Here is a 56,399-nt window from a genome sequence, read left to right as displayed (position 1 = left end):
GCGGAGCGTGTTGGTACCGACGATGCGCAGCTGTTCCGGCGGGATCTGCCGCAGTCTCTGGCCGAAACGCGCCAGGCATTCGAGCGCGCGTCGCTGTGAACTTTCCGACAGCCGGTTGTGGCTGTCGAGACCGCCGGCCAGCTGCACCATCTCGCGCAGGCGGTCGAGCAGCTGCACCTGACCGTTCGCCAGGCGCGCGACGATCATGTGAAAACTGTTCGAACCGAGGTCGATCGCAGCAACGAAATCGGCAGAGGCGTCGGGATTTTTTGGCATGGTCGGTGCAAGTCCTCAAACGATTGGCGGCGGGCGCGGCAGCGGCGAAGGTGCGACTGCGCGCAGCTACCCGTCCTGCGCCACGCGACGATGGTCGATGCGGTCACGCGCGGCGGTGAATGGCGCCCCTGGTGTCGGCCGCAGGTGGCGGGTGGTCAAAGCAAGCGGAGTATCCCTGCCGCCGACGACTTCGTCAATCGTCGGCCCGCCGCGGCGATTCCCGGATGAACGACGCCGGCAGAGTCGATGCGTCGACTCTGCCGCTTGGCAGCTAAGCCGCGTGTTGCTGGCGCACGTCCGGCACGCTCGCCAGCATGCGGTTGATGCCATTGACCAGCGCTTCGATCGAAGCGGTAATGATGTTGGCGTCGACGCCGGCTCCGTAGAACTCGCCGGCGCCGCCGCTGGCCGCGGCGACCTCGATGAAGGCGCAAGCTCTGGCGTTGCCGCCCTCGCCACTGGGGCTCATGGCGCGCTCCTCGTAACTGCGTACCTGCACGCTGATGCCTACGTTTTGAAAGGCATGCACCGCCGCGTCGATCGGACCGTTGCCGACGCCGCTGAGCCGCTGCGCGACGCCATCGATGTCGACGGTGAGCCGAATTCCCTGGCCGTCGCCGTTCTCGAAGAGGTGATGCTCGTGGTAGCGAAGCGGCGCCGAAGTCTCGAGATAGGTGTCCGCGAAGAGTTGCCAGATCGCGGTGGCGCTCATCTCGCCGCCGTGCGTGTCGACGCGTTGCTGGACGACGCTCGAAAATTCGACCTGCAGGCGGCGCGGCATGACGACGCCGCATTCGCTCTCCAGCAAGTAGGCGATGCCGCCCTTGCCCGACTGGCTATTGACCCGGATCACCGAGTCGTAGCTGCGGCCGACGTCGGCCGGATCGATCGGCAGGTAGGGGACGTTCCAGAAGCCATCGCTGCGGTCGATGGCAAAGCCCTTCTTGATCGCGTCCTGATGCGATCCCGAGAAAGCGGTGAACACCAGGTCGCCGACGTAGGGATGGCGCGGGTGGATCGGCAACTGGCTGCAATCCTCGAAAGTTCGGGCGACGGCATTGATGTCCGAGAAGTCGAGTCCCGGCGCGACGCCCTGGGTGTAGAGATTGAGCGCCAGCGTCACCAGGTCGACGTTGCCGGTACGCTCGCCGTTGCCGAAAAGGCAGCCCTCGACGCGCTCGGCGCCGGCCATCAAGGCGAGCTCGGCGGCGGCGACGGCGGTGCCGCGGTCGTTGTGCGGGTGCAGGCTGATGATCACGCTGTCGCGCCGTGCGAGGTGGCGATGCATCCATTCGATCTGGTCGGCATAGACGTTCGGCGTCGCCACCTCGACGGTTGTCGGCAGGTTGAGGATCACCTTGTTGTCGGGCGTCGCGCCCCACGCGGCGGTCACCGCATCACACACTTCGAGCGCAAAATCGAGTTCGGTCGCGGTGAAGGTCTCCGGGCTGTACTCGAGCACCCATTCGGTTTCCGGCGCGGCCGCGGCGAGTTGCTTGATCAGCTTGACCGCGGCGACCGCCATGTCGACGACTTCACCGCGGCTCATGTGGAAAACGCTGTCGCGGAATGGTTTCGAGGTGGCGTTATAGACATGCACGATTGCACGCCGCGCACCCTTGAGCGACTCCATCGTCCGCCGGATCAGGTGCTCGCGCGCCTGCGTCAGGACTTCGATGCTGACGTCGTCGGGGATGTGTTGGCCGTCGATGAGCTGGCGAACGAAATCGAAATCGGTCTGCGACGCCGATGGAAAAGCCACTTCGATCTCCTTGAAGCCGATCTCGCAGAGCGTGCGGAACATGCGCATCTTGCGCTCAAGGTTCATCGGTTCGAAGAGCGCCTGGTTGCCGTCGCGCAGGTCGGTACTCATCCACGTCGGCGGCTTGCTGATCGTCTGGTTCGGCCACTGGCGGTCGGTGAGTTCGACCGGCGGGAACGAGCGGTATTTGGTGGCAGGGTTGGTCAACATGGCGGCAGCTCCTCGGGCTTCTCTTGATGAAATTGATGCAGCCATGGTAAGCAAAAGCGGCCGGCAGGTGCTTGCGTTGTGCGCCTGAAAAAGCGATCATCGAGCAATGAAATTGCGCGCAGTGTGAGTGATACGCAGTAAGATTGCGCAAATAGTAAGCGGAGGTGATTTCATGCAACTCGATCGCTACGACTGGCAGATTCTGCGCGTCCTTCAGCAAGACGGCCGCATCAGCAACCAGGACCTCGCCGAGCGCATCGGCCTGTCGCCTTCACCGTGCCTGCGGCGGGTGCGCGCACTCGAGGAGTCGGGGCTGATCAGCGGCTACCGGGCGCTGCTCGACGCCAGGAAGCTCGGTCTGTCGCTGATGGCGCTGATCCACATTTCGATGGATCGGCACACGCCCGAGCGCTTCACCAGCTTCGACGCCGCCATCGCCGAAATCCCCGAGCTGCTCGAATGCCTGCTGATCACCGGTCAGGACGCCGACTACCAGCTCAAGGTGGTGGTCAAGGACATGGACGCGTACCAGGAACTGCTGCTCAACCGCCTCACCCGCATCCCCGGCGTAACCGGCGTCCATTCGAGCTTTGTCCTGCGGCGGGTCGTCGATCGCACGGCCTTGCCGCTGACGATGCCGGCGAGCTGAGGATTGGCCGACGCTGGCGGCCGACTGCAGCGCTAAATTCTTGACGAGACCGTCTGCAAGCCTGAAAGCAATGCCAGAGCGAAGCGTTGTGGTCGCTGAAATTGGCATCTGCCAACGCGCTTGCGCCGACGCTTCACGGGCCAGCGTCCCGGCGAGCGTTACCGGGCGCCATGGCCGACACACCGCATGCGCTACGCTCCCACACCGTCATTGCGAGGAGGCACGGTGTTACGTTCGCCGCTCTCCCGGGTCTGACGGTCGATGATGAAAGTCATCACCGTATCTCTTGCTTGCCGTTTGCGAGCTGATGCCGTCAAGCGCGTGCGTCAGGCCTCAGGAAGCTGCGCAAAGAATGCGCGACCGTTGTGGCAATCGCCACTATTTGATGCGCTGCAACTTTGGCCGGCCAGCCGGCGGCGTGCTTGGTGGCACCGGGTCGTCGCCGTCGTCGCCAGTGGCGTCGGTGCTGGCAACGGCGGCGCTGGCGCTTTCCGGCTCGAAAGCCATGCCGGAGCCGTTCTCACGAGCATAGATCGCCGAAACGTTGCCGATCGGGATCAGCAGGTCGCGGGCGACGCCGCCAAAACGCGCCTGGAAGCTGATCAGGTCGTTTGCCAACTCGAGACGGCTGGTCGCTTCGTAGCCAACGTTGAGAACGATCTGGCCATCGCGAACATGTTCCATCGGGACGCGCGTGCGGGCGTCGACCAAAACGGCCAGGTAGGGTGTGAAATTGTTATCCGTGCACCATTGGTGGATGGCGCGAATCAGGTAGGGTTTGGTCGACGGCAGATCCAAGGGCATTCCCGTGAGACGTGATCGAGTGGTGGCGGCGGGCAACGCCGGTGCCGGCGTCGCCCGCCGTGCCCTTTACTTGCGCATGGCTTTTTCGGACGGCGTCAGCGCGTCGATGAAGCCTTGCCGGCTGAAAATCCGCTCGCCGTACTTCATCAACGGCGCGGCGGCACTCGACAGTTCGATACCGTAATGGTCGATCCGCCAGAGTAGGGGCGCGATGGCGACGTCGAGCATCGAGAAGTCGTCACCGAGCATGTGCTTCTGCTTGACGAACACCGGCGCCATTTCCGTAAGGCGGTCGCGAATCTGCTGGCGGGCGCGGTCGGCGGTCTTGCCGTTCTTCTCCAGCGGCTCGATGTAGGCGAAGACCTCGCGCTCCATGGTGATCAGCAACTGCCGTGCGCGTGCGCGCATGATCGGGTCGGCCGGCATCAGTTGCGGGTGCGGGAAGCGCTCGTCGATGTACTCGTTGATGATGTTCGGCTCGTACAGGATGAGGTCCCGTTCGACGAGGACCGGCACGCGGCCGTAGGGGTTGATCATCGCGATGTCGTCGGGTTTGGCGAACAAATCGACGTCGATCACCTGGAAATCCATGCCTTTTTCGTAGAGCACGATGCGGCAGCGGTGGCTGAACGGGCAGGTGGTTCCCGAATAAAGATTCATCATCATCAATACCCTCAAAAACGAATCGGCATCGCGACGGCGGCGGGCGCGTATCGCGCCCTCGCCGGCGATGCCGTAGCCTGAAACCCGGCGACTGTTGTTACTTGATGTCTTTCCAGTAGTTCTTCTTCATCTTGTAGGCGAAGCCGAAGAGAACCAGGAGATAGGCCAGAACACCGAAGCCGAGCTGCTTGCGGAAGCCGGCTTCTGGCTCCGCAGCCCAGACCATGAAGCCGACCAGGTTGGCTATGGTCTTGTCGAATTCGGCAGGTGTCTGGGTACCGGGAGTTGCCAGCTCCAGGTGATGATCGGCGTCCAGGACCTGTATCCCCTGCAACTGCCACAGCACGTGCGGCATGCCGACGTTCTCGAACATCAGGTTGTTCCAGCCAGTCGGCCGCTTGTCGTCGCGGTAGAACGAGCGCAGATAGGTGTACAGCCAGTCGGCACCGCTGCCGTCTTCGGAGGCACGCGAACGCGCGACCAGCGACAGGTCTGGAGGCGCTGCACCAAACCAGGCCTTTTGCTCGCCTGGCCGCGCGGCAATGCGCATCGGTTCGCCGACCTTGTCGGCGGTAAACAACAGGTTTTCCTTGATCTGCTGCTCGGTCAGACCGAGCTGGGTCAGACGGTTGTAGCGGACATAGCTCAAGCCGTGGCAGTTCATGCAGTAGTTGACAAAGGTCCTGGCGCCGCTTTGCAGCGCGGCATTGTTGCTCTGCACATCGGGAGCCTTGTCAAGATGAACAGCGGCGCCGCTGGCCAGGGCAATGGCCGGTGCAACGAGCAATGCAGTGAGCAATCTTTTCATTTTGTGCTTTCCTTTACATCGTCACGCGGTCGGGTTCCGGCTTGTACTTGTCGATCTTCGACCACCATGGCATGGTCAGGAAGAAGAGGAAGTAGTACAGGCTGAGAAGCTGAGCCACCGGAGCGCCCGGGATGATGCCGAAGAAAGCGTAGGATGGCGCTTTCGTGCCAAGGAAGCCGAGGATGAAGAACGAGATCACGAAGATCGTCAGCAGGGTCTTGAAGATCGGCCCGCGATAGCGGATCGACTTGACCGGGCTGCGGTCCAGCCACGGCAGAAATGCCAGGATCACGACGCCACCACCCATCGCCACGACGCCCCAGAACTTGGCGTCGATGCCGAACAGCGGCCAGACCATGGCGCGCAGCAGCGAGTAGTAGGGCGTGAAGTACCATACCGGGGCAATATGCAGCGGCGTCTTGAGCGGGTCGGCCGGGATGAAGTTGTTGTACTCGAGGAAGTAGCCGCCACCTTCGGGAGCGAAGAAGACGATGATCGAGAAGACCATCAGGAAGACGACGACGCCGACGATGTCCTTGACCGAGTAGTACGGGTGGAAGGGGATGCCGTCGAGCGGGATGCCTTGCGCGTCCTTGCGTTTCTTGATCTCGACGCCGTCCGGGTTGTTCGAGCCGACTTCGTGCAGCGCCAGGATGTGCGCGGCGACCAGACCGAGCAGGACCAGCGGCACGGCGATGACGTGGAACGAGAAGAAACGGTTGAGCGTCGCGTCGCCGACGACGAAGTCACCGCGAATCCAGATCGAGAGCGGTTCGCCGACCAGCGGAATCGCCGAGAAGAGGTTGACGATCACCTGCGCACCCCAGAACGACATCTGTCCCCACGGCAACAGATAGCCCATGAATGCCTCGGCCATCAGGCACAGGAAGAGCAGCGTGCCGAAAACCCAGATCAGCTCGCGCGGCTGTCGATACGAGCCGTAGATGATGCCGCGGAACATGTGCAGGTAGACCACCACGAAGAACGCCGAGGCGCCGGTCGAGTGCATGTAGCGCACCAACCATCCCCAGGGCACGTCGCGCATGATGTATTCGACGCTGGCAAAGGCGATTGGAATGCCGCTGGCGTTGAGGCTGGCGTCGGGTTTGTAGTGCATGACCAGGAAGATGCCGGTAACGATCTGGATGACCAGCACCAGCATCGCCAGCGAACCGAAGAAGTACCAGAAGTTGAAGTTCTTCGGTGCGTAGTATTCGGAGAGGTGGCCGCGCCACATCGACGTCGCCGGGAAACGGGCGTCAAACCACTCGAGCGCCTTGCCCTGCAGGGAGCCGTCGGATTTGTATTTTTCGAAGTTGGTATTCGACGCCATGGCTTAGGCCCCCTTCTTGTGTTCACCGATGAGGATGCGCGTGTCCGACAGATACATGTGCGGCGGCACCTCAAGGTTGGTGGGTGCCGGCTGGCTCTTGAAGACGCGGCCGGCAAAGTCGAAGTGGGAACCGTGGCACGGGCACAAGAAGCCGCCGAGCCAGTCGGCGGCCATGCCGTCTGCGGGACCATGCTTGAATTTCGCCGATGGCGAGCAGCCGAGGTGGGTACAGATGCCGACGACGACCATGTACTCGGGCTTTATCGAGCGCGTCTCGTTCTTGCAATACTCCGGCTGCATGTCCTTGTCGGAACTTGGGTCGGCCATTTGGTCGTTGAGCTCGGGAAGCGTCTCGAGCATTGGCTTGTTGCGGTTGATGATCCATACCGGCTTGCCGCGCCACTCGACGGTCATCATCTGCCCGAGTTCGAGGTTGCCGATATCGACTTCGACTGGTGCGCCGGCTGCCTTGGCCCGCTCGGACGGCAGCATGCTGGAGAGGAAGGGTACAAGTGCTACCAGCGCCCCCGCCCCGCCAACAGCAGCGGTCGCGACGACCAATCGCCGCCTGCCGCAGTCCACTTTGCTCTCATTGCTCATAGCGCTGATCCCTAGCACGTAATGGAAAGTTGGTACGAACTAAACCGCGGCATTATACGTGAATCTGTCGTCGGAGAGAATCGCGCGGCTTGCCCAGGCAGGGTGGATTTGTCCTCTCAGGCAACGCACGGGCAATCAAGCAGTTAGTTCTTCCCCCTGGACATCTGCGCCGGAAGTCCGTATAAATGGCGCATGGAAAGCGTTCTTGGTGCATTGCGTGTTCGCTTGGTGGGCAAGAGCGAAGAGGCTCGCTATCGGGAGTTGATGGCAGAGCATCACTACCTGGGCGACCTGGCGAAGATCGGGCACACGCTTTGGTACGTGGCCACCTACGGCGAAAAGTGGACGGCCCTGCTGAGTTTCTCTGCGGCGGCCTGGAAATGCGGCGTTCGTGACCGCTGGATCGGCTGGGACTATCGGCATCAGTACGATCGCTTGGGCCTGGTCGCCAACAACAGTCGCTTTCTGATCCTTCCCGATTGGCATTACCCCAATCTCGGCTCCAAGGTGCTCTCGCTGTGCGAGCGACGGGTCGCCGAGGATTGGCAGGCGCATTTCGGGAAGCCGCTGTTACTGCTGGAGACCTTTGTGGACCCCTCGCGCTTCCAGGGGACCGTCTATCGCGCCGCGAACTGGACGCCTCTGGGGCTGACGCAAGGCTTTCGCCGCACCCGAGAAGGCTACAGCGCCCACCCGACGTCGCCCAAAGTTGTCTTTGTTCGCCCCTTGCAGGCGGACGCTCGCGGCCAACTTTCCCGCTCGATACTCAACCCCCGCTATCGCACAGGAGCGCCCAGGATGATGCTCACCGCCGAACAGATGCGCACGCTTCCCGATTTCTTTGCCGGCATCGCCTACCCGCGGCGCGCGCAAGGAAGGCGTCACCCCCTTCCTGCCGTTCTGGCCATCGCCACGGCGGCGGTCTTGTGCGGAATGCGGGGCTACAAAGCCATCGCCGGGTGGGCCAAAGACCTCACACCGAAAGCACGCGAGCGTTTCCGCTGTCGTCGCGAGAAGGGCGTTTACCGCGTACCCAGCGAGTTCATCATTCGTGACGTCCTGATCCGTGTCGATCCCATGGCGCTCGATCAAGCGTGTCAGCAGTGGAACAAGGCCTATGCTCAAGACGACCCCAGTCTGGCGGTCGACGGCAAGACCATGCGCAATGCCCATGACGAGCACGGTCAGCAAGCACACATCATGAGCGTGGTCGGGCATCAGACCGGCGTGTGTCACACCCAAAAAAAGTCGGCACCTTGCCCGTAAATGGCGGGGACGAGCTCAAGCAGACCAATGAAATCGGGATGTTCATACCCCTGCTCGATGCGATCGATATTCAGGGCAAGGACATCACCGCCGACGCGCTACTGACACAGCGCAAGCTGGCGACCTACCTGGTGGAGCGCAAGGCGCACTATCACTTCACGGTCAAAGGCAATCAGCCAACACTGCAAGCCGATATCGCGCTCCTCTTCCAGGATCGGAAGGGGGCAGACTTCGTGGCGGTTTCGCCACCTGACCATGGTCGGATCGAGACTCGGCGTATTTGGTGCAGCAATGCCCTCAACGCCTATCTCGACTTCCCGTATGTCGGCCAGGTGTTCTTGATCGAGCGCGAAGTGCTGCACAAGAAGAGCGGCAAGCGGACGCACGAAATCGCTCTCGGGATCACCAGTCGCCCTCCAGAACAGGCCAGCCCACAGCAAATCCTCGCCATCAATCGCGGCCATTGGTCGATAGAGAACCGCTGTCACTACGTCATCGACTGGAACTACGACGAGGACCGTAGCCGTATTCGGACTGGTTACGGACCCGAGAACATGTCACGCCTGCGCCGCTTTGCCGTCGGAATCCTGCACCACTTCTCCGACGGCAAAACCAGCATTTCCGAAAAAATGCGCCACCTCAACCGCAACATCCGATTGGTCTTCGACTACCTGCGCATGACCAAAAATTCTACAGGCCACGTATCACCTTGATCCCGGCACGAGAACAAATTTACCGTGCTTGCCCAGGCAGGGTGGATTTGTCCTCTCAGGCAACGCACGGGCAATCAAGCAGTTAGTTCTTCCCCCTGGACATCTGCGCCGGAAGTCCGTATAAATGGCGCATGGAAAGCGTTCTTGGTGCATTGCGTGTTCGCTTGGTGGGCAAGAGCGAAGAGGCTCGCTATCGGGAGTTGATGGCAGAGCATCACTACTTGGGCGACCTGGCGAAGATCGGGCACACGCTTTGGTACGTGGCCACCTACGGCGAAAAGTGGACGGCCCTGCTGAGTTTCTCTGCGGCGGCCTGGAAATGCGGCGTTCGTGACCGCTGGATCGGCTGGGACTATCGGCATCAGTACGATCGCTTGGGCCTGGTCGCCAACAACAGTCGCTTTCTGATCCTTCCCGATTGGCATTACCCCAATCTCGGCTCCAAGGTGCTCTCGCTGTGCGAGCGACGGGTCGCCGAGGATTGGCAGGCGCATTTCGGGAAGCCGCTGTTACTGCTGGAGACCTTTGTGGACCCCTCGCGCTTCCAGGGGACCGTCTATCGCGCCGCGAACTGGACGCCTCTGGGGCTGACGCAAGGCTTTCGCCGCACCCGAGAAGGCTACAGCGCCCACCCGACGTCGCCCAAAGTTGTCTTTGTTCGCCCCTTGCAGGCGGACGCTCGCGGCCAACTTTCCCGCTCGATACTCAACCCCCGCTATCGCACAGGAGCGCCCAGGATGATGCTCACCGCCGAACAGATGCGCACGCTTCCCGATTTCTTTGCCGGCATCGCCGACCCGCGGCGCGCGCAAGGAAGGCGTCACCCCCTTCCTGCCGTTCTGGCCATCGCCACGGCGGCGGTCTTGTGCGGAATGCGGGGCTACAAAGCCATCGCCGGGTGGGCCAAAGACCTCACACCGAAAGCACGCGAGCGTTTCCGCTGTCGTCGCGAGAAGGGCGTTTACCGCGTACCCAGCGAGTTCATCATTCGTGACGTCCTGATCCGTGTCGATCCCATGGCGCTCGATCAAGCGTGTCAGCAGTGGAACAAGGCCTATGCTCAAGACGACCCCAGTCTGGCGGTCGACGGCAAGACCATGCGCAATGCCCATGACGAGCACGGTCAGCAAGCACACATCATGAGCGTGGTCGGGCATCAGACCGGCGTGTGTCACACCCAAAAAAAGTCGGCACCTTGCCCGTAAATGGCGGGGACGAGCTCAAGCAGACCAATGAAATCGGGATGTTCATACCCCTGCTCGATGCGATCGATATTCAGGGCAAGGACATCACCGCCGACGCGCTACTGACACAGCGCAAGCTGGCGACCTACCTGGTGGAGCGCAAGGCGCACTATCACTTCACGGTCAAAGGCAATCAGCCAACACTGCAAGCCGATATCGCGCTCCTCTTCCAGGATCGGAAGGGGGCAGACTTCGTGGCGGTTTCGCCACCTGACCATGGTCGGATCGAGACTCGGCGTATTTGGTGCAGCAATGCCCTCAACGCCTATCTCGACTTCCCGTATGTCGGCCAGGTGTTCTTGATCGAGCGCGAAGTGCTGCACAAGAAGAGCGGCAAGCGGACGCACGAAATCGCTCTCGGGATCACCAGTCGCCCTCCAGAACAGGCCAGCCCACAGCAAATTCTCGCCATCAATCGCGGCCATTGGTCGATAGAGAACCGCTGTCACTACGTCATCGACTGGAACTACGACGAGGACCGTAGCCGTATTCGGACTGGTTACGGACCCGAGAACATGTCACGCCTGCGCCGCTTTGCCGTCGGAATCCTGCACCACTTCTCCGACGGCAAAACCAGCATTTCCGAAAAAATGCGCCACCTCAACCGCAACATCCGATTGGTCTTCGACTACCTGCGCATGACCAAAAATTCTACAGGCCACGTATCACCTTGATCCCGGCACGAGAACAAATTTACCGTGCTTGCCCAGGCGCGTCTCCGCCGCGTTATCGTCGTTGCGCCGCCGTCGGCTGTCGAGCCTGCCGGCGAGCCGCTGGCGCGGTCCCGACCCGGCGTCAATCGTGGCGGCGGCGTGTTTCCCGGGCGGATCTTCCACGCACCATCAATGTAAGTCGTTGATGTAATTGAAGTAAGCCATAAATCGCCCGAACGCGTAGGCATGTAACAATGTATTTACGGTTTTACAAACATGTCGTTATATTGTTAAGTGTCGGCATGTACATCGCCCACATCCCCAACCGCAAGTCTAGGCCAGCCATTCTGCTTCGCGAATCGTATCGCGAGGGGGGCAAGGTCTGCACACGGACTATCGCCAATCTGACGAATTGGTCTGCGGAGCAGATCACCGCGATGGAACGTCTGGTGAAAGGCGAGTTCGACGATTGGTCCGGGGAGATGACCAGTGGTGAGATTTTCGGTGTTCTGTTTGCGCTCAAGCATCTGGCTGACCAGGTGGGCATCACGCGGGTGCTGGGCACGGCCCCGGAAAGCAAGCTCAACTTGTTCCTGATTCTGGCACGCATCGCGCATGGTGGGTCGCGGTTGTCGGCGGTGCGCTGGGCGCAGCAGCACGCGGTGGCCAGCGTGCTGGGGGTGGACGACTTTGATGAGGATGATCTCTACGCGGCGCTGGACTGGCTGGCGAGCCAGCAGGAGCGCATTGAGCGCGAGCTGTACCAGGCCTATGTCAAACAACAGGGCCAGCCACCGGTATTGGTGCTCTACGACGTCACCTCGAGCTACTTTGAAGGGGAATGCAACGAGTTGGGGCGGTACGGTTACAACCGCGACGGCAAGCGGGGCAAGCAGCAAATCGTCATCGGTTTATTGACCGCGGAGGACGGGGAGCCCCTGGCTGTGCGAGTCTTCGAAGACAACACGGCGGACCCGACGACGGTGGCCAGTCAGATCACGATTCTCAAAGAGCAATTCGGCCTGGCCGAGGTGGTGCTGGTCGGCGACCGGGGAATGATCAAAGCCAAGGGGAAAGCGGCGCTGTCGGCGCAGGGCTTTCGTTATATCACCGCCTTGACTGACGCCCAGGTGCGTACCTTTCTCAAGCAGGGCGTGTTGCAGACGGATCTCTTCGACGCACATCTGTGCGAGGTGGAGCACGGCGACAAGCGCCTGATCGTGCGCCGCAACGATACCGTGCGGGTACGCGAGGAGCGGCGGCGGGACGACAAGCTGACCCAGTTGCAGGCAAAGATCACCGCACGTAACGCCTTCGTCAAGGACTCCACCCGCGCCAGCGCCGCGACAGGCCTGGCCGCCCTGCAGAACTGGGCCAAGCGCCACAAGCTCAGCGGGTTTGTCACGCTGACGCTGGAGGAACGCGTCATTGTCTGGTCTATCGACGAGGAGGCCAAAGCGCAGGACGCTCTGCTCGACGGCTGCTACCTCCTGGAAACGAACGTGCCGGTGGACATGATGGATGCCAAGACGGTCGATGCGCGCTATCGGGACCTGCAAAAAGTCGAGCGCAACTTCCGCACCGTGAAGACCGCCTTCCTGGAAATCCGTCCGATCTTCCTGCGCAAGGCCGAGCGCACCAAAGCGCATGTGTTCGTGGCGATGCTGGCGTTGAAGATCACCCGACAGTTTGAAGCGGGGCTGCGTCAGGCCTTCGGCACGACCGAAAGCAGTAGTACCGCCATTACCTCGGACGACGCCCTACTGGCGCTCGGACGACTGACCTACCTCTACAGCACCGACCGCAACGGTCAGCGTCACACTCACCTGCCGCGCCCGGACGAGCAACAGGCACAGATCCTCGGTGCCATTGGCCTTGCCTTCCCCCTCAAGCCAAAAGCCCAGAAGCGCGCTGCGTAGGCAGAAGCCGATCTCGCTTCATCCACCGTTATTTAAAAAAATACAAAGACATACAGCAGAACTTCGGCTACCAGCGCGAGGAAGATCCGCCGGGGCAGCTCGCCGAAATAGTGCCGATAGAATCTGGCCAGGCGACCCATGTTCTCGAAGCCCAGGCGATGAGCCGTGCTGGTGATCGATTCGTCGACCTCGCGGCAAGACAGCAGTTGACGGCTGGGCATCGCCACGGCCGACACGCGGCAGGCACCCACTCCGTCATTGCGAGGAGGCAAAGCCGACGCGGCAATCCAGTGCCACCCTCAAATTTCTTCACCGCCGACGGATCGACAACTCCAGGAGAAAAATCTCTGGATTGCCACGTCGGCTGCGCCGCCTCGCAATGACGCGGCGCGGGCAGGGCAGCGCGCGGAAAGCGCTGGCGCTCAGTGGCCTCGTAGTTCCATACAGCGTGCAACGCTACACGCGCGTGCCGATCACAGCGGCAGGTCTTTCGGGAAGCCGATCAATGCGTCGTGGTCGAGCTTGTCGATCGCCTCGGGGCCCAGCTCGCGGCTATTCCACGCGTAGTTGAGCTTGGCGTAGATTGCCGGCAGCAATTGCGGCAGCCGCTCGTCGACGGCTTCCGGGTCCGACTCGAGTTCGCCGATCGTTGCTTCGAGTGCTTCCATGGCATCGGTAAGGGTGGTGAGGACCCATTCAGCATCCATTTGCGATTCCTTCAAAGCCGGGTTTTACGAAAACTGTCTTTGGTCGCGTCCGCAGGTGTCGTGCCGCTCGTCACCGCGTCGTGTCAGTGCAATGGCTGGTCGCCGTCAGCGGCCCGCCAGACAGATAGTCCCTGGAAAGCGACGACAGGTCCAGCCGCAATCGGCCTGCCGCCCTTATCAACTAGCGTCCACGATCAACAAATGCACCCGATACGGGCCATGCGCGCCGAGGACGATGGTCAGCTCGATGTCGCCGGTGTGCGACGGGCCGGAGACGAAGTTCACCGCGCGTGGCATTTCGCCGTGTTCGGCGCGCAGGCGTGCGAAGCCTTCCTCCATGCCGGCGACGACGCGGTCGGCGGCGACGATGGCGATGTGCGTTTCGGGCAACAGACTGGTCGTCGCCGCGGTCTGCGGCCCGGAGAGCAGCATCAGCGTGCCGGTTTCGGCGATCGCGCAGAAGGCGCCGGTGATGCCGACCAGGTCTTCGTCGCGCGCCGCGCGTGCGGCGACCGCAAGACCGGCGCCGGCCCAGTCGAGGTCGGCGAACTCGTGCCAGCAGACGGCGGCGCTCGGCAAGCCGCCGGCGGCCAGATAGCGGGCGATTGCTGCCGGTGCGTCGGCGATTCTGGCGACCCGGTCTACCGTCGACGACATCGCCAGCGAGCGCTGGCAGAAACGTTCGAGCAGGTCGCCGGTCAGCCGCGGCCGCGGGCCGTCGGTCGGCGTCGCAAGCTGTTCGAGGACCCGGGCCCGCCGGTCTTCGGCGCGCGCCGGGTCTTGCCGCAGGCCGGCGCGAACGCGCGCCAGGATGTCGGCTTTCGACGAGGAATTGTTCATGTCTGGAGCTCACTCCTTGTGCTGGCGGCGCTGCCGCTCGGCGGATCTGCCGGCGTCAGGCTGATCGCGGCCTTCTGCAACTGCAGCGCGACGCGCGCGCCGGGGCCAATGCCGCGCCGCTGTGCGACCGCGGCGCCGATGGCGAACGACAGCGTCGCGTCGTGGCGGCCGCCGACGCGCGCGCTGACCGTCGCGTGCCCGCGCCAGGCGAGTCGCTCGCTGACGGTTGCCTCGAGGGTGTTTTCGCGATCGAGCTGGTGCTCGCGGACGAGGATCACGGCGGCTTCGGGGACCACCCAGCAGGCGCTGTCGCCGACCGCGAAGCCGGCGTGATGCGCCGCCCGCAGCGGCTGGCCAAGCCATTCGATCAGCGTCGTGTCGGTCGTCGGCGACTGTTCGATGACCCTGCCGACGAAGACGTTCGGCTGGTCGGTCAGGCGCGCGACGAGCGCGCTCGCCGGCCGGGCCAGCAGCTCGTCGGGCGTTGCCGTTTGCAGCGTGCGCCCGTGGTGCAGGACGGTCATGGTGTCGGCGAGCAGCGCCGCTTCCTCGAGGTCGTGGGTGACGAGGACGATCGGGATCGCCAGCGCGCGGCGCAGTTCGATCAGTTGCCGCAGCAGCTTGCGCCGCGTCACCTGGTCGACCGCCGAGAAGGGTTCGTCGAGGAGCAGCAACTGCGGCTCGCGCGCCAGCGCGCGGGCGATCGCCACGCGCTGCTGCTGGCCGCCGGAAAGTTCGGCCGGGCGGCGCGCTTCGAGGCCTTCGAGCCTGGTGCGCGCCAGCCACTGCCGCGCCTGCGCGGCGCGTTCGCCGGCCGGCAGGTGCTGCAGCGCGACCATCACGTTGGCCTGCGCGCTGAGGTGCGGAAACAGCGCGTAGTGCTGGAAGACGAAGCCGACGCGGCGTTGCTGCGGCGAAACGTCGATGCCGCGGCCGCCGTCGAACCACGTCTGGTCACCGCAGCGGACGTGGCCGGCGGCCGGCCGGTGCAGGCCGGCGAGGCAGCGCAGGATCGTCGACTTGCCGCTGCCCGACGGCCCGACCAGCGCCAGCAGCTCGCCGCTGTCGCAGGCGATGTCGGCGGCCAGCGGAATCGGCGCCGCTTGTTCGAGGCGGGCGACGAGCGTCATCGGCGCAGTACCGAGCGGCCGAGCCAGCTGACCAGCGTCACGGCGCCGAAGGACAGCGCCAGTAGCAGCGCCGACATGCCGGCGGCGGCCGTGTCGTTGAACGCCTGCGCCTGGTCGTAGATGGCGATGGCGATGGTCTTGGTCTCGCCGGGAACGCTACCGCCGACCATCAGCACGACGCCGAACTCGCCGAGCGTGTGCGCGAAGGTCAGCGCCAGCGCGGCGGCGATGCCCGGCCACGCCAGCGGTAGTTCGATGCGCCGGAAGGTCTGCCAGCGCGACAGGCCCGAGACCCACGCCGCTTCGCGGACTTCGCGCGGAATCGCCGCGAACGAGCGCTGCATCGGCTGTACGGCGAAGGGCAGGTTGAAGATCAGCGACGCGGCGAGCAGTCCGTCGAAACTGAACACCAGCGCTCGCCCGGTCAGTGCGTGGTAGGCCTGGCCGAGCGGCGAGGCGCCGCCGAGGCCGAGCAGTAGGTAGTAGCCGAGGACCGTCGGCGGCAGGACCAGCGGCAGCAGGATCGCCGCTTCGACAGCGCCCTGGTAAGGAAAGCGCGACCACGCCAGCAGGCGCGCCAGCCAGATCGCCAGCGGCAGCAGCAGCAGCGCCGTGGCAGTGGCGAGTTGCAGCGACAGCGACAGCGCTTGCCAGTCGATCAAGCGCTCACCTCGCTGGCAGCGCGAAACCGTAGCGCTCGAAGATGGCGCGCGCCGCGGCCTGCTGCAGGTAAGCGTAGAAGTCGCTGGCGTCGCTGCCGGCACGGCGCGTCAGGGCCATGCGCTGGCGCAGCGGCGGATGCCAACTGGCGGGGATCAGCACGGCGACGCCGAGCCTGGCCAATTCCGGCGCCTTGACCAGCGACCAGGCGACGATGCCGCCTTGCGCCGAGCCGCTGAGCGCGAACTGTGCCGCCTGCGCGACGTTTTCGCCGACCACCAGTTTGCCCTGCAGCGCCTGCCAGAGGCCAGCGTGTTCGAGCGCCGCGCGCGCGGCGCGACCGTAGGGCGCGTGTTGTGGATTGGCGATCGCCAGTCGTTGCAGACGGCCATCGGCGAGCGCCGCCGCCAGGCCGCGCAGCTCGCCGTCGACCGCCAGCGACGAGCCGCGTGCCGCCAGCAGCGCGATCCGTCCGATGGCGTACAGGTGGCCGTCGTCGCGCAGCAATCCCTGCTCGGCGAGGCGGAAAATGTACTCCTCGTCGGCCGACATGAAGATCTCGAAGGGCGCGCCCTGCGGGATCTGGCGCGCAAAGTTGCCCGACGAGCCAAAGGAGACGATGACCTTGCGGCCGGTTTTCTTCTCGTAATTGGCGGCGATTTCGGCGAGCGCGAACTTGAGGTCGGCGGCCGCGGCGACGGTGATCGCCTGCGCGTTGGCGACCATCGCCAGCAAGCCGAAGACGCCCAGCCAGAAGAAACGCATCGCCTCAGAGCCTGCCGGGACGGCCGCAGCGAAGGTCGTCAGGATCGCGAAGCTCTGCGGGCAGCAGGTGGTCGGTCAGGGGCATCGCCGGAGGATACGTTCCGCGCCACGATTGGGCAATGGTCACGCTGCCGACGTGGCGATGTCGTGGCCAGCCAGTGCGGCCTGCATCTCGTCCATCAAGCGGGTAGTCGTCCCGCAAGCAGCTCGCTCGCCGCGCCGTCGTTCGCCGCCGCTGGACGGCTGGCGAGCAGCGCTTCGAGCGCCGCCACCTCGGTCGCTTCCAGCGGCGACTCGCGGCGACCCTGCGCCAGGAGCAGGCGGGTCAACACGGCGTCGAGAGCCGTCGGGCTGGCCAGCGCGGCGGGTACCAGCGAACACAGCAAGCGCAGGCGCGGTTCGCTCAGTGGTCCATGCGCCGCCTGCGCCAGTGTTTCGGCGGCGAGGCGCGCCGCGAGTTGCGCGACGAAGCTTCGATCGGGAACGGCGACTTCGTCGCCTGGGGCGAGCGCTCGCTCGCCACCGTTGAGGCGCAGGAAGGCGGCCTTGGGCCGCTGGTAGAGCCGCTGCAAGGCGTCGAAGCTGTCATCGTCGGTCGCCCACGGCGGCAGCTGCAGCGCGTCCGGTCGGCGATCGGTGAATTCGTGACCGACGTGGTGCAAGCCGGCGAGCTCGGGCAGGGCGGCGCCGCCGGTCACCTGCCGGGCGCGTTCTTCGAGGTCGAAATCGTGCCACCAGTAGCGCCGCATGGCGTTGACGCGCGCCGTCATGCGCGCACAGAAGCTTGGATCCTGGACGTTGTGCGCCGCGCGCTGCGCCCACTGCAGCGCCTGTTCGATGTCGGCGCCGCGCCGCTGCTCGCCCTGGTCACAGATCAGTAGTGCTTCGGCCAAAGCCAGACAAGCCGGCGCCTGGTAACCGGCAAAACCCGAATCAGCCAGCGCCGACGCTTCGTCGAGCAGCGGCTCAGCCCAATCGTGCTCGTCGAGCAGCCAGCCCAGGGCCTGCGCGCTGGCCAGCAGCAAGCGCTTGTGATGGCCCCAGATGTCGCTGCCTGTCCGCTCGCGCCCCGGCTTGAGCCGCGCCGCCTCGTCGATCAGTCGATGTGCCTGCTCGTGCAGCGCAGCCAGCGCATCGGCGTCGCCCAGCTTGGCTCGCAGGGCGGTGGTGGCAATCGCCAGACCACCGTCGAATTCGACACTGCCGCCGCCCAACGCGGCGCCGAGAATTCTCTCAACGGCGTTCTGCACCCACTGGCCGCCGTCGCGGCGCGGCAGCTGGACGACGAAGCCGAGCAGTAGCCAGAGCGTACTGAAGCGATATTCGGAATAGCTGTAGTTGGTGTAGACGCTGAGGTAGCGTTCGAGGGCGTCGCTGCCCTTGGCCGCGTCGCCAGCCGCGTAGGCGACCAGATACGGGCCATCGAGTTCGGCCAGGTAGCGGGTCGTAGCGCGCTCGTCGGCCGGATCGTCGTTGCCGTCGCCGGGAACGATCTGCCGGTAGAGTCCTTCGGTCGGCGGTGGCGCATCGGGATTCTGGACGTTCGCGTCGAGTCCTCTCTCGATCATGAAGCTGCTGTTGTAGTGGCCGCCGCCGACGCGCTTGAGCAGCTCGTCGATGACCTCCTCGTCGGCCATCTGCGGCGCGACCAGGAAGGCGAAATCCGGCGACGGCTGACCGCAGAGGTCAGCGCGGACCCAGCTCAACAGGTCGCTCAGGAGTGGCTGGGGTGCGAGCTTTGCGGCGACCTCGTCGAGCAGTTGGCGCGCTTCGGCGCGCTTCTCCGCGGGTGCCAGCCAGGCGACCAGCAGGAGGACGACCTGGCGCCAGTGCTCGTCGATGGCAAACAGCGCGCTGCGCCGGCTGGCTCCTGCGAGGTCGCCTTGCCGCGCCAGATCGAAGATCGGTTCGGGGCGCGAGTAATCGCCGTTGAAGCGCTGTATGGCGTCGGCGGCTCGGACGACCAAAGCGACACCGAGCGGGACGTCATCGGCGACCGCCGCGTCGAGCGCGATGGTCAGCGCTTCGCGCAAGGCCGGCAGATCCTTGAGCGCCGCCTCGTGCGCCTGCTGCCAGCCCTGGTCGGTGACCAGCGCCAGTAGCTGTTCGGTCAATTGGTGGCGCTGCGGCTGGCCGCTGCGCATCGCCGCCTGGCCGCGGTGAAAGGCCAGCCAGCGCCACGCGTAGGTCTTGCCGTGCGCCGGCCGGTCGCCCCAATGCTCGGCCAGGCGCAGGTGCAGCGACGCCTCGTCGGCCAAGCGGGTCGCGGCGTAGCGACGCAGCACGTCGTGCAGTTGCAGCGTGCTGCTACTGCCGTCGTAGTCGAGCAGCGACAAGGGGTCGAGTCGCGACGACAGCAGCTCGTCGCTCTGCTGCCGATCGAGACCACCCGTCAGTTGCCAGAGATCGGCGACGCCAGTCAGCGGGATCGGCACATCCTGCGGGAAGATCGCCAGCTCCTGGTAGCGCTGTCTTTCGCTGGCCTCGAGCAGCTCGAGGCTGGCGTCGATCGTCGCCGCCACCGCCTGGTCGCGCTGCACGCTATCCGACGCCGGGTCGAAAGCCAGCACGCCCTTGCGCGCCAGGCTACGCTCGACGGCATCGAGCGCCTTCGCTAACGCCGTTTTCTGGCGCAGACGCTGCAGCAGGCTGCGATTGGCGAGGCGCAGCAGAACCGGCCAGTTGCCAAGCTGCTGCGCGAGCGCCAGCAGGCGCGCGTCCTGTCCCGGCGGCAGGCCGACACCGAGCATTTGTCTGGCGTCTTCTTCGCGCATGCTGCTCAGATCGATGAGCTCGGCGGTGAATGGCAGCGCGCCGGTATTGCGGGTGGTGACCAGCCGCGCGCAGCCAGCGCTCGCTTCGAGCAGATCTCTGATGTGCGCCTCGTCCCAGACGTCGTCGAGCACCAGCAGCAGGCGACGCCCGACGAGCGCGGCCTGCAGCCGTGCGCGGGCGCCGGGCAGCGTCGCGCAAGCGCTGCTGTCGCCAGTCAGGGCGCTGACCAGGTCTGCGATCTGGGCGCGCGAATCGGGCGGATTCTGGCCCAGCGGCACCCACAGGATGCCGTCGCGGCACGCCTCGAGCAGCGCCGTGTCGGCACAGACGAGACGCGCCAGGGTCGTCTTGCCGGCCCCGCCAAAGCCATGCAGCCCGACGGTGTTCGGCCGCAGTGCGCCGCGATCATCGAGCAATAGCGCCTTGATCTGGGCCAGCTCGTGCGGGCGCTGCACGTGGTCTGCCGCCGGCGGCGGCGCTTGCCGCGGCACGCCGGCCGGCGTTCTGCCGGCCTCGACGACGAGCGTGAAATCGCCGTAGACCTGCGTGCCGGTATTGATGTTGCCGCTATTGACGCCGCCGACAATCACGCCGCCGCCGGCGGCTGTGCTTGCCCCGGGCCCTTGTGCGATGGCGCCAGCGCCGCTCAGTCCGGCGACAAAGCTGCTCGTCGCCAGCCGGTCGAGCTGCTGTTCGCAAGCGAGCGTCAATTGGCTGAGCTGCGCGTAGCGCGTACAGCGCTGTCCGCGCGCTTGCAGCGTCTCCTGTAGCGCCGCCACGCTCGTCAGATCGTGCGCGTTGGCGCCGGCTGGCGGCTCCTTGAAATAAGCGAAAACGGCAGGCTTGCCGCTGGCTTCGAAGCGCGCGCAGGCGTCCTCGAAGGCCGCGGTGGTGGACGGAGCGACGCTGGTCGACACCAACAGGACGACGATGTCGGCATCGCCGATGTGCCTGGAGTGCGCGTTCCCGGGCGCCGGCGCCGTGTCCGGAAGATCGTCGCCGACGATCAGTTCGAGCGCCTTTCCCAGCGTTCGCCAATCATTCTTCTTACGTTCGATCAGCGTTTCGAGCGCCTGCCGATCGGCGTTGAGTTCGGGGCTGCAAGCCAGAAACAGTTTCGTCGTCGGCATCGTGATCGCTCCTGTTTTGCAAAGAGAAACGCGGCCCTGCAACGGCGAGTATAGGTGGCGCCGTCAGGCCTGGTCAATCGACGACGCGGTGCCTGGCGCCCTTGGCCTCAATCGACAAAAGGCTTGCCGTGACCGCTGGCGATGGCGGCAACTTTGGCGCCGAGCGACGGTTCGCCGGCGAACAGCAGCAGGCTGACGGCGCTGGCTGCGCAGAGTCCTTCGATCGCCGCCAGGTCGCCGTGCAGGACGTTGAAGACGCCGCCCGGGAAAGCGCTGCTGGCGCTCAGTTCGGCCAGCGCAAAAACTGCTGACGGCGCTTTCGGGCTCGGCTTGACGACCACCGTTGCGCCCGCCAGCAGCGCCGGAATGGCGTGCCGCAAGGCGCCGAGCAGGGGCGCGCTATCGTCGCTGACGATCGCGACCACTCCCGCGCCGCCGGTGGTCGCGGCCTGCGGGTCGCTTGCGGCAGCGCGCAGCAGGCGCAGGACTGCGGCGACTTCGGCGGCCGCCAGAGTCGCCTCCTGGCCCGTTTCTTCGCTGATCAGGCCGGCAAAGTGTTCCTCGTACTCGGCCAGCGAGTCGGCCAGCGCGGCCAGTAACGCCGCCCGCTGGCCGACCGTCCGGGCCGCCCAGTCGGGCAGCGCGGCTTGCGCGGCGTCTACGGCGGTCAGCGCTTCGGCCGCGCCGCACATCGGCGTCCGGCGTTTGACCTGGCCGCTGCGCGGGTCGCAGACATCGAAAAAACTCGGCGCCATCGTCAGATAGGCGTGTCCATTGATCCATAGCGGAATGGCCAGGATCGCGTCGGGATCTAACATCATTCGGAAATCACTCCTTGTTCAAGGTGCAAGTCGCGTCGGCGACCGATGAATCGCAACGGTCGGCGGCGTCCCGAGCAGCGATCGACGTCAACGCGGCTTCGTTTGCTGCCGATACAGCTGGCGAAAGGTCTTGCCCTGCGGCGCCGGGAAATCACGGCCGGCGCTCCAGCCCGGCGCGATGCCGAGCACTTCGATGCGCTCACGGCCGCCGGCCAGCCAGTTCAGATAGCGCAAGGCGGCGCGCGTAGCCAGATCGTAGCAGCCTGGTCGCGCCGCCAGCCAGGCCCACAGTCGCCAGGCCAAGCGCTCGCCGCGTGGTCGCAAGCCGGCGCGGGTCTGCCGCTCGCGCAGCTTGCGCAGCAGTTCGGGCAGCGGGATGCGGACCGGACAAACGACGCTGCACTGCTGGCAAAGTGTAGACGCCTGCGGCAGATCGAGGGCTTTTTCGACGCCGCGCAAGAGCGGCGTCAGGACCGAACCCATCGGCCCCGGGTAGACCCAGCCGTAGGCGTGGCCGCCGATGGTCTGATAAACGGGACAGTGGTTCAGGCAGGCGCCGCAGCGAATGCAAGCGAGCATCGACTGGAACTCGCTGCCGAGCAGACCGACGCGGCCGTTATCGACGAGGATGAAATAGACGTGCTCGGGGCCGTCCGTCGCGTCCGTCGCGTCCGTCGCCGCCGTAGTGCTTTCCTCGGCACTGCCGCGCGCCTTGCCGGTGAGCAGCGAGACGTAGTTGGAGATCACCTGGCCGGTTGCCGAGCGCGGCAGCAGGCGCATCAGGGTGGCAAAATCGGCCAGCGTCGGGACGATCTTTTCGATGCCGGTGATCACCACGTGCACTTTCGGCAGGCTGCTCACCATGCGGCCGTTGCCCTCGTTGGTGACCAGTGCCGCGCTGCCGGTCTCGGCGATCAGGAAGTTGGCGCCCGAGATTCCCATCTCGGCGCTGACGAAATGCTCGCGCAGCACGGCGCGCGCTTCGCGCGTCAGCGCCGGGATGGCGGTCTGCCGCGGCGTCCCGTGCGTGCGCGCGAAGAGGTCGGCGACCTGGTCGACGTTCTTGTGCATGACCGGCGCGATGATGTGCGACGGCGGCTCGTTGCCGGCAATCTGCAGGATGTATTCGCCGAGGTCGGTTTCTACCGGGCGCACGCCGGCGGCCTCGAGCGCCTGGTTGAGGCCGGCTTCCTCGGAGAGCATCGACTTGGACTTGATGACCTTCTGCACGCCGTGCGTTCTGGCGATGTCCAGCACCAGGTCGCAGATCTCCTGGCCGTCGCGCGCCCACAGGACGCTCGCGCCGCGTGCCGTCGCTCGTTCTTCAAAAACCTCGAGCCAGCTGTCGAGATCGTCGACGACGCGCTTGCGGATCGCCTCGCCGGCGAGGCGCAAGGCTTCGAAGTCGCCTTCGTTTTCGCGATCGTAATCGGCCACCGCCTGCGCGCGGCTGTCGACGAACTTGCCCTTGGCCTGGCGCAGATTGGCCTGCAAGCCGACGTCGGCGAGCGTCGCCGTGGCGCGCGCCTTGAAGAACATTGACTGCTGCTGCATCAGTTCGGCGTCGCGTCGGCGGTGCTCACGCCAGCCAGCACTTCGGCGACGTGCAGCACGCGCGTGTGCCGGTCACCCATCCGGCGCAACTTGCCTTCGATGTTCAGCAGGCAGCCGAGGTCGCCACCGACCAGCGCATCGGCGGCGGCCAGGCGCGCATTGACGCATTTCTTTTCGGCGATCGCCGCCGAGATGGCGCCGAATTTGATCGAGAAAGCACCGCCGAAACCACAGCACTCTTCGGCCGCCGGCATTTCCCGCAGCGTCAGGCCTGGCACCAGCGCCAGCAGCGCGCGTGGCTGCTCGCGGATTCCCAGGCCGCGCAGGCCGCTGCACGAGTCGTGGTAGCTGACGCTGCCGGCAAAATCGCCGGGGACCGACTCGACGTGCAGGACGGTGACCAGGAAATCGGTGAGTTCGTAAGCGCGCGCCGCGAGGTGCTCGGCGCGGCTTTGCCACGCCGGATCGTCGGCGAGCAGCGCCGGGTAGGCGTTTCTGATCTGGTCGGCGCACGAACCGCTGGGGGTGACCAGGTAGGCACAGCCCTGATCACGCTGGCAGTGCTCGAATTCGGCGATGGTCTTCCGGGCCAGGGCGATCGCCGCTGCGCGGTCGCCACCGTTATACGCGGGCTGCCCACAGCAGGTCTGCGTCGCCGCTACCTCGACCGTACAGCCGGCGTTTTCGAGCAGCTTGATCGCCGCGAAGCCGATGCTCGGGCGCAGCAGGTCGACCAGACACGTGACGAACAGGGCAACGCGCATGATGGTAAGATATTGCGCCGCACAAGATGCGGTGGGCGAGTGGCGGAGCGCCCAATGGTATTCCCCCGCAGGCCAAAACGGAAGGTTCGAGACGAAGGCGATGGCGGAACAACAGGCAGAGAAAGCTTCGATTCAGGTCATCGAGCGGATGATGTCGCTGCTCGAGGTGCTCGCCGAGATGCCCGAACCGGCGAGCCTCAAGGTACTGGCCAAAAGCACCGGCCTGCACCCGTCGACCGCGCACCGCATCCTGGCGGCGATGACGCAGGCGGCGATCGTCGAGCGCCACGACGCTGGCACCTACGCACTCGGTATCCGCCTGCTCGGGCTGGGCAATCTGGTCAAGTCGCGGATCAACATTCGCCAGGTGGCGCTGCCGTACATGCAGCAGCTGCACGAAGTGATCGGCGAGGCGGTCAATCTCGGCATTCGTCACGAAGACGAGATCATCTACGTCGAGCGTACCTCGAGCGGTCGCGCGCTGCTGCGGGTCGTTTATCTGGTCGGTGGCCGCGCGCCGCTGCACCTGACTTCGGTCGGCAAGCTTTTTCTCGCCGCCGATACCGCCGCCGACGTTCGCGCGTATGCCCGCCGCACCGGCCTGCCGGGCAAGACGCCGCATTCGCTGACTACCCTCGAAGCGCTGGAGAAGGAGCTCGACAAGATCCGCCGGCACGAAGTAGCCTTCGACGTCGAAGAAGCCGAGATCGGCCTGCGTTGCATCGCCGCGCCGGTGGTCGACGACGAGGGACAGATCGTCGCCGGGCTGTCGGTGTCGGCGCCCAGCGATCGCCACAATCCCGATTGGGTGAAGTCGATCAAGGCCACCGCCAGCGAAATCTCGCGCGCTCTCGGCCATCGGCCGCGAGTCCGTAAGTGAGGTGTTGGCAGCGCTGCTGATCGGCCGCTGGCCCGGATTTCAGGATGCTTGCGCGTTGGCCAACGCCGCCGCTGCGTACGTTCTTGCTGGCTACTGCTTTACCGCAGCACGTTGCACGCCAGCAGGCAGGGAAAAGACCTGCCGCTCTGCTCACCGCATCTTTCAAGGACGACCGCCATGGCCAAACTGATGACCCTGTTCTGCGCTCTGCTGATCACTGCCGCCAATGCCCTGGCCGTGGTCAACGTCAACACCGCCAGCGAGAAAGAACTACAGACGCTCAGCGGCATCGGCCCGAGCAAGGCCAGGGCAATCGTCGATTACCGGACGAAGAACGGTGAGTTCAAGAAGGTCAAGGATCTGAACAAGGTTCCCGGTATCGGTCCGGTGCTACTCGGCAAGATGAAAAATGACGTGCGTCTGAGCGGCGAGACGACTGTCAAAGGGGCTGCCAGCGCCGCCAAATCGCCTGCCGCCGACGCCGCGACGAAATAGTTCCGCTTTCGTCTTGCCGACCGCCTGCCTGGCCGCCGTACGGGTCAGCGCGCTGCCGCGCTGACCCGTGGTGACGACCGGCACAGGACAATGTCATCGCGCGGAATTTGCCGCGATTGCTGCCATCGGGCGTGCGAGCTTGGTACACTCCGGCGTTGCGTCCAGATACCGCCCTGCCATGCCAACCAGCAAACCGATATCGCGCCTGACGGCGGTCCTGCCGTTTCTTTTTGTCTTCCTGTGGAGCACGGGTTTCATCGGCGCCAAGTTTGGTCTGCCTTACGCCGAGCCGCTAACCTTTCTGCTCACGCGTTACTGTTTGGTGCTGGCCTTGATGATTCCCTTCGTTCTGCTGACGCGCGCGCCCTGGCCGGCCACTGCGCGCCAGGCAATGCACATCGGTGTTTCCGGCTTGCTGGTGCACGCGGTCTATCTGGGCGGCGTTTTCATGGCCATCAAACACGGTTTGCCGGCCGGCGTGACGGCGCTGGTGGTCGGCATGCAACCCTTGCTGACCGCTTGCGGCGTCGGCTTGCTGCTCGGCGAACGCGTCGCGCCGCGGCAGTGGCTGGGGCTGTTTCTCGGTTTCGTCGGGGTGTCACTGGTGGTGGCCAACAAGCTCGGCGACGTGCCGCTGGTGTCGATGCTGGTGCCGGCTTTCGCGGCGCTGCTTGGCATCACCCTGGGGACCTTGTATCAGAAGCGCTTCTGCCCACACTTCGACTTGCGCACCGGCTCGGTAATCCAGTTCCTGCCGACCGCCGTGCTCACCGCGGTGGTCGCTTCGGCGACCGAAAGCATGCTCATCGACTGGACACCACAGTTCGTCTTTGCGCTGTTGTGGCTGGTGTTGGTGCTCTCGGTCGGGGCGATCAGCCTGCTCAATGTGCTGATCCGCAGCGGCAGCGCGGTCAATGTCGCGACGCTGTTCTACCTGACGCCGCCGAGCACGGCGGTGATCGCCTGGCTGCTTTTCGACGAAACCCTGAGTGGCCTGGCGATCGCCGGGATGGTGCTGGCGGTGAGTGGCGTTTATCTGGCGCGGGCGCGTTCCCGATGAGCGACGCCGAACCGCTGGTCTTGCGCATCCTCGGCATCGATCCGGGCTTGCGGATCACCGGTTTCGGCGTCATCGAGAAAACCGGTAACCGCTTGACCTACCTGGCCAGCGGCTGCATCAAGACCGACACCGCCGACGCGCTGCCCGGCCGTCTGGGGACGATTCACGCCGGCTTGCGCGAGCTGGTGCAAATGCATCGACCCGATCAGGCCGCCGTCGAGATCGTTTTCGTCAACGTCAACCCGCAATCGACACTGCTGCTCGGTCAGGCACGCGGCGCGGCGATCTGCGCGCTGGTCGCCAGCGGCCTCGAGGTCGCCGAGTACACGGCCTTGCAGGTCAAGCAGGCGGTGGTCGGCAACGGCCACGCCGACAAGGTCCAGGTGCAGCACATGGTGCGCCACCTGCTGTCGCTGTCGGGAACACCGAGTCCGGACGCCGCCGACGCGCTGGCGTGCGCGATCGCGCACGCGCACGGCGGGCAGGGGCTGGGCGCTATCAGCAGCCGCGGACTGCGCGTCCGCAATGGCCGGCTATTGGTCGGCAAGGAGAGCAAACGATGATCAGCCGCCTCAGCGGAATCCTGGTGGAAAAGAATCCGCCGCAGGTGGTGGTCGACGTGCATGGCGTCGGCTACGAACTCGACGTGCCGATGAGCACCTTCTACAATCTCCCGGAAAATGGCGAGAAGCTCGCTTTGCTGACGCACTTCGTGGTCCGCGAGGACGGTCATTTTCTCTACGGCTTTGCCAGCGAAGCCGAGCGCTTCGCGTTTCGCCAGTTGCTGAAAATCACTGGCGTCGGCGCGCGTCTGGCGCTGTCGGTGCTGTCCGGGCTGTCGGTCGGCGATCTGGCACAGGTCGTTGCCCGCCAGGAAGTCGGACGGCTGACGAAAGTGCCCGGCATCGGCACCAAGACCGCCGAACGTCTGTTGCTCGAACTCAAGGGCAAGCTCGCCGACGTCCTGCCGAGCGCCGTCGTCGCTGCCGACAGCAGCCGCAGTGACATCCTCAATGCACTGCTGGCGCTAGGTTACAATGATCGCGAAGCGGCTGCCGCAATGAAGCAGCTGCCAGCCGACAGCACAACATCCGACGGCATTCGGCAGGCGCTCAAGCTGCTCTCAAGGGCCTGACTCGACCATGACTCGACCATGAATCCCAGCCACAAACAACTCATTCAGATCGCCCTGGTGGCGCTGCTGTTGATTGGCTGTGTGGCCGTGCTGTTGCCGTTTACCGGCACCCTGCTGTTCGCCATCGTCATTTGCCTGACGACGCTGCCGATCCGCAACCGCCTGCTGACGCTCTGCGGCGGCCGCAGCAATCTCGCCGCGCTGCTGCTGTCGATCTTGCTGCTGCTGCTGCTGGTGGTGCCGATGGCGCTGCTCTCGGGGACGCTCGCCGACGGTGTGCAGATGGGCATTCGCTCGCTGAAGCCCCTGCTGGAGAGCGGTGTGCCGTCCGAGGCGCCGCAGTGGATCGTCGATCTGCCGGTCTTCGGGCCCGACATTGGCCGCTACTGGCAGGATCTGGCCGAGAGCCGCGAAGAACTGAACAAGCTCCTGGGTCAGATTTTCGACCCCACCCGCAAATTTGCTCTGGCGGCTGTCGCGCTGTTCGCGCAAGGCTTGCTGCAGTTGGTGCTGGTGATCTTCTTCGTATTCTTCATCTTTCGCGATGCCCACATCTACGCTGACGCGCTGCGCACCGGCAGCCGCATGCTCGCTGGCGACCTCGGTGAGCGCATGCTGGCGCTGGCCGAAGGAACCGTGACCGGGGTGATGGCCGGGATCGTCGGTACAGCCGCCGCGCAGGCGCTGGTGGCGATGCTCGGTTTCGTCATCGCCGGTGTTCCGGGCGTCATCGTGCTGACTGTTGCGACCTTCTTTTTTTCGATGGTGCCGGTGATCGGCGCGACGCTGATCTGGCTGGGGGCGGCGATCTGGCTCTACAACGGCGGCCAGACGGGCTGGGCGGTGTTCATGGTGTTGTGGGGAATGTTCGGTATCAGCAGCGTCGACAACTTCCTCAAGCCGATCCTGATTTCACGAAGCGCCAGCTTGCCGCTGTTGTTGATCGTCGTCGGCGTTTTTGGCGGTGTGCTGGTTTTCGGTTTCATCGGCATTTTCCTCGGGCCGACGCTGCTCGGACTGGGGCAGGTGCTGATTCGCGAGTGGCTGGCTTACGCGATTCCCGAAGCATCGCCGGCGGCGACTGTGGCGGAGACGACATGATCCAGAGCGACGACCTGAGCAGCGCCCCGCCCGAGCGACTGATCGCCGGTGAGTCGAAATCGACCCAGGAGGAAGCGATCGAGCGCGCCCTGCGGCCCCGGCGGCTGGCCGAGTATGTCGGGCAGGCAAAGATTCGCGAGCAGTTGTCGATCTTCATCGAAGCCGCCAGAAGGCGCAGCGACACGCTCGATCACGTTCTCCTGTTTGGTCCGCCAGGACTCGGCAAGACGACGCTGGCGCATATCATCGCCGCCGAGATGGGCGTCAACCTGCGCTCGACTTCGGGGCCGGTACTCGAACGCGCGGGCGACCTGGCGGCGATCCTGACCAACCTCGAACCGCACGACGTGCTGTTCATCGACGAGATCCACCGCTTGTCGCCGGTCGTTGAAGAGATCCTCTATCCGGCGCTCGAAGACTTTCAGATCGATATCATGATCGGCGAGGGTCCGGCGGCGCGCTCGGTCAAGCTCGATCTGCCGCCATTTACGCTGATCGGCGCGACCACTCGCGCCGGCATGCTGACCAACCCGCTGCGCGACCGCTTCGGGATTGTCGCCCGGCTCGAGTTCTACACCGCCGAAGAGCTGACGCTGATCGTCACGCGCTCGTCGCAATTGCTCAAGGTGCCGGCCGATCCGGGTGGTGCGCTGGAGATCGCGCGGCGTTCGCGTGGTACGCCGCGCGTCGCCAACCGCTTGCTCCGTCGCGTCCGCGATTTCGCCGAGGTCAAGGCCGCCGGCCGGATTACCCGCGAGGTCGCCGACGCGGCGCTGCTGATGCTCGACGTCGACCACGGCGGGCTCGACGTGATGGATCGCAAGCTGCTGGCGGCGGTGATCGACAAGTTCGGCGGCGGCCCGGTCGGCGTCGACAATCTCGCCGCGGCGATTGGCGAAGCGCGCGATACCATCGAGGACGTTCTCGAACCGTATCTGATACAGCAAGGCTTTCTGCAGCGCACGCCGCGCGGCCGGGTGGCGACGGCGGCCGTTTATCGTCACCTCGGCCTGGAAAATACGCGCGGCGACGCGCAGGTAGCGCTGTGGCGAGACAGCTGAGCCGCAGCCCCGAAGAACTGGTCACAAAAGCTTACTGTTTGCGTGAAGAATGCTGCGTTAGAATCTGATCTCACTATGAAATCTCCGTCCACCCTCAGCGCTTTCTCGATTCCCGTTCGTATCTACTACGAAGACACCGACGCTGGCGGGGTCGTCTATTACGCCAATTATCTCAAGTTCCTCGAACGCTGCCGCAGCGAATGGCTGCGCGCCGCCGGTCAGCAACAGGCCGAGCTGCTTCGCGACCCCGGCATTGCCTTCGTCGTGCGCAGCGTCCAGGTCGACTTCCTGAAGCCGGCGCGGCTCGACGACGAGTTGCTGGTCAGCCTGGAAGTGGCAAAGATCAGCCGCGCACAGATATTCTTTCGCCAGAGCATCCTGCGCGCCGACGACCACGTCGACGGCGGCTGGCTGGAGCTGCTCAGCGCCACGACGCACATCGTTTGTGTGAACGCGGCGCGAATGCAGCCGACTTCGATTCCCGCATTTCTGCGGTCCCAACTGGAAGCACTGCAATGAACGTCTCGCAAGACCTCTCGATCCTGCACCTGATCCTCAATGCCAGCGCCGTCGTGCAGGCGGTCATGCTGTTGCTGGCCGGCGTCTCGTTCATGTCCTGGTACTACATTTTCCGCAAGTGGTTCACGGTCAAGGCGGCACACCGTCAGACCGAGCAGTTCGAGCGTGACTTCTGGAGCGGTGGCGATCTCAACAGCCTGCATCAGAGCGCGATGAACAATCGGCACGGTACCGGCAGCATGGAGCGCATCTTCGAGGCCGGCTTTCGCGAATTCGCCAAGCTGCGCAGCCAGAAGAACCTCGACGCCAAGGACGTCATCGACGGTTCGCGACGCGCCATGCGCGCCACTTACCAGCGCGAAATGGACAGCCTCGACTCGCACCTCGCCTTTCTCGCTTCGGTCGGCTCGGTGAGTCCTTACGTCGGCCTCTTTGGCACCGTCTGGGGAATCATGCATTCGTTCCGCGGCCTTGCCAACGTCGGCCAGGCGACGCTCTCGGCGGTCGCGCCAGGGATCGCCGAAGCGCTGGTGGCGACCGCCATCGGCCTCTTCGCGGCGATTCCGGCGGTCGTCGCCTACAACCGCTTCGCGCACGAAATCGACCGCCTGTCGTCGCGCTTCGAGTCTTTCATGGAAGAGTTCTCGAACATCCTGCAACGGCAGGTGAGGTAAGGCCATGCGTCCGCGTCGCCTGAAGAACGAGATCAACGTCGTCCCCTACATCGACGTCATGCTGGTGCTGCTGGTGATCTTCATGGTCACCGCGCCGATGATGACCACCGCCAGCATCGACGTGCCGTCGGTCGCCAAGGCGCCGCAGCCACCCGCTGATGCGCTGCAGGTGTTGATTCACGCCGACGGCTCACTGGCGCTGCTGGCGCCCAACGCCAACGAACGGACGGTCAGTCGCAGCGAGTTGTCGGAGGCGATTCTCGCCGCTCAGGAGAGAAACCCCGAGCAGGCGGTCGTCATCGCCGGGCACCGCAGCGTCAAGTACGAAGCGGTACTCAAGGTGATGGACGACCTGCAGCGGCAGGAGGTCAAGCGCATCGGCCTGCTCGTGCAGCCGACCGGCAAGTGAGTTTCTGATCTGTGGAATCCGACGACACCGTAACGCGGCCGCTGCCAGCAGAAGATCCGGCCAAATGGCCATCGCTGGTCTTGTCGGCGATGGTGCATTTGCTGCTCATCGCTGCGCTGTTCTTCGGCGTGCAATGGAAGAGCAAGGCACCGAAGTCCGTCGAGGTCGAAGTCTGGCGCAGCGCGCCCGCGCCGCTGGCCGCCAGCCGACCCGAGCCGGCGCCGGCCAAGCCCGAAGCGCGGCCCGAACCCAAACCTGAGCCGAAGCCGGAGCCCAAACCTGAACCGAAGCCGGAACCGAAGCCAGCACCCGAGCCCAAGCCGATCGTCAAGCCCGAGCCAAAACCCGAGCTAAAGCCAAAGCCCGTGGTCAAGCCGGATATCCCGCTGAAAGAAGACAAGAAGATCAAGGAAGCGCCGAAGAAAGAAGAGCCGAAGCCCAAGGAGCCGTCCAAAAAAGAAGAGCTCAAGCCCAAGGAGCCACCGAAGAAGGAAGAACCCAAGCCGAAAGAGCCACCAAAGAAAGAAGAACCAAAACCGAAAGAGCCACCGAAAAAGGACGAGCCCAAGCCCAAGGAACCGCCCAAGAAGGAAGAGCCGAAACCGGAACCTCGGCCAAATTTCGACGAAGAACTGAAGCGCGAACAGAAGCAACTGCAGCAGCAGAAGGCGGCGCAGGAAGCGAAGGAGAGAGCGGCAGAGAAAGCGGCCGAGAAAGCGCTTCGCGATCAGCGCGCGCGCGCCGACGCCGAGGCGCGCCAGATCAAGCAGCTGCAGGCCGAGCAGGCAGCAGCCGAGATCGCGCGCGGCCAGGCCGAGTATATCGACAAGGTCCGTATCAAGATTCGCGGCAACATCGCTTTGCCACCGGGCATCCAGGGTAATCCCGAGGCGGTTTTCGAAGTGACGCAGCTACCGAGCGGCGATGTGCTTGACGTCAAGATCCGTCGGTCGAGCGGCAACCAGGCGCTGGACGCTGCCGTCGAGCGGGCGATCCGCAAGTCCTCGCCCTTGCCCAAGCCTGCACAGCCGCAACTCTTCGAGCGTGTTCTGAAAATTCCCTACCGCCCCCGCGAGGAATAGTCGCGGCCGGCAGGCGCACGACCACTAACGCCGATCAACAAGGTGCATCAGCTCGATATCTTCCTCGATTCGCACGAGGTTACGCTGGCCAACGAGGCGATCGCCGCGCTATCGGCGCTCGACAGCGAGCGGGCGGCGCGCGCTATTGATTGTTTGCGTGCGGCCGCACCCGAGCGCTCGGACTTACCGTGTCTCGACAAACTTCACGATTTCCTGAGCCTCTTTCAGAGTGCCGATTTTGCGGCGCTCGACCCCGATGCCGTCGAAGTCGTCGTCGAAGTGTTCAGCGACCGGGTCGTTCCCTGCGCCAGGGTGCTGGGTGATGCCGGCAAGGGTTTCCTCACCTTCTTCTGGTTGCGTCTGGCGCGCGCCGCCAGCGCACCCTTCGACCCCGAACGACCACAGCTCCACGCCGCCGAGCTTTTTCTGCGCGCCGAAGCCTACGAGGCCGCCGAGGAAGCGGCGAGCGGCGTCGTCGGCCAGCCGACGCATCGCGCGGTGCTTCGCTGGCAGGCGATCACCCGCTATCGCCGTGCCGGCCGGCGAGCGGCGCTGTCGAAAATCTTCGTGCTCGCCTGGCACGCTCCCGACGCTTTCGCCGATCTGCTGGCCGAGCTCGACGATCGGCAACTCGCCAAGGAGTGGGTCGCCTTTGAAGCCGACGTTGAGGACCTCGACGCCAGCTGGTTTCCCGTCTGGCACCTCCTTCACCAGCCAGCCAGCGCGGCGGCCGTCGACGTCGATCTGGCCGACGCCCTTGCGCAGCAGGCGGAGGGCGCAGCGACCGAGAGCATCCCGGCGCTGCACGCTTACCGGCTGCTGGCGCGGATTCTCGATCTCGAGAAAGGCGGCCACAGCGCCAAGCTGGTGGCGTTACGGGCGCGCCTGCAAGCCATCGACGCCGGTTTTTTCACCGCTTACATGCGTTCGAGAGATGTTCGCTACCGTTGAACCCGGCAGACGTCGGCGACGGCCGGCGTGCGCTGCCGCGCGGCTAGCTGCCGTGCTCCTGGCGGGCGCGCTGTCGAGCCGCCTCGCCTAGTCATCGCAAGATCACGTTTCGTTACAAATCAAATGCATGCAATGACGATATAATCGCGCATTCTGTCCGGGACACCCGCCATGTTACGAATGCTGATTGAACTCCGTCGTGTCGGCCTGCTGGCTGTCGTGCTGGCCTTGCTGCAGGCCTCGGCGCACGCCGAACTGACTATCGAAATCACCGGTGCCGGTGCCAACCGTATTCCGGTGGCAATTGCCGACTTCGGTGGTGATCCGGCGGCGGCGCGTATCGTGACCTCGGTGGTGCGCGCCGATCTTGAACGCAGCGGCCTGTTCAAGATGGTGGACGGCGGTGGCCTGGCGATGACCGAAACGACCACGCCGCCGTTTGAAGACTGGAAGAGCCGCGGCGCCGACGCCTTGGCCGCCGGCAGTATCGGTGGCAGCGCCGATGGTCGGCAGGAAGCACGCTTCCGTCTTTACGACGTCAATAAACAGAGCGTTCTTGGCGGCTCGGCTTTCGTGACCTCGAGGACCATGCTGCGTGCGGCCGGCCATCGCATCGCCGACGTGATCTACGAAAAGCTCACCGGCGAGCCCGGCGTCTTCTCGACGCGTATCGCCTACGTGGTGCGGGTGAACGCGGCGCGCTACGAGTTGCACATCGCCGACGCCGACGGCCAGAACGCGCAGGCGGCGTTGATTTCCAAGGAACCGATCATCTCGCCGTCGTGGTCGCCCGATGGCAGTCGTCTGGCTTACGTCTCCTTCGAGAACAAGAAGCCGGTGATTTACGTGCACTCGCTGGCTTCCGGGAAGCGGATCGTCGTCGCCAACTTCAAGGGTTCGAATTCGGCGCCGACCTGGTCGCCTGATGGGAGCCGCCTGGCGGTGGTGCTGAGCAAGGACGGCGGCTCGCAAATCTTCACGGTCAGCGCCGATGGCTCGGGAGCGCAGCGCCTGACCACCGCCAACGCGATCAACACCGAGCCGCAATACTCGCCGGACGGGCAATGGATATACTTCACGTCTGACCGTGGCGGCAGCCCGCAAATCTATCGCGTTGGCGTCGGCGGTGGCGATCCACAGCGAGTGAGCTTCGAAGGCAGCTACAATGTGACGCCGCGCCTTTCGCCCGATGGCAAGACGATGGCCTTCATCAGTCGGCGCGATGGCGGTTTTCGTTTGAGCGTGATGGATCTGGCGAGCCGGCAGGTACAGGTCGTTACCGATTCGCAAAAGGATGAATCACCCACTTTTGCCCCGAATGGCCGGATGATTCTGATTGCCACCGAAGCAGGTGGGCGCGGCGTGCTCTCGGCCGTTTCGCTTGACGGCCGTATCAAGCAACGCCTATCGGTCACGGCGGGTGACGTCCGTGAGCCGGCGTGGGGACCCTTCAACAAATAGTGCTGTGCTCTTATTGCCCATTTTAAGCAGGAGAATTTTGATCATGAAACAATTCGTTATTCCGGCGGCATTACTCCTTCTGCTCGCCGCCTGCAGCTCGACCCCCGACAAGGATGCATCTGCCGGCGCACCGGTCGAGACGCGCGGCGGCCCGGGCGTGGCCACGGTCACCGCGCAAGGTGTCGACAGCCATAACTTGCCGGCGGTGCTCACCGATCCGAACAACATCCTCTCGAAGCGTAGCGTCTACTTCGACTACGACAACTATGAAGTGAAGGCCGAGTACAAGGATCTGGTTGCCTCGCACGCCAAGTTCCTCACCGGCAACCGGCAATTCAAGATGCTGATCCAGGGCAATACCGACGAACGTGGTAGCCGTGAATACAACCTGGCGCTCGGCCAGAAGCGTGCTGACGCGGTCAAGAACATGTTGGCTTTGCTCGGTGCCCGTGAAGACCAGCTCGAGGCCGTCAGCCTGGGCGAGGAGAAGCCGAAGAATGAAGGTCATAACGACGACGCGTGGGCGGCCAACCGCCGTGCCGACATGCTCTATAACGGCGAGTTCTAGGATGTCGGTGACTCAGACCGATCGTTTGTCAGCTGGCCGACCCGGCGTTCTCGGAATGCTGCTGCTGCTCGCCGCTTTCGGCGCGCAGCACGCGCATGCCGGTCTCTTCGACGACGAAGAGGCGCGACGCCAGGTCACCGACCTGCAGATCAAGGCCAACGAGCGCCTCGATACCGCCGCCAGGGGACAGATGGAACTGGCCAACCAGATTCAGGCGCTGCGCGACGAAACGGCTCGTCTGCGCGGTCAGGTCGAGACCTTGGCCTACGAGCTCGAGGCGGCCAAGAAACGGCAGCAGGACTTCTACGTCGACCTCGACGGCCGTCTGCGCAAGCTGGAAACGCCCGTCGCGGCGACGCCCGTTGAAGCCAAACCGGCCGACGACGGCAAGCCGGCGACGGGCGGTGAAGCTCCGAGAAAAGTGGCCAGCGACCCGGCCGCCGAGGCGCGCGAGTACGAAGCCGCGCTCAACCTGTTCCGGGCCAACAAGCTGAAGGAAGCCGCCGCGGCTTTCGACGCTTTTGCCAAGGCGCATCCGGACAGCACGCTGACGCCGAATGCGTACTACTGGCTGGGTAACGCCCATTACGCCTTGCGTGACTGCCGGAAGACGATCGACGCGCAGCGGGTAGTTTTCAGCAAGTGGCCAGCGCACGCCAAGGCACCCGATGCGCTGCTCAACGTCGCGACCTGCCAGCAGGAGCTTGGTGACAGCAAAGGCGCACGGACGACGCTGGAAGCGCTGCTGGTCAAGTACCCGGACAGCTCGGCGGCGACCGCAGCCAAGCAACGCCTGAAAAAATAGGCGAGTGGAAACAACGCTCGGCAAAGTGTCGCTGAAGATCAGCGAGATCTTCCTGTCGCTGCAAGGTGAAAGCTCTCGCGTCGGCTTGCCGACAGTTTTCGTCCGCCTGACGGGTTGCCCGCTGCGCTGTGTCTGGTGCGATACGGCCTACGCCTTCAGCGGGGGGCAGCTGATGTCGCTGGCGGCCATTGTCGACCAGGTCGCTGGGCATGGCGTCCGTCACGTCTGTGTGACCGGTGGCGAGCCGCTGGCGCAGCCGGCGTGCCTGCCACTGCTGAGCGCCCTCGCTGACGCCGGCTACGCGGTGTCGCTGGAAACCTCCGGCGCGCTCGATATCGGCAAGGTCGATGCGCGCGTGGCGCGGGTGGTCGACCTCAAGGCGCCTGGTTCCGGCGAGAGCAGCCGCAATCGATGGCAGAACCTGGCGCTGCTGACGGCCAATGACGAGCTCAAGTTTGTTCTCAAGGACCGGGCGGACTACGAGTGGGCACGCCAGCTGATCGACGATCGGCAGCTGGCGACGCTGTGCCCGCTGTTGTTTTCGCCCGTCGATGGCGAGCTGCCGGCAGCGACTCTCGCCGAGTGGGTCGTCGCCGATCGCTTGCCGGTGCGCTTTCAATTGCAACTGCACAAGGTTCTTTGGGGTAAGCTGCGAGGCAAATAAGCCCTGCGAGTAAGCCACGTGAACGAGCAACGACGCCACTATTCCCGAATCGGTTTTAATTCACCCGCGCGCCTATTGATTGGTAGCGAGTCGCTCGCGCTGCGGGTGGTCGACCTTTCCCTGCACGGCGCACTCCTCGAGCTGTCGGCGGAGTCGCTGCTGCCTTGCGGCGCGGCCGCCGAACTGCGGGTCTACCTCGACCAGGTTGGCACCGAGATTTGCATGCAGACCACCGTCGTACACGTCGAGGGCCGCCGCGCCGGACTCGTCGGCGTAAGCATCGACGTCGATAGCGTCACCCATCTGCGCCGCCTCGTCGAACTCAATCTGGGCAGTCCCGACCTGCTGCAGCGCGAGATCTCGGCACTTCTCTCCGAATAGTCTGGCGGTCGACCGCCCGCGAAGTGCTTGCCCCGCAGACCGCCGGGCACGATCGCTGCCCGTGCGGATTTTCTTCCCGGCTTGAAACGGCACGGGGTCCGGCGATTTGCCAGTATGCAGAGCGATCGCGGACCCCGTGACGTATTTCATACCCACCTGACGGCTCGCCGAGAGACACTTCGCTCCGAAGTCGAGCCAGTCGTATGGATTCGCCTTCATCGCTTCCAGATGCCATTTGCCGCCCGGCTCGGCTTCAGAAGCGATCGACGTCGCGTCAGCTGGGGCGGCAATGATTGCAGTCATTGCCTAGATTGACCCGTGCCCCCTGAAACGCGACTTGGCAAGCATTCAACTTCTTGGGACGGGAATCGTAGCATGAAAACCTTTACACGCAAATCCGCAGTTTCGTCGAACTCGCTGACGTTTTCGCGCATCGGCAACAGCTTCACATCTGTCTTGCTCGGCGGCCTCGTCGCTCTGGCCGTCGGTGTCGCTGACGCCAAGGCCGGCACGCTTTACAAGGGCTGGAACTACGCCATCGACTCGGCCAACGATGGCTCCGGCGGGGCGACTTACGAAGAACGTGGCCTGGCCTTCCGCCAGAGCGGCTCGACCGGCTACTTCGCGATCAGTGGCGGCATGCCGCTGGCCGGAAATGCCAACGGCGGTGTCCTGAATGGCGCTATTGCTCCAGGTGACCTCTATCTCAACTTCTCGACACACAATCTCGATACGCAAGCCGAGTTCAACGATGCCAAGGTGTTCGGCATTCGCTTTGCCAGCACCAATGACTCGCTGGGCAACGTCGGCGGCAGCAATACGAGCCTTGGTTTGTTCACGAACCTGAACGTCCTCAACCTCGCCTCGCAGAATCTCGGCTACACGACCTTGCAGGCTTACTACAACTCGGGCCACGGGCGGCCTGTGGGCAGCATGGGTGACTTGAGTTCAACCGCCGATGTGACCAACTACTTCGGCAATGCTGGCATGTATCCCAATATCGCCAGTGGCACGCTGGTGTCGGGTATTACCTCGCTCAACGCCGTCGAGCTGGGCGGCATGGACCTGGATTTTGCCCACTTCGCTGCTGTTGGCCCGCAAATCTTCGGTTTTTCCTTCGACCTCTCGGCGCTCCCCGTCGGCCAATTCACGGCGCACTTCTTCGAGGAATGCATCAACGACGGCATCGCCCTGAAGGGCGCTACGGTTCCCGAGCCGGGGACTCTGGCGCTGCTGGGGCTGGCGCTCGCTGGCAGCATTTCGCTTCGCCGCCGCCGTTAGGAGTGGCGTCGGCGCCGCTTGCAAGCAGGTTTATGCCCTGGCAGCGCTGGTCAGCCAGGGCCGCAGTACCGCTGCCGCTTCGGCAGCCCCCGATGCTGGCGGGATTGGCGGCGCGGCCTGGCTCCACAAGGCCGCCAGCGCTGGCTGCAGGCGACCGGCCTGCAGGTCTCGATCGCTGACTTCGCCGCAGCGGCCGTATTTTTTCAGCCAGTCGATCAGGAAATCCTGCTCGGGCCAGTCTTCGCGCCGCAGGTAGAGCAGTGGCGTACCGTTGCACGCGGCTTCGGCGAAGGTGCCGTAGCCGGGCTTGCCGAGCACCGCGTCGACCGAGCGCAAGAGATCGGCGAGCGGTACGCCCAGAGGCTCGAAAGCCGTGACGCTCGCGTGTTCGAGCTGCCAGTCTTGCGGAACCAGCCAGCGGATGCCGGCAATCGGTGGCCAATCTTCGATCGGTAGTTGTTTGCTGATGCCACCGAAGGCAATCAGAACGAGCCGCTCGTCGTCGCCACACGCCAATTGCGTGCGCAAGGCTTGCCGGCAGTCGCGGCCCAGCGCGGCCACCGGGCCGATGGCACGTAGCCGCGGCAGGTCGGCCATGCTCATTCCGGGCGTCACGCGCAGGAAGCATTCGGCGCTCTGGTAGGCCTCGAGCATCTGGCGGTGAATGCTCGCCGCCCAGTCCTCCTTGGCAAAAAAATGGGCAAAGAGTTCGGCCCAGTTCAGCGAGCACATGCCGACCGACGGGATGCCGGCGCGCGCGGCGCCGGCCAGCGGCAGGTAGGCGACGTCGCTGAATACCAGATCCGGCTGCAGCTCGGCGAACAGGCGGGCGTCACGATCAACGCGACTTTCCCAATCGGCATGCTGCCGACGATACGCCAGCGCCGTCGCCTCGAGGTCGAGGCTGACGGCGTCGTGCATTACATAGCCGAAGTCGCTGCTCGCCGCCAGGTGGCTGAAAGCGGCCGTTAGGCGCGCCTGCAAGCGGTCGGTCGGCAGGCCGCTGCGGATCGTCAGGCGCAGCTCGGGCAGATCGCCGCTGAGCGCGTTGAGCACCGGCGCCACTTGCGCCAGATGGCCGAAACCGTGCGCCGAGATATCGACGAAAAGGTGTGGCCGGCGCATCCGGGTGCTGCCGCTCAGACGAAGCGTGCCAACATCGCGCCAGGCAGTTCGGCGGGCAGCGGTAGCCATACCCGGTGACCGTTGCCCGGAGCGACGCGGATCGGCGCGCCGTCGAGGTTTTCCATGTGCTCGACGGCGATCAGCCGGTTCCCCGAGGGATGGATGAGCTCCAGCCGATCGCCGACCGAGATACGGTTCTTGATGTCGATCAGCGCCAGTTGCCGCTCGGCGTTCCAGTCGATGACGTCGCCGACGTAGAGGCTGCGCCCCGATTCGGAGTGGCCACGCAGGTAGTTCTGCATCTCGTGTTCGTGGTGGCGCTGGTAGAAGCCGTCGGTATAGCCGCGGTTGGCCAGGCCCTCGAGTTCGCCGAGCAGGGCGGGGTCGAAGGGCCGCCCGGCAACGGCGTCGTCGATGGCACGGCGGTAGACCTGCGTCGTCCGTGCGACGTAATACGCCGACTTGGTGCGGCCTTCGATCTTCAGCGAATTGACGCCGATCTCGGTCAGGCGGCGGACGTGCTCGACGGCGCGCAGGTCCTTCGAGTTCATGATGTAGGTGCCGTGCTCGTCCTCGTCAATCGGCATCAGTTCGCCCGGGCGCTCTTTCTCTTCAAGCAGCCACTCGCTGTTGTTGGCCGCGGCGTCGGCAGCGCCGCGCGAGCGGCAGCCGTTCATTTCGCCGGCAGCGTCGCCGGCAGCGTCGCCGGCAGCGTCGCCTGCGGCTGGCTTCAGCTTGTAGTCCCAGCGACACGAGTTGGTGCACGTCCCCTGATTGGGGTCGCGATGGTTGAAGTAGCCCGACAGCAGGCAGCGGCCCGAGTAGGCGATGCACAGGGCGCCGTGCACGAACACCTCCAGCTCCATTTCCGGACATTCCTGGCGAATCTCGGCGACCTCGTCGAGCGACAGTTCGCGCGACAGGATGATCCGGCTGATCCCCAACTTGCGCCAGAAACGCACCGCTGCGAAGTTCAGCGTATTGGCCTGTACCGAGAGATGCACCGGCATTTCCGGCCAGCGCTCGCGAACCAGATCGATCAAGCCGGAGTCGCCCATGATCAGCGCATCGGGCTTGAGCGCCACCACCGGCGCCATGTCGGCCAGGTAGCTACGCACCTTGCTGTTGTGCGGCAAGACGTTGCTGACCACGTAGAACTTGCGGCCAAGCGCGTGCGCTTCGCCGATCGCGCCCGCCAGTACTTCGATCTTGCCAAACTCGTTATTGCGCACGCGCAGGCTGTAGCGCGGTTGCCCCGCATAGATCGCGTCTGCACCGTAGGCCAGCGCGGTGCGCAGCATCGTCGGTGAACCAGCGGGAGCGAGTAACTCGGGGGAGGCGAGAGCGGTGACGGCGGACCTCCGGGGCAGGGGCTTGACGAGGTAGAATGCAGAACGCAACAAGCCGCAATTCTACCCTCATTCCCCAGATCGCCGCCGCCATGTCCGAACAGATACTGATCAACTGCACGCCGCAGGAAACCCGCGTCGCCGTCATGCACCAGGGCGCCGTGCAGGAGCTGCACGTCGAACGCAGCGCCAGTCGCGGCTTCGTCGGTAACGTCTATGTTGGGCGCATCGTCCGCATCCTGCCCGGGATGCAGTCGGCGTTCATCGAGATCGGTCTCGGCCGGACCGCCTTTCTGCACGTCGCCGACATCCGCGAGCCGCGTCCATCCGACGAACCACTGCGACCAATCGAGCGCTTGCTCTTCGAGGGCCAGAGCATTCTTGTGCAGGTGATCAAGGACCCGATGGGCAGCAAGGGCGCCCGCCTGTCCACCCAGGTGTCGATTGCCGGGCGGATGCTCGTCTATCTGCCGCAGGACAAACACATCGGCATTTCGCAGCGCATCGAGAAGGAGTCCGAGCGCGAAGCGCTGCGCGAAAAACTTTCGCGGCTGGTGCCCAGCGAAGAAACCGGCGGCTTCATCGTCCGAACGATGGCCGAGAACGCCAGCGACGCCGAACTGGCCAAGGACGTCGAGTACCTGCGCAAGATCTGGCGCGATATCCAGCTGCAGTCGACGACCGCCGCACCACCTTCGCTGCTCTATCAGGAATTGTCACTGGCGCAGCGCGTGCTGCGCGATTTCGTCAATCCCGAGACCGTCGGTATCGTCGTCGACTCGCGAGAAAACTTCCTGCGCTTGAAGGCCTTTGCCGCCGAATACACGCCAACGGTCGAGCCATTGCTCGAGCATTACACCGGCCAGAGGCCACTGTTCGACCTGCACGGCGTCGAAGACGAGATCCAGAAAGCGCTCGGTCGCCGCGTCGACCTCAAGTCTGGCGGCTACCTGATCATCGATCAGACCGAGGCGATGACCACCATCGACGTCAATACCGGTGGCTTCGTCGGCGTGCGCAACTTTGACGACACGATCTTCAAGACCAATCTCGAAGCGGCACAGACCATTGCCCGCCAGCTACGTCTGCGCAACCTCGGCGGCATCATCATCGTCGACTTCATCGACATGGAGAATGAAGTTCACCGCGCGGCGGTCCTCAGCGAGTTCAACAAGGCGCTGGCGCGTGACCATACACGCCTGACGGTCAACGGCTTCACCGCGCTCGGCCTCGTCGAAATGACCCGCAAGCGGACGCGCGAATCCTTGTCGCACGTCCTCTGTGAAGCGTGCCCGACCTGTGGCGGTCGTGGCGAGGTCCGCACCGCGCGTACCGTCTGCTACGAGATCCTGCGCGAACTGCTGCGCGAAGCCCGCCAGTTCGATGCGCGCGAATACCGCGTGCTCGGTAACCTGGCGGTGATCGACCGTTTTCTCGACGAAGAGTCGCAAGGTCTGGCGATGCTCTCCGATTTCATCGGCAAGCCGATCTCGCTGCAAGCCGAGCCCAGCTATACGCAGGAGCAATACGACATCGTTCTGATGTGAGTACCTGGCGTGCGCTGACTCGCTTCGCCAGCGCTCGGCCTGCGCCGTAGTACCGGGCGAGCCGAGCAAAGCGTGATTTTGATCAATTTCGCGCGTTCGCAGCTTGACCACCGACGGGCGCGGGTCCTATAATCTGCCGCCCTGAGGTGATGTAGCTCAGTTGGTTAGAGCGATGGATTCATAACCCATAGGTCGGTGGTTCAATTCCACCCATCACCACCAAAGAATCAAGCAATTAGCCCGGCCCAAAAGGCCGGGCTTTTTGTTGGGCTTACGCTGGGGGTTACATTTGCCGCAACCAGGCTGGCTTCTTCGCTATTTTCGACTGGGTGCCATTACCCAAGCAGACAGTCGGCCACGCGCAAAGGCGTCAGCCGGGCCAACCGAGAAAGGGTGTCTCGTATTTCGCCCTCGGGGATCAAGCTCGGGCCAGGTGCAGCAAGACTCAGGTTTTCTCAGGTCACGCGGCCACCGCGAAGCGCCGCACGTCGATTTCCACGCCCGCCGCCACTGCCTGCTCAGCTTGCTTCAGCAAGGCAGCAGTAACGGCCTCGTCATGGAAAGCTTCGCCGCAGTTCTCGCACACCAGCGCCGGAACCTCGCGGAAAACAATCACGACGTCGCCGCGTTCAAGTGGAACAGTCACAGCGCCGGGGCGGGCTTCGCCGTGTCGGCAGATAGGGCATTTCATGGGTTTTTCCTCGTGGCCAGGTCCGCCAGCCATAGGGCGGAGTCGGGTTCGTAGACGGTAATGATGACGCGCTCGCCATCGCCGGGCTTGTCGGCAAACAGCAGATGCAAAGGGCGGTTGCCGGCGAAGCCCAGCCATAGGCAGCTAGGGTAGGGCGTATCGGTCGGGTAGTCCTCGATCACGCGCCCCGATGCCGGCGCCGCGCCAACGTCGGCAGTCGATATGTGGCGCTCAAACATCCGCCGCACGGCATGCTGTCGATAAATCAGCTGCACGCATTGCTCCGTTTCGGGATGCGCACCAATTCAGCCACCTTTTCATACCGCCGGCCTCCATCATCGCCGCGGTTGCCGTGTTGACGGATGCCCGCAGCGGGTCAAGGTCGAGACGGGCATAAATTGCCGTCGCCTGCTGACTCTTGTGGTTCAGGCTCTTGCCGATGATGGCGAGCGATGCGCCCGTCTTGGCGTGCCAGCTTCCCAGCGTCCGCCGCAAGTCGTGCCGGCTTACCCCGTCGGGGGTGTTCCTGCCGTAGTGATTTCCTGCGAAGACACCGAAAAATCTGTCGTTGCCCGATCAGCCAGTCATTCGTCTCTGCTGAGTTCGTATGCCGTGCTACGTCCGCCGCCAGGTGTCTTGCACAGCACACCCAGGACGAGCAGTTCGTTGATCTCGCGCAGCGCGGTATCCGGTGAGCACTTACCGATGGCCGCCCACTTGCTGCTGGTCAGTTTGCCCTCGAATCCGTCGAGTAGGCGGTTGATGAGTTTCACCTGCCGCGCGTTCAGCGGCGTCGTCGCCCAGCGCTGCCAGAAGCGCGTCGTGGCCAGTACCGCGTCCAGGGTTTCTTGTGCGGTGCTGACCGCGCCCCGCAAGGTTTCGAGAAACCACTTCAGCCAGTCCGTCACCTCCAGCGAACCCTTTTGCGTGCGCTCCAGGATGTCGTAGTAGTCTCGCCGTTCGCGCTGGATTTGCGCCGACAGACTGTAGAAGCGTTGCGGACTACCATCGGCACGGGCCAACAGCAGGTCGCCTAGCGCCCGGGCAATACGCCCGTTGCCATCGTCGAAGGGGTGTAGCGTGACGAACCACAGGTGCCCCAGACCCGCCTTCAGGGTCGGGTGATCTTCGCTGCCAGCGTTCACCCAGTCGATGAGGCGCGCCAATTCGGCCTCGAGTTTCTCTGCTGGAGGTGCTTCGAAGTGCACACGCTGCCGACCGATGGCGCCGGAGACGACCTGCATCGGTCCGTTCCCATCGTCCCGGAGCATTCCCACGCGAATGGCTGAGAGTCCGCTATAGCCGGTCGGAAACAGGGCCGCGTGCCAGCCGAGCAGGCGTTCTTGTGTCAGGGCGACCGCGCAGCGTGCTGTCGCATCAAGCACCATATCGACCACGCCCTCGACGTGGCGATCGACTGGCGCCAGCGCTCCGACGTCCACGCCCAGGCGGCGCGCGATCGACGAGCGCACCGACTCGGCGTCGAGACGCTCACCCTCGATTTCGCTGGTCTTGAGAACATCCTCGGTCAGCGTCGTCAGGCTGGCCTGATTGCGCAGTGCGATCCCGACATCGGCCAGCCGGCCAATGAGCAGACCCTGGGCGCGACTGACGTCGGCCAACGGCCGGGCCAAAGCAGCCAGGTCGTAGCGCCAGGCCGGCCAGTCGGGGGCCTGCCAGATGTAGGTGTAATCGCCGTTGGTCATGCGGAGATTATGGCGGGCGTTGCACGAAGCGGCAAGATATTCACCGCAATCAGCGCGGAGAATGCTTCCCTATTCGCCGCAGACGTCTACTGCTTCGCTGCTCAGGTCATCGCATGTCACCCCATCAGACTCGCAGGTGGTTTTCCGGCCGGCACGGTCCTGCCAGCGGCCGACAATGACGTCGCAGTATTTCGGGTGCAGCTCGGTCAGTCGTCTTTGTTGGCGTTAGGTCGTCCGCGAGAATCGCCGGGCCGGTCGTGAGGCCGAGCTTGCGGGCGGCCTTCAGGCGCAGATGGCCATCGACCGGACGTTCATCGCTAGCGGCTCAACGCAGCCGTTCAATCTTGGCGCTGGCCGTCCCGATATGGCGTTCCAGCGCGGCGATGCACGGTGCAAATCGGTCGCTGAACCTGGTTTCGGCGATGACCCGGGCGAGGAATGCGTGTGCCAGTTCTTCTGCGCACCGCCAGCTGGCGTTGGCCACACTGGCGTGAATGCTTGCCTCGGAGACGGTGTCGGGCAAGCGGCCACCGCTGCCGGGTGCGAAGCTCATTGGCGTCATGTCGTAGGCTGGGGCAATGTCGTACGGCCGACCACGCTCGGCGACAAATGACAGGTTGCCGCCGTGCATGTCGGAGTTGCCGATCAGCGTGCCAAAGGCCCACAAAAGATTTGCGCGCTCAGCTGCTTCCCGACGAATTTGGCCGCCAACAGCAAGGCGGTCCGCAACTATTGGCCAGCCAGCGAACTCGGCATCCAGCGCGGTCAAAGAGATTAGCGCTCGCCGGCCCAGGTCGCCAATGCGATCAAAACGCTCGACCTCGAGGAAGCGCTGGCCAGCGTGGTCCAATATATGCGTCCTGGCGGCAGGAATGCCGGCTTCGCGCAGCGTTTCCAGCGCCAGATGTTCGGCCACCAGAAGATCGCGCCAACGCTCGCTTACGGGTCCTTCTTCCCGCTCGCTGAACTTCACGATAAGGTGCCGAGGCCCATCTGGCATCACGGCTCTGGTCGTGAACTTCGGCTGCTCGCCGCCAGCCGATGATCCAGGTATCTGCCCGCGGGCGGATTCTAGAGCCAAGCGGGCATATTCCTCGCCTTTCTGCCCGGCAGCGATTGGCTCGGGAACGCGAGCCGCGAGAAAACGATCCCTCGCCATGTCGCCTGGCAGTAGGTTTCCCACGACATCATGACCATGGACAAGTAGCGCCCGCAAGGCGTGGCTATCAGTCCAGTCCGCGAGCCTTTCCGGTAGCCCCAGTTCACCGCCATGGCGAGCCGCGTAGGCACGGCCGAGATAGCCTTGCGGGCGCATGTCGAACATCCACCACGGCAATCCGTCGCTATGCACGGTCACACCGTCGTCCTGGCACATGACGAACCCTTCTGGACGGACTGGAGCCAGTCTTCCCAGTTGCTCGATCCGGCCTTCTGCATCAACCCGATAGATCGGCATCTCTGGTAATCCGCGCGTGCTATCGCGTAGCGTGTATTGAATTGATCGCGCCGATCCGATCCGTACCAGCTCGTTGCCAAGTTCGGTCAGCGCACGGGAGATCGTTGGCTGGCTGACGCCAATAGTTTCAATCAGTTGGCGCGCGGACAGCGGCCCACCGGATAGCTGGATGCGGATAGATTCAACGTGCACCGGCAGGCGCATGAATACGTCCGTGAATAGATTGGCGAATAGAAAGCGTAGCCGAATTTGAGATTCATACGGGAAAAAAGAACTATCGGAGCTCAAGGCGACCTGTGGCCCAAGCGGGTAGTCAGACAGCTTGAAACAGCCAGATGTCGGCCACCGAGCCTACGCCTGACATACTTGGCTCATCGCTTACGCGGTGGCTCGGTCGCTTCCCGTACAATGCCGAGTCAGGCTATGCAAGAACCATTATTTGGGCTGAGGGGCCTGCCGAATGGAAATCTGATGGGAATCTACAATGCGGAAATCTCGGCAGGTTCCCTGATGTTGCCCGAAACCCGGACGCTCGCTCGTTTGCTCCTCACCCGTCCCTCCCGCGAGCAGTGGTTCGCTGCCCTCAAGCTCGACAACCTGCTACAGAAGAAGACGCCGGCGACGGCCCGCCGCCAGGCTCAGTTGATCCGCAAACGCCTCGCGACGCTGGAGGAGGAGGGCTTGCAGCTGATGGCCAGCGCTGCGCACGAGGTTGTGACGCAGTTATTGTTCGCGGCAGTCATCAAGCACAGCCGGATCTTCGCCGACTTCGTCCGTGACGTGTATGCGGGAAAGCTTCGCCGGCTGGAGCTGCAGCTGTCTCCCGCCAAGGATTGGGAAGGCTTCCTGGCGGAATGCGTACAGCGTGATCCCGAACTTGGCAAGCTCAGCGCTTCGACCAAAGCCAAGGTACTGCAGGTCATCATCCGTGTTCTCGCCGAAGCTCACTATCTCGACTCCACCAGGACCCTGCGGCTCACGCCACCGCACCTACACCCCGATGTCGTGAGCTACCTAAAACGCCACGGTGACACCTCGGTGCTGGCAATCATGGACATGAGCAGATGAAGCACGACCTCGACGAGCGGCTCAATCAGATCCTGCCGAGACTGACTTCTCCCGACGTGTTGGCCAATCGAGGTTCCGGCGGCGAGATCGGTTTCTGGATCTTCGACTATCCGCCCGAGGACGAGATCGCCGTGCGGACTTTCCTCCAGGATACCGTGCTGCCGGCTCTGGCCCGGCAGCAGCCGGCGATCAGGGTTGCCGCAGTCAATCTCTTTGAGCTCGTGATCGGCGTGCTGGAAGAGCGCAAGCTGCTCGACAAGGCCATCGCGATGCAGCGCACGCAAGGTGATGCCAGGACGCTCGAGTCGCTGCGCCGAGTCCTCAAGGAAGACAAACTCGCCGAACGGCTGGTGGCCCAGCACGACATCGCCGCGCTCGACATGTTTATTCTCTGGAACGTCGGTGCGGTCTATCCCATGCTCCGCACGCACACGCTGCTCTCGGCGCTGCATGCCCACATGCAGGACAAGCCGCTGGTGTTGTTCTATCCGGGAAAGTACGACGGCTATTCCTTGCGGCTCTTCAGCCGCTTGAAAGATGACCACTACTACCGAGCCTTCCGTCTCGTCTCCTGAAACACTCTCGCCGGAACAACCCACAATGAAAATCAGGGATCTCTTCAGGAAGCCGATCGACCGTCCGATCAATGGCGTGGTCAAGGCCGATCAGCGCGACGCCGAGAGCGTCTGGCAGGAACTCGACGAGTATGTGGTCACCAAGCAGCTCACCGAATACTTCCGCCGCTTCTTCGACGCCTTCCTGGCGGCCGCCGACAATCCACATGACCCGGTACTCTCGGCGCGCATGGCCGTCTGGGTCTCGGGTTTCTTCGGTTCCGGCAAGTCGCACTTCATCAAGATCCTGTCCTACCTGCTGGAGGACATCGAAGCGGTCAACCCGGCGAACGGCACGAGCAAGCGCGCCGCAGCGTTCTTCGACGAACACAAGATCAAGGACGCCATGCTGCTCGCTGACGTCCAGCGTGCGGTGCGCGGCAGCTCCGATGTCATCCTCTTCAACATCGACGCCAAGGCCGACAGCAAGGATGATCGCGATGTCATCGTGCAGGTCTTCCTGCGCGTCTTCAACGAGAAGCTCGGCTACAGCGGCGACGCGCCGCATGTCGCTGAAATGGAGCGCCATCTGGTCAGCAAGGGCGCCTACGAAGCGTTCAAGGCCGCCTTTGCCGAGAAGAATGGTTCGCCCTGGGGCGCAGAACGCGACGCCGTCGATTTCCTGCGCGACGACGTCGTGTATGCCCTGGCCAGGGCGCTCAAGCAAAGCGAGGAATCCGCCGCCGCCTGGTTCGACAACGCGCGCGAGACCTACCGAATCAATATCGAGGGGCTCGCCCGGATGATTCGTGACTATCTCGGCAGCAAGCCGGCGGGACACCGAATCGTTTTCCTGGTCGATGAAGTCGGCCAGTTCATCGGCGACAACACGCAGCTGATGCTGACCTTGCAGACCATTGCCGAGCAATTGGGGACGCTGTGCCAGGGCCGGGCGTGGGTCATCGTGACCAGCCAGGAAGATATCGACGCGGCCATCGGCGAAGCCAACAAGGCCAGGTCGCAGGACTTTTCCAAGATTCAGGGGCGCTTCCACACGCGTCTGTCGCTGGCCAGTTCCAACACCGACGAGGTCATCGGCGAGCGTCTCCTGGCCAAGACCGAGGCCGCTCATGTCGCCCTGCGCGACCGTTTCGAAAAGAAGGGCGACATCATCAACAACCAGCTGGCCTTCGTCGGCAACTCGGTGACCATGAAGAGCTACAAGGATTCGGCCGAGTTCGTCGCCTGTTACCCGTTCGCCCCGTATCAGTTCACGCTGCTCCAGAAGATCTTCGAATCGATCCGCAAGGTCGGTGCTACCGGCAAGCACCTCTCGAAAGGCGAGCGCTCGCTGCTCGACGCCTTCCAGTCGGCCGCCGTTCGCAATGCCGAGCGGGGGATCGATGCGCTGGTCCCGCTCTACGACTTCTATCCGTCGATCGAGAGCTTCATCGACACCACGGCCAAGCGCTCGATCGACGAAGCGCCGGGCAACGCCGCGCTCGAGCCCGACGACGCCCAGCTTCTCAAAGCGATGTTCCTGATTCGTTACATCCCGGACATCGTCAAGCCGAACATCGACAACCTGGCGACGCTTTGCGTCAATGAAATCGACGCCGACAAGCTGGCGCTCAAGCGGCGCATCCAGGAAAGTCTCGCCCGCCTTGAAAAGCAGCGACTGATCAGCCGCAATGGCGACCTGTGGTTCTTTCTCACCAACGAAGAACGCGACGTCGCCCGCGAGATCGGCCACGTCGAAGTATCGGCCAACGAAAAATGGCGGCTGCTCAGCGAACTGCTCTACGACGACATCCTCGGCGGGCAGACCAGGGTGCGTCACCGGGAGACCAGGGCCGACTACGAATTCAACCGGCTGCTCGACGGCGCCCCCTGGAAGAACGCCAGCCACCCGCTCAGCCTTGAAATCGCCACGCCGCTCGGCGACGACTACGAACTGCTCAGCGAAGCCCGATGCATCCTGCGTAGCTCGGAATCGGGCGGTCGGGCGCTGCTTCGCACCGCCGAAGGCGATCGGCTCGACATCGAGCTGAGCCTCTACCTGCAAATCGAAAAGTACATCGACAGCCCCAAGGCCAGCATGGCTGCCGCCTCGCTCAAGCGCATCCTCTCCGACCGCAAGGACGAGAACCGCGAACGCCGTGGCCGCATCGTCTCCCAGCTGGCTGATCTCATGGTCACCGGCGACGTCTATGCGCTCGGCCAGAAACTGCAGCTCAAGGCCGCGAGCCCGGGCACGCTGCTCGACCAGCTGCTCAACTACCTGATCACCAACACCTACACCAAGCTCTCCTACCTCAAGCAGCGTCAGGCTGACCCCATCGCCGAGATCAAGGCCGTGCTGGCCGCCGACACCATCGGCCAGCAGGGGCTCGGCCTCGACGGCGAAGAAGGCAACCACCTCGCGATCAAGGAGCTGCGCGATTACCTGCACCTCAAGGCCAGCGCCGAGCGTGTGCTGCTGTCCGACGTCGTCGATCGCTTTACCGGCATCCCCTGGGGCTGGAAGCCGGAGTGGGAAGTGGTGCTGCTGGTCGCCCGGCTGTTCATGGCCGGCGAAATAAAGCTGATGTGCGAGGGCGCCGATCTCGACCCGAAGAGGGCCGGCGATCCCTTGACCAAGTCGGTCCGTTTCAAGCAGGTCTCGATTCTCAAGAAGAAAATACCGCAGCCCGAGTCTCTCAAACGGGCGCGGGATCTCTACAAGGACATGTTTGCGAAGATCTCCCGCGAAGACGCGGACGGGCTGGTGGCTGATTATCGTGCCGCCCTCGGCGACTGGCAGCCCGACCTCAAGGGCTACATGCAGACCGCCGCAATCAAGCACCATCCTGGCAAGGCCGTGATCGACGAGGCCAGCACCCGCATCGGCAAGCAACTCGCGATCCGTGATGCCTTCGAGTTCATCGAGACCCTGCTGAGCGCGAAAAACGACTGGCTGGACACCAGCGACGATATCCATGATGTCGTCAGCTTCTACAAAACGCAGCTGCCTACCTGGCGCAAGCTGCTCGACGCGCTGACCGGCTTTGCGGAAAACCGGGACGTCCTGCTCAAGCTTCCTGCCGTCGCCACCGCACTGGCCGAGCTGGAGTCGATACGCGACAACCCGACGCCCTACGGCCAGATCCCGAGGGTCGAGGCGCTGATCAGGACCGTCGAGGCTGCCAACGAAGCAGCGGCGCAGCAGCGGCGCGAACGCGCCCTCAACTCGATCGATGCCAGGATCGGCGAGGTCATGAAATCTCTCGATCAGGTTCAGGCAGCAGCGGCTCTGCGTAACACGGCTTTGCTGCCTTTGCAGGAGTTGAAGACGAAGATCGCCGCGCTGTCCAGCATTCCGAAGATCTTCTACTTTCAGAACCAGGGCGGCAATCTGCTCGACGATGCGATGCTGATCATCGAATCGGCCAGTCACAAGCCGGCAAATGCAGTGGAGGATCCCGGAGGCGCGACGACGAAAACAGTCTTGACGACCGGTGCCAGCAGCGCAGCGCCCAAACCCTCCAAGGTGATCCGCGCCGCCGACCTGTCGCCGTCGATCTATCTGGAAACCGAGGCCGAAGTCGAAGCCTACGTGGCCAGACTCAAGGCCGAGCTGCTCGAAACCATTCATTCCGGCAAGCGTGCCCGCATCCAATAAGAAGAAACCATGAACACCGCCAAGCTCAAGTCCTACGCCCCGCAAGCCCGCAGAGATTTCATCGCCGCCGTTCAGGCCCGCGCCAACCAGCTCGGACTATCAGTAAAAGGCGGCAAGCTCGACATCGCCCCCAGCGAGCAAAAGGGCGACATCGTCGTCATCGCCGGGCAGGCGTGGCCCGCCAAGGTGCATCAGCAGCGTGAACGCCTGATTCAGCGCATCAAGGAGGACGGCTTTGCGCACACGATCGAGGCGGTGGCCTACACCTGGTTCAACCGTTTTGCTGCGCTGCGCTACATGGAGATTCACGACTATCTGGATCACGGCTACCGGGCGCTGTCGAGCCGGGAGGGCGGTTTGCCCGAAATCCTCGCCCACGCCAGCGAACTCGTCGGCGTCCTACCGGGCCTGAACGCCGCCCAGATCGCCGACCTCAGGCTTGCTGGCGACAAGGACGGCGAACTCTATCGACTCCTGCTGGTAGCGCAGTGCAACGCGCTCGCCAGCGCGATGCCCTTCCTCTTCGAGCGCATCGACGACGAATCCGAGCTGTTGCTGCCCGATAAGCTCATCCGCAGCGATTCACTGATCGCTTCGCTGGTCGACGAGATACCGGAAGCCGACTGGTCCGACATCGAGATCATCGGCTGGCTCTACCAGTTCTACATTTCGGAGAAGAAGGACCAGGTTATCGGCAAGGTCGTGAAGTCGGAAGACATTCCGGCGGCGACACAGCTGTTCACGCCCAACTGGATCGTCAAGTACATGGTCCAGAACTCGCTGGGCGCGCAGTGGCTGGCGACGTATCCCGACTCGCCGCTCAAAGCGCAGATGGACTATTACATCGAGCCCGCCGAGCAGACCGACGAGGTCAAGGCGCAGCTCGCGGCCATCACGCCGAGCCAGCTCAACCCCGAGGAGCTGACGCTCATCGACCCGGCGTGTGGCTCGGGGCACATTCTGGTGGAGGCCTATGAACTCTTCAAGGCCATCTACCTGGAGCGCGGTTATCGGCAACGCGATGTGGCGCAGCTGATCCTCGAGAAGAATCTCTACGGCCTCGACATCGACGAGCGCGCGGCACAGCTGACGGGCTTCGCGCTGATGATGAAGGGGCGGGCGGATGACCGGTGGCTGTTTGAGCGCGGGGTGAAGCCCAATGTGATGTCGCTGGTGGATAGCGCGGGCTTCGATGCGGAGGGTTTGGCGAAGGGGGTGGAACTTTCGGACTACGGGCTGAAGCCGGGCGACCTCAATGAGCTGAAGCGGTTGTTCGAGCACGCGACGACGTTTGGGTCGTTGATTCAGGTTCCGGAGGGGCTGGCGGACAAGTTATCGGCGTTGAAGAAGCTGAGTGCGGCGAGTAGCCAGGACCTGTTTGTGTCGGATGCGCTGAAGCCCTTGGGGCCGCTGGTGCAGCAGGCCGAGTTGCTTGCCGCACAGTACGACGCGGCGGTAGCGAATCCGCCGTATATGGGTAGCAAGGCTTACTGCATGGTCCTCAAGGAGTTTGTCAATAACGCATTCGCAGCCGGTAAAGCCGATCTCTATGGCACGTTTGTTCTTCGGAACATCCAATTTGCTCAACAGGGCGGCCACGTTGGAATGATCACCATACCGAACTGGATGTTCCTCTCTTCGTTTGAGGAACTTCGGAAAGCCATCTTGAATAATGCGCCGATTTCGAGTCTCGTACACAACGGCAGAGGGATCTGGGGTTCTGACTTTGGCAGCTGCTCGTTCATTCTGCGCAGAGCTGCTCCTTACCGGCTCAGCGGTTCTTTCCTTCGGCTATTCGAGAAACCGGGTAGCGTTTCGAGTAATGAAGAGCAGGAACGTCGTTTTCACACTAAGCCCCGATACTGCGTTGCGAACGCTGAGCTCGCGAGAGTCCCAGGCGCACCTGTAGCTTATTGGGCTCCGTCAGCGGTCATCGAAGCATTCGAAAGCGGATGCTCGATCGGAGCTTCTGCCAAAAAGGGCCTTAGTTGTAGTGGCACAGAGTTGTTCTACCGATATTTTTGGGAGGTCAGTTCTGACAAACTTGCGAACGTTGAAAAGCGAAACAGGTGGGTCGAAATAGCTAAGGGCGGTGATTACAGGAAGTGGTTTGGCAACAACGAACTGCGAATCGACTGGGGGTCGAATGGAGCATCAATAAAAAAAACGGGGGGTTCAGTCGTCCGAAATGAGCGCTTCTACTTCCGTCCTGGCCTGAGTTGGAACGATGTGTCGATTGGGCAGTTCGCATGTCGGTTCGTGCCTGCCGGTGCAATTCCGACTGACTCTGGTCCGATGATATTTGAGGAAGCCGCCTTTCCTCTGTTGGCCTGTGTCTTGAATTCACGGGTAGCGAAGTCATTTCTGGAGATACTTTGTCCTACTGTACATTTTGGCGTTGGTCAGATAGCCCGATTCCCAGTGCTCGAACCACAGGGTTTTCTGGAAAACTCCTTCGAACGTCTGTTGTACGGGCACCGGATTGATTGGAACGTCTATGAACGCTCCTTGGATTTCCAATCTCTCCCCATCCTGGCTGCCTCCTCCGAGCCCACCCGCACCCTCGAATCCAGCTACACCGCCTGGATCACCCAGAACCGCGCCACCATCGCCGAGATGAAGCGTCTCGAAGAAGAGAACAATCGCCTCTTCATCGACGCCTACGGCCTGCAGGACGAGCTCACCCCCGACGTCCCTCTGTCGCAGATCACCCTGACGGTGAACCCCGCCTACCGCTACGGCGGCAAACTCAGCGAGGAGGAGCAGTGGACCCGCTTCCGCCAGGACACCATGGAGGAACTGGTCTCCTATGCCATCGGCTGCATGATGGGCCGCTACAGCCTGGACGAACCCGGCCTGATCTACGCGCACGCCGGCAACGTCGGCTTCGACGCCACGCGCTACCAGACCTTCCCCGCCGACGCCGACGGCATCGTGCCCGTCACCGACGAGCTCTGGTTCGAGGACGACGCCGCCAACCGTGTGCGCGAATTCCTGATCGCGACCTGGGGCGCCGAGAAGCTGGACGAGAACATGGTCTTCCTCGCCGACAATCTGGGCGCCAAGGCCAGCGAAGCCCCCATCGAGACCATCCGCCGCTACCTCGCCGACAAGTTCTTCAAGGACCACCTCCAAACCTACAAGAAGCGCCCCATCTACTGGCTCTTTTCCAGCGGCAAACAGGGTGGCTTCCAGGCGCTGCTCTACCTGCACCGCTACCACGAAGGCACGCTCGCCCGCATGCGCGCCGAATACGTCGTCCCGCTCACCGGCAAGATCCAGTCGCGCATCGAAATGCTGGAAAAAGACCGCGACGCCGCCGGCTCAACGGCTTCCCGCAACAAGATCGCCAAGCAGATCGAATCGCTGAAAAGGAAACACGTCGAACTCCTCGCCTACGACGAAAAACTCCGCCACTACGCTGACATGCGCATCACCCTCGATCTGGATGACGGGGTGAAGGTGAACTACGGCAAGTTTGGGGATCTGCTTGCAGAGGTGAAGGCCGTGACGGGAGGTGCGAGTGATGACTGAGCGGCGGTTCTCCATCGGCAATGTCGCAGTGCATCGTGCGCAGGCGCCCAAGCAATCGTTGGGCATCGCGAACCATTATTTAATTGGTGGCCGCCTCGTCAGTGATCAAGAGCGAGATGATGACGGGAGCGTCGTGGAGATGAAGGGTGAGCAGAATGCGTGACCTTCTCGTGCTGCCGGGCGATTACGCCGCCTGGCTGACCGCTATCAAGCAGCACGTCCAGAACGTCCAGCAGAGGGCTGTGCTTGCTGTCAATCGCGAGTTGGTTTTGCTGTATTGGCATATCGGTCGCGACATCCTGGAGCGCCAGCAAGCCCAGGGCTGGGGTGCGAAGGTCATCGATCAGCTGGCCCAGGATCTGACCGCCGCCTTCCCCGACATGAAGGGGTTCTCGCGTCGCAACCTGCTCTACATGCGCAGTTTCGCCGAGGCGTGGCCAGAGCCGACATTTGTGCAAGAGGTGCTTGCACAATTGCCCTGGTATCACCAGGTGACGCTGCTGGACAAGCTGAAGACGCGCTCGGACCGCGAATGGTATCTCGCCAGGGCCATCGAGCACGGCTGGTCGCGCAACGTCATGTGGCATCACATTTCCGCAGCGCTGCACTTGCGATCCGGCAACGCGGTGACCAATTTCGAACAGCGCTTGCCGGCGCCGAGGATGCGCTGGAGGGGGAGGGCGAGTTGCCGGACGAGGCATCGCCGAGCGCCGAGGATACGCCAGCATGAGCGAGCAAGGCATCACCGATGCGCTCGGCACCGCGTTCTCCAGCAATTCGATTGTCTTCTGGCTCAAGGCCGACGGCAAGTTCGGGGCTTTGCTGGCGAAGGCGAAGGCCTTAACGGGCGGGGCGAGTGATGACTGAGCATCGATCAAACATTCTGGAGGAACTGCTGACTTACCGTGAAGGCAAAACGCTGGAGTTCAAGCGCGATTTGTCGTCACCGAAGCCTTTGCTCAAGACGCTGGTGGCGTTTGCCAATACCGCCGGGGGTCGCTTGTTTGTCGGCATCGGTGACGACCGTAGCATTGTCGGCGTCGAAAATCCGCTCGATGAGGAGGAACGTCTGTGCAGTCTGATTGCCGACAGCATCGCGCCGCGGCTGGTCCCCAATGTAGAACTGCTGACGGTG

At 63.6% G+C, this 56,399-nt stretch carries 54 protein-coding genes, 1 tRNA gene and 2 pseudogenes (2 of these 57 running past the window's edge); 33 read left to right on the top strand and 24 right to left on the bottom strand.

What is annotated here, in order from left to right:
• Both QZ656_RS10640 and leuA read right to left on the bottom strand, forming a co-directional pair.
• On the bottom strand, nt 1–276 hold the start of the coding sequence (locus QZ656_RS10640) for an exopolyphosphatase (protein ID WP_291993364.1). Its footprint begins 1,275 nt before the window's first position; only the first 276 of its 1,551 coding nucleotides appear in the window; the start codon lies at nt 274–276; its stop codon lies off the left edge, out of view.
• Nucleotides 277–547: 271 nt separating this feature from the next.
• Entirely contained in the window at nt 548–2,248 is a 1,701-nt protein-coding gene (gene leuA, locus QZ656_RS10635) for a 2-isopropylmalate synthase (RefSeq protein ID WP_291993363.1), read from the bottom strand.
• A gap of 172 nt (nt 2,249–2,420) precedes the next feature.
• Between leuA and QZ656_RS10630 the strand changes: the two genes are divergently transcribed.
• Nucleotides 2,421–2,897: an Lrp/AsnC family transcriptional regulator gene (locus QZ656_RS10630; RefSeq protein ID WP_291993362.1), complete on the top strand. Its 477-nt coding sequence runs from the start codon at nt 2,421–2,423 to the stop codon at nt 2,895–2,897.
• A 378-nt stretch (nt 2,898–3,275) separates the two neighbouring features.
• On the opposite strand, the gene QZ656_RS10625 is transcribed toward QZ656_RS10630, so the two are convergent.
• From QZ656_RS10625 to petA, 5 genes are all read right to left on the bottom strand, one after another.
• Nucleotides 3,276–3,695: a ClpXP protease specificity-enhancing factor gene (locus tag QZ656_RS10625; RefSeq protein WP_291993361.1), complete on the bottom strand. Its 420-nt coding sequence runs from the start codon at nt 3,693–3,695 to the stop codon at nt 3,276–3,278.
• A 72-nt stretch (nt 3,696–3,767) separates the two neighbouring features.
• A complete protein-coding gene (locus QZ656_RS10620) occupies nt 3,768–4,364 on the bottom strand; it encodes a glutathione S-transferase N-terminal domain-containing protein (protein WP_291993829.1) in 597 nt (198 codons plus the stop codon).
• 97 nt (nt 4,365–4,461) lie between these two features.
• Nucleotides 4,462–5,172 (bottom strand): cytochrome c1, encoded by a 711-nt coding sequence (locus QZ656_RS10615; RefSeq protein WP_291993360.1) that lies wholly within the window; start codon nt 5,170–5,172, stop codon nt 4,462–4,464.
• A 13-nt stretch (nt 5,173–5,185) separates the two neighbouring features.
• Nucleotides 5,186–6,409, bottom strand: coding sequence for a cytochrome b N-terminal domain-containing protein (locus QZ656_RS10610; RefSeq protein ID WP_291993828.1), 1,224 nt, complete (start codon nt 6,407–6,409; stop codon nt 5,186–5,188).
• Between the two features lie 99 nt (nt 6,410–6,508).
• A complete protein-coding gene (petA, locus tag QZ656_RS10605) occupies nt 6,509–7,105 on the bottom strand; it encodes a ubiquinol-cytochrome c reductase iron-sulfur subunit (RefSeq protein ID WP_291993359.1) in 597 nt (198 codons plus the stop codon).
• A 192-nt stretch (nt 7,106–7,297) separates the two neighbouring features.
• Here petA and QZ656_RS10600 point away from each other — a divergent pair, with 192 nt between their 5' ends.
• From QZ656_RS10600 to QZ656_RS10580, 5 genes are all read left to right on the top strand, one after another.
• Nucleotides 7,298–8,371: a Druantia anti-phage system protein DruA gene (locus tag QZ656_RS10600; RefSeq protein ID WP_291992010.1), complete on the top strand. Its 1,074-nt coding sequence runs from the start codon at nt 7,298–7,300 to the stop codon at nt 8,369–8,371.
• Nucleotides 8,335–9,084 carry an ISAs1 family transposase gene (locus QZ656_RS10595; RefSeq protein WP_291991589.1) on the top strand — a complete coding sequence of 250 codons (750 nt, stop codon included), beginning with the start codon at nt 8,335–8,337 and terminating at the stop codon, nt 9,082–9,084. The genes QZ656_RS10600 and QZ656_RS10595 overlap by 37 nt, the downstream gene beginning before the upstream one ends.
• A gap of 131 nt (nt 9,085–9,215) precedes the next feature.
• Nucleotides 9,216–10,289 carry a Druantia anti-phage system protein DruA gene (locus tag QZ656_RS10590; RefSeq protein WP_291991588.1) on the top strand — a complete coding sequence of 358 codons (1,074 nt, stop codon included), beginning with the start codon at nt 9,216–9,218 and terminating at the stop codon, nt 10,287–10,289.
• Nucleotides 10,253–11,002 carry an ISAs1 family transposase gene (locus tag QZ656_RS10585; protein ID WP_291991589.1) on the top strand — a complete coding sequence of 250 codons (750 nt, stop codon included), beginning with the start codon at nt 10,253–10,255 and terminating at the stop codon, nt 11,000–11,002. The genes QZ656_RS10590 and QZ656_RS10585 overlap by 37 nt, the downstream gene beginning before the upstream one ends.
• A gap of 416 nt (nt 11,003–11,418) precedes the next feature.
• A complete protein-coding gene (locus QZ656_RS10580) occupies nt 11,419–12,900 on the top strand; it encodes an IS1634 family transposase (RefSeq protein ID WP_291991551.1) in 1,482 nt (493 codons plus the stop codon).
• A gap of 32 nt (nt 12,901–12,932) precedes the next feature.
• Here the strand turns inward: QZ656_RS10580 and QZ656_RS10575 are convergent, their stop codons facing one another.
• From QZ656_RS10575 to QZ656_RS10530, 10 genes are all read right to left on the bottom strand, one after another.
• Complete coding sequence (locus QZ656_RS10575) at nt 12,933–13,121, bottom strand: hypothetical protein (protein WP_291993358.1); 189 nt, start codon at nt 13,119–13,121, stop codon at nt 12,933–12,935.
• A 252-nt stretch (nt 13,122–13,373) separates the two neighbouring features.
• Nucleotides 13,374–13,607, bottom strand: a complete 234-nt coding sequence (locus tag QZ656_RS10570; RefSeq protein WP_291993357.1) for a hypothetical protein — start codon at nt 13,605–13,607, stop codon at nt 13,374–13,376.
• A gap of 177 nt (nt 13,608–13,784) precedes the next feature.
• Complete coding sequence (locus QZ656_RS10565; RefSeq protein WP_291993356.1) at nt 13,785–14,447, bottom strand: lactate utilization protein C; 663 nt, start codon at nt 14,445–14,447, stop codon at nt 13,785–13,787.
• Nucleotides 14,444–15,577: an ABC transporter ATP-binding protein gene (locus tag QZ656_RS10560; RefSeq protein WP_291993355.1), complete on the bottom strand. Its 1,134-nt coding sequence runs from the start codon at nt 15,575–15,577 to the stop codon at nt 14,444–14,446. The genes QZ656_RS10565 and QZ656_RS10560 overlap by 4 nt, the downstream gene beginning before the upstream one ends.
• Nucleotides 15,574–16,236 carry a molybdate ABC transporter permease subunit gene (gene modB / locus QZ656_RS10555; protein WP_291993827.1) on the bottom strand — a complete coding sequence of 221 codons (663 nt, stop codon included), beginning with the start codon at nt 16,234–16,236 and terminating at the stop codon, nt 15,574–15,576. Before modB ends, QZ656_RS10560 begins: the two co-directional genes overlap by 4 nt.
• A 7-nt stretch (nt 16,237–16,243) precedes the next feature.
• Entirely contained in the window at nt 16,244–17,002 is a 759-nt protein-coding gene (modA, locus tag QZ656_RS10550; RefSeq protein ID WP_291993354.1) for a molybdate ABC transporter substrate-binding protein, read from the bottom strand.
• 179 nt (nt 17,003–17,181) lie between these two features.
• Entirely contained in the window at nt 17,182–20,907 is a 3,726-nt protein-coding gene (locus tag QZ656_RS10545) for an NB-ARC domain-containing protein (RefSeq protein ID WP_291993353.1), read from the bottom strand.
• 107 nt (nt 20,908–21,014) lie between these two features.
• Nucleotides 21,015–21,728 (bottom strand): aldehyde dehydrogenase family protein, encoded by a 714-nt coding sequence (locus QZ656_RS10540; RefSeq protein WP_291993352.1) that lies wholly within the window; start codon nt 21,726–21,728, stop codon nt 21,015–21,017.
• Nucleotides 21,729–21,815: 87 nt separating this feature from the next.
• A complete protein-coding gene (locus tag QZ656_RS10535; RefSeq protein WP_291993351.1) occupies nt 21,816–23,282 on the bottom strand; it encodes a lactate utilization protein B in 1,467 nt (488 codons plus the stop codon).
• A complete protein-coding gene (locus QZ656_RS10530) occupies nt 23,282–24,046 on the bottom strand; it encodes a (Fe-S)-binding protein (RefSeq protein WP_291993350.1) in 765 nt (254 codons plus the stop codon). Before QZ656_RS10530 ends, QZ656_RS10535 begins: the two co-directional genes overlap by 1 nt.
• A 100-nt stretch (nt 24,047–24,146) precedes the next feature.
• Here QZ656_RS10530 and QZ656_RS10525 point away from each other — a divergent pair, with 100 nt between their 5' ends.
• From QZ656_RS10525 to QZ656_RS10440, 18 genes are all read left to right on the top strand, one after another.
• Nucleotides 24,147–24,926: an IclR family transcriptional regulator gene (locus tag QZ656_RS10525; RefSeq protein WP_291993349.1), complete on the top strand. Its 780-nt coding sequence runs from the start codon at nt 24,147–24,149 to the stop codon at nt 24,924–24,926.
• 177 nt (nt 24,927–25,103) lie between these two features.
• Nucleotides 25,104–25,421, top strand: a complete 318-nt coding sequence (locus tag QZ656_RS10520) for a helix-hairpin-helix domain-containing protein (protein WP_291993348.1) — start codon at nt 25,104–25,106, stop codon at nt 25,419–25,421.
• Nucleotides 25,422–25,599: 178 nt separating this feature from the next.
• Nucleotides 25,600–26,481: a DMT family transporter gene (locus QZ656_RS10515; protein WP_291993347.1), complete on the top strand. Its 882-nt coding sequence runs from the start codon at nt 25,600–25,602 to the stop codon at nt 26,479–26,481.
• Nucleotides 26,478–27,044, top strand: a complete 567-nt coding sequence (ruvC, locus tag QZ656_RS10510) for a crossover junction endodeoxyribonuclease RuvC (protein ID WP_291993346.1) — start codon at nt 26,478–26,480, stop codon at nt 27,042–27,044. Before QZ656_RS10515 ends, ruvC begins: the two co-directional genes overlap by 4 nt.
• Nucleotides 27,041–27,616: a Holliday junction branch migration protein RuvA gene (gene ruvA, locus QZ656_RS10505; protein ID WP_291993345.1), complete on the top strand. Its 576-nt coding sequence runs from the start codon at nt 27,041–27,043 to the stop codon at nt 27,614–27,616. Before ruvC ends, ruvA begins: the two co-directional genes overlap by 4 nt.
• A gap of 18 nt (nt 27,617–27,634) precedes the next feature.
• A complete protein-coding gene (locus QZ656_RS10500; protein ID WP_291993344.1) occupies nt 27,635–28,717 on the top strand; it encodes an AI-2E family transporter in 1,083 nt (360 codons plus the stop codon).
• Nucleotides 28,714–29,778, top strand: a complete 1,065-nt coding sequence (gene ruvB / locus QZ656_RS10495; protein ID WP_291993343.1) for a Holliday junction branch migration DNA helicase RuvB — start codon at nt 28,714–28,716, stop codon at nt 29,776–29,778. Before QZ656_RS10500 ends, ruvB begins: the two co-directional genes overlap by 4 nt.
• A 75-nt stretch (nt 29,779–29,853) precedes the next feature.
• Nucleotides 29,854–30,297, top strand: a complete 444-nt coding sequence (gene ybgC / locus QZ656_RS10490; RefSeq protein WP_291993342.1) for a tol-pal system-associated acyl-CoA thioesterase — start codon at nt 29,854–29,856, stop codon at nt 30,295–30,297.
• A complete protein-coding gene (gene tolQ / locus QZ656_RS10485; protein ID WP_291993341.1) occupies nt 30,294–30,971 on the top strand; it encodes a protein TolQ in 678 nt (225 codons plus the stop codon). The genes ybgC and tolQ overlap by 4 nt, the downstream gene beginning before the upstream one ends.
• Before the next feature lie 4 nt (nt 30,972–30,975).
• Nucleotides 30,976–31,380, top strand: a complete 405-nt coding sequence (gene tolR, locus QZ656_RS10480; RefSeq protein ID WP_291993340.1) for a protein TolR — start codon at nt 30,976–30,978, stop codon at nt 31,378–31,380.
• 11 nt (nt 31,381–31,391) lie between these two features.
• Nucleotides 31,392–32,462, top strand: a complete 1,071-nt coding sequence (gene tolA / locus QZ656_RS10475; RefSeq protein WP_291993339.1) for a cell envelope integrity protein TolA — start codon at nt 31,392–31,394, stop codon at nt 32,460–32,462.
• A gap of 42 nt (nt 32,463–32,504) precedes the next feature.
• Nucleotides 32,505–33,413, top strand: coding sequence for a hypothetical protein (locus QZ656_RS10470; RefSeq protein WP_291993338.1), 909 nt, complete (start codon nt 32,505–32,507; stop codon nt 33,411–33,413).
• Between the two features lie 171 nt (nt 33,414–33,584).
• Nucleotides 33,585–34,874 (top strand): Tol-Pal system beta propeller repeat protein TolB, encoded by a 1,290-nt coding sequence (tolB, locus tag QZ656_RS10465; RefSeq protein ID WP_291993337.1) that lies wholly within the window; start codon nt 33,585–33,587, stop codon nt 34,872–34,874.
• Between the two features lie 43 nt (nt 34,875–34,917).
• On the top strand, nt 34,918–35,442 hold the full coding sequence (gene pal / locus QZ656_RS10460; RefSeq protein ID WP_291993336.1) for a peptidoglycan-associated lipoprotein Pal: 525 nt from the start codon (nt 34,918–34,920) through the stop codon (nt 35,440–35,442).
• A gap of 7 nt (nt 35,443–35,449) precedes the next feature.
• Nucleotides 35,450–36,247: a tol-pal system protein YbgF gene (gene ybgF, locus QZ656_RS10455; RefSeq protein WP_366522147.1), complete on the top strand. Its 798-nt coding sequence runs from the start codon at nt 35,450–35,452 to the stop codon at nt 36,245–36,247.
• 4 nt (nt 36,248–36,251) lie between these two features.
• Complete coding sequence (queE, locus tag QZ656_RS10450) at nt 36,252–36,911, top strand: 7-carboxy-7-deazaguanine synthase QueE (protein WP_291993335.1); 660 nt, start codon at nt 36,252–36,254, stop codon at nt 36,909–36,911.
• 18 nt (nt 36,912–36,929) lie between these two features.
• Nucleotides 36,930–37,292 (top strand): PilZ domain-containing protein, encoded by a 363-nt coding sequence (locus tag QZ656_RS10445; RefSeq protein ID WP_291993334.1) that lies wholly within the window; start codon nt 36,930–36,932, stop codon nt 37,290–37,292.
• Nucleotides 37,293–37,667: 375 nt separating this feature from the next.
• The gene (locus QZ656_RS10440) at nt 37,668–38,573 is read left to right on the top strand and encodes an XDD3 family exosortase-dependent surface protein (RefSeq protein ID WP_291993333.1); all 906 of its coding nucleotides are present in this window, start codon (nt 37,668–37,670) and stop codon (nt 38,571–38,573) included.
• Between the two features lie 30 nt (nt 38,574–38,603).
• On the opposite strand, the gene QZ656_RS10435 is transcribed toward QZ656_RS10440, so the two are convergent.
• On the bottom strand, nt 38,604–39,698 hold the full coding sequence (locus tag QZ656_RS10435; protein ID WP_291993332.1) for a hypothetical protein: 1,095 nt from the start codon (nt 39,696–39,698) through the stop codon (nt 38,604–38,606).
• Between the two features lie 14 nt (nt 39,699–39,712).
• Nucleotides 39,713–41,068 (bottom strand): tRNA 5-hydroxyuridine modification protein YegQ, encoded by a 1,356-nt coding sequence (yegQ, locus tag QZ656_RS10430; RefSeq protein ID WP_291993825.1) that lies wholly within the window; start codon nt 41,066–41,068, stop codon nt 39,713–39,715.
• Between the two features lie 71 nt (nt 41,069–41,139).
• Here yegQ and rng point away from each other — a divergent pair, with 71 nt between their 5' ends.
• Nucleotides 41,140–42,594, top strand: a complete 1,455-nt coding sequence (rng, locus tag QZ656_RS10425; protein ID WP_291993824.1) for a ribonuclease G — start codon at nt 41,140–41,142, stop codon at nt 42,592–42,594.
• 145 nt (nt 42,595–42,739) lie between these two features.
• A tRNA-Met gene (locus QZ656_RS10420) sits at nt 42,740–42,816 on the top strand.
• A 238-nt stretch (nt 42,817–43,054) separates the two neighbouring features.
• Here QZ656_RS10420 and QZ656_RS10415 read toward each other — a convergent pair.
• From QZ656_RS10415 to yjjJ, 5 genes and pseudogenes are all read right to left on the bottom strand, one after another.
• Nucleotides 43,055–43,285, bottom strand: coding sequence for a type II toxin-antitoxin system MqsA family antitoxin (locus QZ656_RS10415; RefSeq protein ID WP_291993331.1), 231 nt, complete (start codon nt 43,283–43,285; stop codon nt 43,055–43,057).
• Nucleotides 43,282–43,560, bottom strand: a complete 279-nt coding sequence (locus QZ656_RS10410) for a DUF4258 domain-containing protein (RefSeq protein ID WP_291993330.1) — start codon at nt 43,558–43,560, stop codon at nt 43,282–43,284. Before QZ656_RS10410 ends, QZ656_RS10415 begins: the two co-directional genes overlap by 4 nt.
• Nucleotides 43,551–43,786 (bottom strand): annotated as a pseudogene (locus QZ656_RS10405) (recombinase XerD); the annotation flags it as partial. The pseudogene QZ656_RS10405 and the gene QZ656_RS10410, both read right to left, overlap by 10 nt.
• An 83-nt stretch (nt 43,787–43,869) precedes the next feature.
• The gene (locus tag QZ656_RS10400) at nt 43,870–44,991 is read right to left on the bottom strand and encodes a Fic family protein (protein ID WP_291993329.1); all 1,122 of its coding nucleotides are present in this window, start codon (nt 44,989–44,991) and stop codon (nt 43,870–43,872) included.
• Between the two features lie 325 nt (nt 44,992–45,316).
• A complete protein-coding gene (yjjJ, locus tag QZ656_RS10395; protein WP_291993823.1) occupies nt 45,317–46,645 on the bottom strand; it encodes a type II toxin-antitoxin system HipA family toxin YjjJ in 1,329 nt (442 codons plus the stop codon).
• A gap of 225 nt (nt 46,646–46,870) precedes the next feature.
• On the opposite strand from yjjJ, the gene QZ656_RS10390 reads away from it, so the two are divergent.
• The 7 genes and pseudogenes from QZ656_RS10390 to QZ656_RS10360 form a co-directional block, all read left to right on the top strand.
• Entirely contained in the window at nt 46,871–47,515 is a 645-nt protein-coding gene (locus QZ656_RS10390; RefSeq protein WP_291993328.1) for a DUF1819 family protein, read from the top strand.
• Nucleotides 47,512–48,090 (top strand): DUF1788 domain-containing protein, encoded by a 579-nt coding sequence (locus tag QZ656_RS10385; protein ID WP_291993327.1) that lies wholly within the window; start codon nt 47,512–47,514, stop codon nt 48,088–48,090. Before QZ656_RS10390 ends, QZ656_RS10385 begins: the two co-directional genes overlap by 4 nt.
• Nucleotides 48,091–48,115: 25 nt before the next feature.
• Entirely contained in the window at nt 48,116–51,730 is a 3,615-nt protein-coding gene (gene brxC / locus QZ656_RS10380) for a BREX system P-loop protein BrxC (protein ID WP_291993326.1), read from the top strand.
• Nucleotides 51,731–51,739: 9 nt separating this feature from the next.
• Complete coding sequence (gene pglX / locus QZ656_RS10375; RefSeq protein ID WP_291993325.1) at nt 51,740–55,264, top strand: BREX-1 system adenine-specific DNA-methyltransferase PglX; 3,525 nt, start codon at nt 51,740–51,742, stop codon at nt 55,262–55,264.
• Nucleotides 55,257–55,427, top strand: coding sequence for a hypothetical protein (locus tag QZ656_RS10370; protein WP_291993324.1), 171 nt, complete (start codon nt 55,257–55,259; stop codon nt 55,425–55,427). The genes pglX and QZ656_RS10370 overlap by 8 nt, the downstream gene beginning before the upstream one ends.
• Nucleotides 55,420–55,926, top strand: a pseudogene (locus QZ656_RS10365) (DUF1016 N-terminal domain-containing protein); the annotation flags it as partial. The gene QZ656_RS10370 and the pseudogene QZ656_RS10365, both read left to right, overlap by 8 nt.
• A 197-nt stretch (nt 55,927–56,123) precedes the next feature.
• Nucleotides 56,124–56,399, top strand: the start of a protein-coding gene (locus tag QZ656_RS10360; protein ID WP_291993323.1) for a helix-turn-helix domain-containing protein. 1,227 nt of this gene lie beyond the right edge of the window; only the first 276 of its 1,503 coding nucleotides appear in the window; its start codon is at nt 56,124–56,126; its stop codon lies beyond the right edge, outside the window.

The sequence above is a fragment of the Candidatus Accumulibacter sp. ACC003 genome, assembly GCF_907163085.1.
Classification (GTDB): domain Bacteria; phylum Pseudomonadota; class Gammaproteobacteria; order Burkholderiales; family Rhodocyclaceae; genus Accumulibacter.
The sequence above is the reverse complement of the archived record's forward strand: the minus strand, read 5'-3'. Positions and strand labels throughout refer to the sequence as shown.

What these genes read in the sequence shown, in the direction of transcription:
- leuA (WP_291993363.1), bottom strand. Translation starts at nt 2,248, where the DNA reads ATGTTGACCAACCCTGCCACCAAATACCGCTCGTTCCCGCCGGTCGAA.
- QZ656_RS10630 (WP_291993362.1), top strand. Translation starts at nt 2,421, where the DNA reads ATGCAACTCGATCGCTACGACTGGCAGATTCTGCGCGTCCTTCAGCAA.
- QZ656_RS10620 (WP_291993829.1), bottom strand. Translation starts at nt 4,364, where the DNA reads ATGATGAATCTTTATTCGGGAACCACCTGCCCGTTCAGCCACCGCTGC.
- QZ656_RS10615 (WP_291993360.1), bottom strand. Translation starts at nt 5,172, where the DNA reads ATGAAAAGATTGCTCACTGCATTGCTCGTTGCACCGGCCATTGCCCTG.
- QZ656_RS10610 (WP_291993828.1), bottom strand. Translation starts at nt 6,409, where the DNA reads ATGTGGCGCGGCCACCTCTCCGAATACTACGCACCGAAGAACTTCAAC.
- petA (WP_291993359.1), bottom strand. Translation starts at nt 7,105, where the DNA reads ATGAGCAATGAGAGCAAAGTGGACTGCGGCAGGCGGCGATTGGTCGTC.
- QZ656_RS10600 (WP_291992010.1), top strand. Translation starts at nt 7,298, where the DNA reads ATGGAAAGCGTTCTTGGTGCATTGCGTGTTCGCTTGGTGGGCAAGAGC.
- QZ656_RS10590 (WP_291991588.1), top strand. Translation starts at nt 9,216, where the DNA reads ATGGAAAGCGTTCTTGGTGCATTGCGTGTTCGCTTGGTGGGCAAGAGC.
- QZ656_RS10580 (WP_291991551.1), top strand. Translation starts at nt 11,419, where the DNA reads ATGGAACGTCTGGTGAAAGGCGAGTTCGACGATTGGTCCGGGGAGATG.
- QZ656_RS10575 (WP_291993358.1), bottom strand. Translation starts at nt 13,121, where the DNA reads ATGCCCAGCCGTCAACTGCTGTCTTGCCGCGAGGTCGACGAATCGATC.
- QZ656_RS10570 (WP_291993357.1), bottom strand. Translation starts at nt 13,607, where the DNA reads ATGGATGCTGAATGGGTCCTCACCACCCTTACCGATGCCATGGAAGCA.
- QZ656_RS10565 (WP_291993356.1), bottom strand. Translation starts at nt 14,447, where the DNA reads ATGAACAATTCCTCGTCGAAAGCCGACATCCTGGCGCGCGTTCGCGCC.
- QZ656_RS10560 (WP_291993355.1), bottom strand. Translation starts at nt 15,577, where the DNA reads ATGACGCTCGTCGCCCGCCTCGAACAAGCGGCGCCGATTCCGCTGGCC.
- modA (WP_291993354.1), bottom strand. Translation starts at nt 17,002, where the DNA reads ATGCGTTTCTTCTGGCTGGGCGTCTTCGGCTTGCTGGCGATGGTCGCC.
- QZ656_RS10545 (WP_291993353.1), bottom strand. Translation starts at nt 20,907, where the DNA reads ATGCCGACGACGAAACTGTTTCTGGCTTGCAGCCCCGAACTCAACGCC.
- QZ656_RS10540 (WP_291993352.1), bottom strand. Translation starts at nt 21,728, where the DNA reads ATGATGTTAGATCCCGACGCGATCCTGGCCATTCCGCTATGGATCAAT.
- QZ656_RS10535 (WP_291993351.1), bottom strand. Translation starts at nt 23,282, where the DNA reads ATGCAGCAGCAGTCAATGTTCTTCAAGGCGCGCGCCACGGCGACGCTC.
- QZ656_RS10530 (WP_291993350.1), bottom strand. Translation starts at nt 24,046, where the DNA reads ATGCGCGTTGCCCTGTTCGTCACGTGTCTGGTCGACCTGCTGCGCCCG.
- QZ656_RS10525 (WP_291993349.1), top strand. Translation starts at nt 24,147, where the DNA reads ATGGCGGAACAACAGGCAGAGAAAGCTTCGATTCAGGTCATCGAGCGG.
- QZ656_RS10520 (WP_291993348.1), top strand. Translation starts at nt 25,104, where the DNA reads ATGGCCAAACTGATGACCCTGTTCTGCGCTCTGCTGATCACTGCCGCC.
- QZ656_RS10515 (WP_291993347.1), top strand. Translation starts at nt 25,600, where the DNA reads ATGCCAACCAGCAAACCGATATCGCGCCTGACGGCGGTCCTGCCGTTT.
- ruvC (WP_291993346.1), top strand. Translation starts at nt 26,478, where the DNA reads ATGAGCGACGCCGAACCGCTGGTCTTGCGCATCCTCGGCATCGATCCG.
- ruvA (WP_291993345.1), top strand. Translation starts at nt 27,041, where the DNA reads ATGATCAGCCGCCTCAGCGGAATCCTGGTGGAAAAGAATCCGCCGCAG.
- QZ656_RS10500 (WP_291993344.1), top strand. Translation starts at nt 27,635, where the DNA reads ATGAATCCCAGCCACAAACAACTCATTCAGATCGCCCTGGTGGCGCTG.
- ruvB (WP_291993343.1), top strand. Translation starts at nt 28,714, where the DNA reads ATGATCCAGAGCGACGACCTGAGCAGCGCCCCGCCCGAGCGACTGATC.
- ybgC (WP_291993342.1), top strand. Translation starts at nt 29,854, where the DNA reads ATGAAATCTCCGTCCACCCTCAGCGCTTTCTCGATTCCCGTTCGTATC.
- tolQ (WP_291993341.1), top strand. Translation starts at nt 30,294, where the DNA reads ATGAACGTCTCGCAAGACCTCTCGATCCTGCACCTGATCCTCAATGCC.
- tolR (WP_291993340.1), top strand. Translation starts at nt 30,976, where the DNA reads ATGCGTCCGCGTCGCCTGAAGAACGAGATCAACGTCGTCCCCTACATC.
- tolB (WP_291993337.1), top strand. Translation starts at nt 33,585, where the DNA reads ATGTTACGAATGCTGATTGAACTCCGTCGTGTCGGCCTGCTGGCTGTC.
- pal (WP_291993336.1), top strand. Translation starts at nt 34,918, where the DNA reads ATGAAACAATTCGTTATTCCGGCGGCATTACTCCTTCTGCTCGCCGCC.
- QZ656_RS10440 (WP_291993333.1), top strand. Translation starts at nt 37,668, where the DNA reads ATGAAAACCTTTACACGCAAATCCGCAGTTTCGTCGAACTCGCTGACG.
- QZ656_RS10435 (WP_291993332.1), bottom strand. Translation starts at nt 39,698, where the DNA reads ATGCGCCGGCCACACCTTTTCGTCGATATCTCGGCGCACGGTTTCGGC.
- rng (WP_291993824.1), top strand. Translation starts at nt 41,140, where the DNA reads ATGTCCGAACAGATACTGATCAACTGCACGCCGCAGGAAACCCGCGTC.
- QZ656_RS10415 (WP_291993331.1), bottom strand. Translation starts at nt 43,285, where the DNA reads ATGAAATGCCCTATCTGCCGACACGGCGAAGCCCGCCCCGGCGCTGTG.
- QZ656_RS10400 (WP_291993329.1), bottom strand. Translation starts at nt 44,991, where the DNA reads ATGACCAACGGCGATTACACCTACATCTGGCAGGCCCCCGACTGGCCG.
- QZ656_RS10390 (WP_291993328.1), top strand. Translation starts at nt 46,871, where the DNA reads ATGCAAGAACCATTATTTGGGCTGAGGGGCCTGCCGAATGGAAATCTG.
- QZ656_RS10385 (WP_291993327.1), top strand. Translation starts at nt 47,512, where the DNA reads ATGAAGCACGACCTCGACGAGCGGCTCAATCAGATCCTGCCGAGACTG.
- brxC (WP_291993326.1), top strand. Translation starts at nt 48,116, where the DNA reads ATGAAAATCAGGGATCTCTTCAGGAAGCCGATCGACCGTCCGATCAAT.
- pglX (WP_291993325.1), top strand. Translation starts at nt 51,740, where the DNA reads ATGAACACCGCCAAGCTCAAGTCCTACGCCCCGCAAGCCCGCAGAGAT.
- QZ656_RS10370 (WP_291993324.1), top strand. Translation starts at nt 55,257, where the DNA reads ATGACTGAGCGGCGGTTCTCCATCGGCAATGTCGCAGTGCATCGTGCG.